Origin of the sequence: Trinickia fusca (assembly GCF_003628145.1) — a bacterium.
Taxonomy (GTDB): domain Bacteria; phylum Pseudomonadota; class Gammaproteobacteria; order Burkholderiales; family Burkholderiaceae; genus Trinickia; species Trinickia fusca.
The window spans coordinates 227,647-275,820 of sequence record NZ_RBZV01000008.1 but is presented as its reverse complement, the minus strand read 5'-3'; the positions used below and the strand labels follow the sequence as shown (position 1 = coordinate 275,820).

The window sequence follows — 48,174 nt, the reverse complement described above, 5'->3', positions numbered from 1 at the left end:
ATCTCGTGTTCACGGATACGAGCGCCGGCGGCAATACGCTGCGTGCCTTGACTGGCGTAGACAACCGGATCGTGGGCGCCACGGGTGACACGATCTATGGGGCTGACCATAACGACACGATCACGGCGGGCAAGAACAGCACCGTGTTTGCGGGCAGCGGTACCGACACGATTACGGTGGGGCAGAACAACACCGTCTACGCGGGCCAAGGTGCCGATACGGTGATCGTCAACGCCGGCAGCGGGCAGGTGATCCTGAACGAGAACTACACGTACAAGAGCACGAGCCAGAACCAGGACGTGGTGAAGCTCGGCACGGGAATCTCGGCGTCGGCCACGCAGATCTCGCGCAGTCTGACGAACGACCTGATCCTGAACTTCGGCAATGGCGACGCACTCACGATTGTTGGCTACTTCGTGAACGCGTCCAAGCAGCCGACGATCATGTTCGCTGACGGTACGACGTGGAGCTACACCAGCATCACGAGCAACCTCGTGTTCACGGATACGAGCGCGGGCAGCAATACGCTGCATGCGTTGACTGGCGTAGACAATCGGATCGTGGGTGCCACGGGTGACACGCTCTACGGGGCTGACCACAACGACACGATCACGGCGGGCAAGAACAGCACCGTGTTTGCGGGCAGCGGTACCGACACGATCACGGTGGGGCAGAACAACACCGTCTACGCGGGCCAGGGCGCCGATACGGTCATCGTCAATGTGGGCAGCGGGCAGGTGATCCTGAACGAGAACTACACGTACAAGAGTACGAGCCAGAACCAGGACGTGGTGAAGCTCGGCACGGGAATCTCGGCGTCGGCCACGCAGATCTCGCGCAGTCTGACGAACGACTTGCTTCTGAACTTCGGCAATGGCGACTCACTCACGATTGTTGGTTATTTCGTGAACGCGTCCAAGCAGCCGACGATCATGTTCGCTGACGGTACGACGTGGAGCTACACCAGCATCACGAGCAACCTCGTGTTCACGGATACGAGCGCGGGAGGCAATACGCTGCATGCGTTGACTGGCGTAGACAATCGGATCGTGAGTGCCACGGGTGACACGATCTTCGGGGCTGACCATAACGACACGATCACGGCGGGCAAGAACAACACCGTGTTTGCGGGCAGCGGCACCGATACGATCACGGTGGGACAGAACAACACCGTCTACGCGGGCCAAGGTGCCGATACGGTCATCGTCAATGTGGGCAGCGGGCAGGTGATCCTGAACGAGAACTACACGTACAAGAGCACGAGCCAGAACCAGGACGTGGTGAAGCTCGGCACGGGAATCTCGGCGTCGGCCACGCAGATCTCGCGCAGTCTGACGAACGACCTGATCCTGAACTTCGGAAACGGCGACGCACTCACGATTGTTGGTTATTTCGTGAACGCGTCCAAGCAACCGGCGATCACGTTCGCCGATGGCACGACGTGGAGTTACACGACCATCATGAGCAATCTCGTGTTCACGGACACGAGCGCGGGAGGCAATACGCTGCATGCCTTGGCTGGCGTGGACAACCGTATCGTGGGTGCCACGGGTGACACGATCTTCGGGGCCGACCACAACGACACGATCACGGCAGGCAAGAACAACACGTTGTACGCCGGAGCCGGCATAGACCGGTTCGAGACGAGTGTCGGCTGCGGCGCGGTCACCATCAACGAAGCCGCGAAGACCGCCGGTTCGAACCAAGACACCTTGTTGGTCAACGGTGTCGATCCGAGCCGGCTTTGGTTCAACATGTCGGGCAACAATCTCGTGGTCGACATCATGGGCACGACCGATCAGATCACGATCGACAACTGGGCGTCGTCTTCCGCGAATCAATTGCAGACTATCGAGGTGGACAACGGGGCAAAAGGAAAATCGCTGTTGTCTGCAGACGCAGTGAGTCAGTTAGTGCAGGCTATGGCGAGCTTCTCCGCCGGCCACGCCGGCTTTGACCCGACCTCAGCGTCTACATCGACGATTACTGATCCCAACGTCCTGCTTGCAGTCAACTCGAACTGGCACCACTAGCGTTCGGGACTGCATGAGATCGCCGGTTTCCACTAGTTCGCGCGGAGACCGGCGATTCTCCGCACGCGGCGATCACCGCGTCAGCTCATCGAACGCTCGCAGCAATCGCTCGATGTCGGCTGCGTCTGTGTCACCCATGATCGTATTTGCGATACGTTCGCCATAGACTCCGCTTTGCACGACGAGCCACTTCCGCTCGACATGAATCTCGCGTTGCGCAGGCAGTTTGGCGTGCCATCATGAGAGGCGTGCAAACCGCACGCCGATCCAGGAGGCTTCAAATGCAAAGCGCCTTTGGGCTGGATATTCCGCAACATCTCAACGAGGCCTGCACGCCTGCGCGCACGGCACTCATCGTGTATGACATGCAGGTCGGCATCATCCGGCAGCTCAAGGATGGCGCTGCAATCGTCGACCGTGTGCAAACGATCGTACAGGCGGCCCGAGCCGCGGATATGCGCATTTTTTTCATGCGCCATATGTCGTTGCCTCGCGAGCTCATGGGTGTGTTCCAGCTCCGAATGGCGATGGCATGGCAGCGGGTCGACACGGTCGAGGAGGTTCGTCCGTGGTTCCTGCGCGATTCGCCGGGCTTCGCTCTGGTCTCCGAACTAACACCGCTGCCCAGTGAGGCGATTCTCGACAAGATCACCATGTCCGCGTTCGAGGGCACACCGCTCGACATCGCGTTGCGCGACTGCGGCATCAATAGCTTCATCATCGTCGGTGTTGCGATGGAGATCGGCATCGAACCGACGGTCCGGCATGGTGCGGACCTTGGCTACATCCCGATCGTGGTCACCGACGCCTGCGGCTGCGGCGATGCCGAGGCCGCGGCGAGGTCGGTGGCAAGCATGCGCTTCACGGGCGACGCGATCCTCACGCGCACCGAGGAGATCGTAGCCACGCTCGAACGGCGCAACGGGGCTGCGACGCAGCCTTGAGGTTCACGCCTGCAACGGGTCCTGGGCATTTGGCCGTCGTACTTCCCGTGTTCTCTCCCTCTCGTTTGAACTCCATACGTGGGGCCGTCCTGGCCCCACTCCGCCTGCCTCTTGATCCAGGCAATCCCACTTCAAGAAAATGTAGTATCGCTACGTAAATTTTGTAGTCGCTCAGTGTTCATTGACTACAAAGTAATGTCATGCGATATAGCGCATGTTGTTTTGCTACACGATCATCTCAATACCAACTTAAAACGGAGACGAAGATGGCGACATGGCGCTTGGGAGTGGAGCGGGCGGTATTGGCTGGCGCATTGGCCGCGCTGGCGGGCGTAGCCGCTCAACCGGCGATAGCAGTCGAAGCGTTTGGTTCACCGGGTGCGACACCGGTGCGAGGCCCGTCGGCAAAGTCGTTCCTCGGTACCGCAGTCAACGGCGCATCGCGTGTTTACTTCACCGGCTATCGAGGCATCCTGTCCGAGGTCTACTACCCGGTTCTCGATACACCTGAATCGGTCGATTTGCAGTTCCTGGTCGGCGATGCAAACAAGACTTTCATCGACGAAGAAAAGCTCCAGGCCTATTCGGCCGCGCAGACCGACACGCAAACGATGAGCTGGCAGGTGACGACCAGCAACAGCAGCCACAACTGGCAGATTCGCAAAGTCATCTTCGCCGACCCGAACTACAACGCCATTGTCCAGCGCGTGACCTTCACGGCGCTCAATGGCCACACGGTAGGGGACTTCAATCTGTACATGTTGTCCAAGCCCTACCTCGACAACGCAGGTAGCAACAACACCGCGCAAACGGTGTCCTACAGCGGCGGCACCGCGCTGGTCGCCAGTCACAACAGCCGCTATTCCGCGCTGATGACCAACGCTCCGTGGAAGGTGGTCAACGGCGTCAGCATGACGTCGAACGGCTTCGTCGGGCAGAGCGATGGCTGGACCGATCTGCTCGGCGGCAGCGTCGACAAGACAATGGACTGGACCTTCACGTCTGCCACCAACGGCGATGTGGCGCAGATGGGCTGGGTCGACCTTGGCGACCCGACCGCGACCAGCGTGTCGTTCGATGTGGTGCTCGGCTTCGGCGGCACTCAGGACCAGGCGCTCAGCGATGCGAGCACGGTGCTCGGCAGCAACTTGACGGGCGAGCAGCAACAGTACGACACGGCGTGGCACAACTATGCGGGGGGCTTGTCGACGCAGAACGGTGCGGCCGATGCTGGCTACTACCTGGCGGCGATGACGCTCAAAACGATGCAGGACAAGAGCAATGGCGCGATGATCGCCGGCATCGGCACGCCCTGGGGCGAAACGCAGGGCGACGCCAATGCGGGTGGCTACCATCTGGTCTGGCCGCGCGACCTCTTCAAGTTCGCCAACGCGCTGACGACGGCAGGCGATACGTCGACGGCTTCGAGCGTCGTCAACTATCTGTTCAACACGCTGCAGCAGACAACCAACTGCGGCACTGCCGAATACAACGCTTCCGGTTGCGCGCAGGGCTACAGTCGCGTCGGGCGCTTTCCCCAGAATGCGTGGGTGAGCGGCTGGCCGTACTGGCAAGGCACGCAGATGGACGAGCAGGCCATGCCGATCATCCTCGCCTGGCGTCTCGGCCCGACCGTCTTCAATCCGCTGTGGCCGAAGATCAAGCTCACCGCCGACTACATCGTCAATACCGGCCCCTGGACGTACCAGGAGCGTTGGGAAGAGAACGCCGGTTATTCGCCATCCACCATTGCTGCCGAGATCGCTGGCCTTGTGACGGCGGCAGACATCGCGAACCAGAACGGCGACACGACGAGCGCTGCGCGCTACCTGTCCGCGGCCGACTACTGGCAGGAGAACGTGGCAGCCTGGACGTACACGTCCACCGGTTCGTTCGGCAACGGCGGCTACTACATGCGGATCAATCCGGCGAGCCGGTCGGGCACGGGCACCGATCGCGCCAGCTTCGCGCCGACCGCCGGCCCGGATACCGCGCAAACGCTGACCATCAAGAACGGTGGTGGCAGCCACGATGCGCGACGTGTGGTCGATGGTGGTTTCTTCGAGCTCGTTCGCATGGGCGTGAAGCGCGCGACCGATCCAACGATCGTCAATACGATCGCGGTGTACGACAGTGTGCTGGGCCAGTCGCTGAGCCTGCCGAATGCGCCGGCGCTCAGTCCCAACACCTGGTTCCGCTACAACTTCGACGGCTATGGCGAGCATAACGACGGCAGCGACTTCAACGGCACCGGAGCCGGCCGCTTGTGGCCGATCTTCACCGCCGAGCGCGGCATGTTCGAGATCGCTCGTCAGGGCAGCGGCAGCGCGGGCAGCGGCTACTTCTCCACGCTCCAGCAGCTGACGACGCCGGAAGGCTTTGTGCCGGAGCAAGTGTGGCCGAATTCGACGACCCTGCCGGACAACTGGGTGGTCTCCACACCGGCCGGTTACACGCCGGGCCAACCGACCAAGTCGATGGCGCCGTTGAACTGGGCGATGGGCGAATACATCAGCCTGCTGGCCTCGATGCAGGCCGGGCGCATCGTCGATATTCCGTCGGTCGTCTGCGCACGCTACAACAATTGCGTCGCGCCGTTGCAGAGCGGACAGGTCGCGGTGGCGGTCAACGTCAACGCGAGCACGCAGCTCGGCCAGCAGGTCTATGTGACGGGCAACGTGGGTGCGCTCGGTAACTGGAACACCGATCTCGGCATTCCGGTCGACTCGGCCAATTACCCCGTGTGGAGCAATACCGTCAACCTGCCGGCTGGCCAGGCGATTCAGTACAAGTACTACCGCAAGAACGCGGACGGCAGCGTGAGCTGGGAGAACCTCTCCAGCAACCGTCAGATGCAGACGCCGACTGGCGGCAGTCTGACGCTGAACGATCAGGTGAGCTGGTGAGGGCACGCACGCATTGGTGGGTCGTCGGCGTGGCCGGGGTGTTGGTGGTGGCTGTGGCACGGTGGCGCCTCGCGGGACGGGAGGATCGGGAGCCGGTGGCGGCGACCGTGCGGCCGGCGGTTCTCGTCGATCATGCGCCGCCTTTGTCGCTACCTCCACCTCCGCTGCCGAGCCGGCCGCTCGGCAAGGCTCTGCCGCCGGTGAAGGTCAAAGCGGGCGGGACGACCTGGAGTCCGAATCCCGCTGTCGCGCCACCTTCGACCGAGGCTCAGCGTGGCGCGCCCGATATTCCGGGGGCGCAGCCGCTGCGACCGCCACCATCAAGTTCGGAGTGAGGCGGCCGGCTGCGCCCACCGCGACGTGACCGGCGTGGGCTTCATCACTCCGTCACATGATGAGGCCCACAAAATCGCCGGATCAGTTTGCGATGCATCGCAATCACGGAGACCTGTCGATTTTGGGAGGTGGAGAGTGGGAGACGAAACTTCTAAGATCGATGCGGTTTCGCGTCGAGGGACGTGATAACCAAGAGTTGGCAAATGGTAATCGAGAAGGAGTTCTAAACAGACGTAACTACAAGACGGAGGTAATAAATGAAGAAGCTGTTTGTAGGTTTGGCGGTGCCGTTATTCGTTTCCTTCGCCCATGCCGAGTCGATTTCCGCGCCACCGGCCATGCGCGCGGCTCATGTGCTGTCGTCGTCAGGCCCACTGACGCGCCAGCAGTTGCAGCAGGCCAACATCGCGCGCCCGATGGCGAGTTCGGGCACACAGACCTATACGTACCTGCGCTGCTACTACCGCACCGGCTCGCTGACGCAACCGACGGCGACCTACGTCTGGGCGACCGATCCGTCGAGCGGCGGATACTATCAGCTCAACGGCTTCTGGGAGACGGGCAGCGAAGGCGCATGGCAAAACATGTTCTTTACCGATGTCGCGCAAGGCACGCTGCAGTCGATCTGTCAGGACACGCTGACGCAGCAGGGCATCCAGCAACCTGTAGCGCTCGAGTTCGCGGCCGACAACGATATGTCGTACAACGACACCGTCTGGACCAACGACAGCGCCAGTCAAGGCTCCGGCATCAACAAGATCATTGCGTTCGGCGACAGCCTCTCGGATAACCAGAACGCCTACAACTTGTCGGAATGGCTGCTGCCTAACAGCAGCAGCTGGTTCTCCGGCCACTTCAGCAACGACCAGGTCTGGGTCGAGTATCTGGCCCAGCAGCTGCAACTGCCGCTGTACGACTTTGCGGTCGGCGGCGCCGGTGCCAGCTCGCGCGACCTCGTCATTCCCGGCGTGATCCAGCAGGTGGCGTCGTGGCAGGGCTACATGCAGCAGGCGCCCAACTACAACGTCGCCAATACGCTATTTACGGTGCTGGCGGGGGCAAACGACCTCGACAACGGCACGAGCGTCGCCAGCTCGATCGGCAACTTGACGACGGCGCTGACGGACCTCGTCAATGCCGGCGCGCGCAATGTTCTGCTCTTGAACCTGCCCGACATGTCGAAGTCGCCTAGCTTCCAGTATCGGACCGACGGCGCAACCGTCTCGGCCGAGGTGACGCAGTTCAACAGCCAGCTCGCCGCGTTGGCCTCGCAGTTGCGCACGCAATACGGCAGCTCGCTGAACCTTCAGGTCTTCGATACTTATTCGCTGTTCAACGATCTGCTCACTCATCCGTCGTCGTATCAGGTTACGAACACGACGCAGTCGTGCCTGGACATCAACACCGATTCGAGCACGGCTTGGCTGTCTTCGCAAACGGTGCGCAGCAACTGTACGAATCCGAACACGTTCGTGTTCTGGGACGTGCTGCATCCGACGACGCATACGCACCAGATGCTGGCCAACGCCATCTACACCTTCATCAACCAGTCGGGCTATAGCTTCAACGCCCCGATGCCCGCCAAGAAATAAGCTGTACGACGGTAGTGGAAGGCAGTGGAGGGAAGCGGCGCGCATGGCGATATGCGCGCTGCTTCCCTCGCGTTCGTGCCTCGTTCGTGTGCGGTTGTTCCGTCCCATGCTTTGGCCCGATCCGTCAGTCCATTCATTTTGATCAGGACGCCATACGTTATCGACGAACTTCGTTTAAAGACTGACAAGTTGACCGAGCTGGCGACGCTTTCACTTTTCGATGAATAGACAAGTATGGCTTAAATGAAAAAAATCCTAGCAATTCTTATAGTGGACACTATAAATATGTTCTATTAATTTTGAATTCGCTGGGTGTGCTGGGTTTGAATAAATGTTGCATCTGGCGTTGAGTCGTGGTGTGAAAACGATATCGGTTACGGGGCTTTGTGTTGCTTTGTGTCTTTGCTTCGGATGTAAATATGAAGATTTGAATGATTTGTTGTGGTTCGTTTGAACTGCGATTTTACAATCGCGGGGGATTAAATCTTCTCTCTCAACTCATGGGGTGACTAATGATGAGCCGATTAGATTGTGCCGAAAGGTGTTTTCCCCAAGAAGCATCCAACAGGGCTGGAAGCGCGATGTCGCTCGCTGTGGCCGTCATGTTGGCATTCGGTGGTACCGCGACAACGCAAGCAGCGGAGTTCCTCACGCATCACGTTCGGAATGTAGCGGCGGCGACGGAAGTTGGACGCCTTCCTGCGAACCAACTGATGAGCCTCGATGTCGTTCTGCCGGTACGCGATAAGTCGGCCTTGGACGCATTCGTGGCAGAGGTGACCAACCCCGCGAGTCCCAATTTCCGTCATTACCTGACTCCGGCGGAGTTCACGGCGAAATTCGGTCCAAGTCAGACGGACTATGACACTACCGTTCAGTATCTCGTCAAATCGGGATTGAAAATCAAAGGCGGAAATCTCGATCGCAGGGATATCCAGGTAGAGGGATCGGTCTCCGCGGTTGAAACGGCTTTCAACGTCAAGATGCGCACTTATCGGCATCCCACGGAAAACCGTCTCTTTTTCGGCCCCGACCGGGAACCTTCAACCTCGCTGGCCATACCCCTCTGGCACATTTCAGGCCTGGATAACTATTCGATTCCCCATCCGCTATTCGTCAAGAGGAGCGAGGTTGCCCGGAGGCTCGGAGTCAGTCCGGATGCCGTTGGTCCGCGTGCGACGACGGGTTCCGGCCCTTCGGCATCGTTCCTGGGCAGCGACATGCGCGCGGCGTACTACGGCGGTACGCAGCTGACGGGTGCAGGTCAGCATCTGGGCTTGTTGGAATATTATGGAACCGATCTGGACGATCTGACGACCTACTTCAACAATGTGCATCAAACCAATCACGTCCCGATCACGCTCACCTCGACAGATGGAACCAGCACTGACTGCACCGAGGCAAATGGATGCGACGATGGGGAGCAAACGCTCGACATGACGCAAGCGATTGGCATGGCGCCAGGACTTGCCGGTCTGACGATGTATGTCGGGGGAACCGATACGGCCATCATCAGCGCCATGACCACCGATAATCCGCTGCCTAGGACGATCGGTTGTTCTTGGGGGTGGACGCCCGCGGATCCGTCGACGCTGGATCAGTACTTCGAGCAAATGGCTGCCCAGGGCCAAACGTTCTTTGCGGCTTCCGGAGACAGTTCGACGTGGTCGAGCCAGAACGAAGCCTGGCCGGCTGATGATGCTTATGTCGTGTCGGTCGGCGGGACGGATTTGACGACCGGTTCGGCGGCGGGCGCCTGGGCTTCCGAGACCGCATGGGCAGACAGCGGAGGCGGCAAATCGCCCGACGGGATCGCCATTCCGTCATGGCAGGCGATTCGCGGCGTCATCAACTCGTCCAACAAGGGGTCGACGACGCTTCGCAATGGGCCGGATGTCTCAGCCAATGCCGACTTTACGTTCTATGTGTGTGGTGACCAAACCGACTGTACGGCCAATGAGTACGGTGGAACCAGCTTTGCCGCACCGATGTGGGCTGGCTATATTGCGTTGGTCAATCAGCAGGCGGCCGCGAACGGTCGGGCGCCGGTTGGTTTCATCAATCCGGTGATCTACGCCGCGAACGAGGTCAATGGGCAGCTGAGCTCGACGTACAAGACGACCTTCCACGATGTCACAAAAGGTACCTCAGGCAGCTACTCCGCTGCGACGGGCTATGACCTTGTGACCGGCTGGGGAAGCCCGCGGGCCGCCCTGATCACGACGTTGGCACCGTAGTCGTACTATGACGTCTTCAACGCCCCGGAATGTCCCCCGGGGCGTTGAACTCATAGGCAGCCCCCTCCGTCGAAGCACGCTCATCGCTCGATGAGCCTCCGAAGGATTTTCTGCACGATGCGTTCATGCAGTTCCATCGCCTCAACGAGCGTACGCGCTGCGTAGCTCTGGTTGTCTCGCGCTTGCAATCCGGCAACGCGCGTCACGAACAGCAGGGCCTCCTCCGTACTCGCTTCTGACACACCTCGGAAGCGAGTCGTGACCGTCACGCCGGATTCCTCCAGCAATGTGCGGCGGAACATCAATTCATTCTCCGACATCCAGCGCGACCACTCTCCGCGGTCGAACACCTCGACAGGCCTGTTCTTTTCATCGAGGACGTACAAGCGTTCCCGCCTGGGCGGGACGGAGCGCGATTTCATGGTTCAACGTGAAGGCACGAGCAGAAAGTCGACCGCTTCCCGCCACCAAGTATCGTCGACGTGGCCAATCCAGTCGTTATGGTCGGCCGCCTTCACGATCATCAATTGCTTCGGGCCCGTTAGTGCGTGGTAGAGCGCTTCGCCGAAGCGCGCAGGGACGATGCTGTCGCCTTCCGCCACCACGACAAGAACCGGGCGCTCGAACGACGCGAGATGGCTCACGCTGTCGTATCGGTCGCGTAGCAGCCACGTAACGGGCAGCCACGAGTAGTGGTAAGCCGCGACGTGCTCGAGCCGATCCCATGGCGTGATGAGCAGCAAGCCGGCCGTCTTGTCGCGTTCGTGCGAGCCGGCCGAGGCCGCCACGCCGGCCCCGAGCGATTCGCCGATGAGCAGCAGCGGCGCGCCGTAGAGGCGATGCGCAAGCGCGATCGTCTGCTCAGCATCGGCCACCAGACTCTCTTCGCCCAGCGCGCCCTCGCGTGGCCCGTAGCCCGGATATTCGGCGAGGATCACGCGTAGCCCCAACCGCGTGAGCATCGCGGCGTAGAACGAACGGTGCCCGGCGTGCCCTGCGTTGCCGTGAAAGACGATGGCCGTGCCGCGCGCTTTGCCGGCAGGCTCTGCCACGAGACCCCGGAACGCCTCCGGTGTCGGCCACGCGCGAAATTCGCCGGAGACGACGTCGTCGATGGCTGCCTTCTCAGGAAAGTAGATAAAGCGATCTTGCAAGATGGCGACTCCCGCGAACACGGTCAGACACACAACGGCGAAAGACAGGACCACTCCGGTGAACTTCATCGCCTCGCTCCCGATGCGTCATTCTGCGTTATAGCGGGTTTCGCAATCGGACACGGCGGTCACACGGAAGCAAACGGCCGTGCGTCGAGCCGAAGCGTTGCTGTGCGTCTTGGTGTCGAAGTGGAAATAGCCCCGGGGGATGGGACCGGGGCTGTCAGGCAGGTTAGTGCAGTTGTTGCTTCAGGTCGGATAGTTCCGAATGCATCGAACTGATCGCATCCTTGATCCGGGTATCGAGACCGGCGGTCTTTTCGCACGCGCGTTCCGCACGATCGCCGATTCGTTCGAGATCTTCGACGCACCGCCGGATTCGATCCTCATCCATGGACGATATGGCCTTCTTTGCCGACTTGAACTCCTTATCGATCTCATTCATCCAGACCATCAAGTCCCTTGGAAGGGTCATGTCGGCGTGGCAGCTCCGTGATGCTTCGCTGACGGTTTCCTGTAGATGAGTAAAGCGCTTTTGGATTTCACTGGCTTGCAACATGATGCCCTCTTCTTGAACATCAGTTCCAGATCAATTCAGGCAGCATATGGCAGCGTGTTGCCCGAGCCATCGCCATTCGCCCGCTTCAATCGGTTGCCAGCAAACGTTGCATCGCGTCAGAGCGGCACCCGAGCGCGCGGAAGACGCTCTTTTAGTGTAGGCCATAAACGCCCGCCTGTTCCGATGTGTCCCCAAGGCTTGCGTGCAGGTGCAATCGTCGGCACATTGGCTCCGACAAGGCGGCGAATCTTCGCCGCCCTGTCGTCGTCGGGTTCGTAGCGACTAGTGCACTGCCCACTGCTGATTGAGGCCGCCGTTGAGCGGCCATTGATCCAGGTCGTGAGGCGAACTTTGCGTACTCGCCGCGCCGGGATCACCGCGTACCTCCATGAGCTGATAGTTGTGCTCGCTAGTGAAATAAATTGGGTGGCTACCTAGGGCGGCAACGATAGGTAGCCACTTTTGATTTTGCTGGCCGTTGACGGAATAAAAGTCCAATCCCGCGCCTGCTATGGTCGAATTTCCGTTGACATCGACGACGCTCCCGGCTTGGGAGGTCAGGTTTGTGATGTTGTAAAAGCCGTCTGAGTTCTGGTCGTTGCAGATCGAAAATTGATCGCCGGCCGGGCCGGCCGATGCCCACGAGCTACGATTGAACAGGGCTCCACCGTTGCCGTTATAAGACGTCACGGTCACGGCTGGGCACGTAGACAGATAGTCCTGCTGGATAAAACTGGTGATGGCGCTGCTGTCGAGGCTCGCGGCACTCAGGAGCGTCGCGAGGCCGGCGTTACTGGGTGTCGACGACAAGAGCAGGTAAGGCGTCTGTGAGTATTGGCCAGCATAGGCCTCGGCATTGCTCTTGAAGAAATCGTATTGATCCATCGAGATGGACTGGGGTGTGGATGATCCTTGCGTATATGAGCCCTTGAAGCCCGGCCACCAAATCATGCCCGTTCGATAGGTGTACGAATAATTGGCCATGCCTTGGATGGACGGGATTTTCATGCCGCTGGAGTCATAGCCGGCATTCGTCGCATCGTAGCCAGTCAGGTTGGTTTCGGCGCCGAACTCCGTGATGACTACGCGAGGCCAGTAGCGATTGATCAATCCCGCAAGATAGGCCGGCCAGTCGGTGTGCCGCCTTAGTTCATTCGGGTTGATGCCGGTATGGCCCAGGTCACCATGCTGGGTTTGCCACACGAAGGCGTACATGTGAAACCCCAGCAAGTAGTCGTCAAATGAACTGTCGTTGGCAAGGTCTTTGACATCTTCTTCGACCATCCCGCCGCCCAGGATCACTCTGTGCTTGATCGCACCGGGAAGCGATGCGGCACCGGCGCCCGCAGTCGTGCTTCGATACGACTGGACTGCCGCCCCTTCCCAGTCGTGATAGAGCTGCTTCAGCGGATCCAAATTTCCGGTGTCGTGCATTCCCGCGGTGTCGATCTGCCCCCAGGTACTGTATCCCCAAGGCTCGTTGATGGGCTCGAAATACACCTGGGGGTTGGTGATGTACTGGCTCAGGACGGTGCCCCATGCGCTGAGCCAGTTGCTCTCGTTCACGGTTCCATAAGGCACGCCCAAGCCGTCTTTGCCATCCGGCCAGTAGCAGATGACCACGTAAACGCCACTGGCAAGGAGGCCGTCTATCGCGCCTCGATATTGACTCCAATACGCGCTGTTGCTTACCGTGGCGTAATTAATCGGAATTCTTACGGTATTGACGTTGGTATTCCAGGCTTTGAAGGTGCTGCCGACGTAGCTTCCGGCGTTGTAAAAGCTCTGGTAGGTGTAGGAGGGTAAGGTGCCGGACAGATTGAGTTGTCCAGCTTGGAAGTTGTCGTTCGGGTCAGCCCAGTTGAACCCGATCAACCTTGGTCTCGAAAACATCCAGGAGTCGTCCGTGTGGGCGGCAGTGGAACCCGCCATCAGCGTGCAAGCGACCGACGCTATGAGTGATGCCAACCGCCACCGTGGACCTGCGCGCTTATGCGTTTTGCCGGCAAGGAATGATTTCAAAATCTGGCGTTTCATGGTTCACCATTCGGTAGGGAATTTTTGTAAGAAATTTACGCCTGCAGTGTGAATCATCGGCAGGATGAACTGAGACTGCTTTGAATTGCAATCAATCACCGCCGGCCAGCACGAACGGAAGGTCTTTAGGAGTCGTCGCGAGCGCGTGTCGGAATGGCTTCCCTTGCTCGACGTTCTGCGTTCGCAAACATCTCCCGCAACTGTTGCCGCTCGTCGTCGGTCAGATGGGAAGTCGCAGCCGGCATGATGAGCGTGAGTTGTAGCATCAGGTCGCCGCGCAAGCCGTTGCGGTCCGTCAGCCCCTGCCCGGACAGACGGATCGTGCTGCCCGGTTGCGCGTTCGGCGGAATCGTTATCTGCCGTGCGCGGCCCAGGATCTGCGCTTCGACGCCGCCCCCGAGCGTGGCCGTCACGAAATCGACTTGAATTTCGCAAGCGAGATCCAGCCCGTTGCGACGAAAGGCAGCGCTGGACACGATCACGACCGAGAAAATCGCGTCGCCCGGTGGACCGCCATTGGGCCCGGGATGGCCGCCGTGTTCGACGACGAGGCGCTGGCCGTCCCACGCACCCGGGGGAACCTCCACCGTCTCGGACTTTAGATAGGATTGGCGAGACGGCCCGTTCACCGGATAGCTTATTTCGACCCCGCCGCCATGGATCGCGGTTTCGAGCGGCACGAAGAGTTCGATTCGGCAATTCGCACCGCGCATCGACGGCGGGCTGTGGCGTTCGCGTGATGGCGCTTCCTTGCCGCGGTCCTCAGCCGACGCCGTCGCCGAGCGGGACGCCGGCGGCTTGCGCTCGCCGATCAGAATCTCGAACGCCTCCTGGATACGTTTGAACACGGGCTCGACCGTGGCTTCGCGCCCCTTGTTGCGGTCCGGGTGGTACTTCGATCGCAGCCGTCGGTACGCGCGTTTGACGTCTGCCGCCGACGCAGTGCGCGGCAGCTCCAGCCGCCTGTAGTATTCGTCGAGGCTCACGCGTTTTTCCTGCTTTCCTTCTGAAAACCGAAGTCTATCAAGACGCGGGCGAGAAAACGGCTAGCTCAAAAATCGGTGTCTCGAAATAACAATTGACTGGGCCGATTCTGCTTCCTACATTGCAGTGCGGCATGCTGGGTATCCTGCCGCGACCCTCACGCTGGTCAGCCGTAGTGCAGCCTTCGCGGCACCTTGAACGTCGATGTTCCGGAGGAAAATCACCGATGGCTCCGATCGTCTATCAACTCACGCTTTACGACCAGAACGGCAACGAGGTATCCGGTTCGATCTCGTATGCCATTGCGGAGGGCGAAAGCGCGCCGGCCGCGCTGACAGAATCAGCTACCCCGCCGACGCAGGCGTTGCTCGAGGCTTCGCCTTCGGACACGACGGTGGGCACGTTTCCTGTGGTCGGCACGTTGAATGTGCCCGAACTGACGGGCAGTGCCGAGTATCCGATCACGGGCGTCATGTTCGTCAGCTTGATGGGGCCGCCGCTCACCACGATTTTTACCGGTGAGAAGCGCGGTACGTCGATCAGCATCCAGTTCAATTTGATCGATTCGCCGGGCCACTATATCGGCGGGGCGCTTTCCTGGTATTCGGAAGGCTTTGGTTCGGACTTCGTTCCTTGGTGTTTCCTGGGGACTCAGGCGCGGTAGTGATGCTGGCGAGGGCGGTGAAGATTCGCCGCCCTCGCAGGGACGTGAGATTCGGCAACTCAACGTACTCGAGCTTGGACCAGGCGTATCCCCCAACCAGTACGAATGGTCCCGTCTGTATCCTGAAGGCGGGACAATGCCGGGATCAATTGATCCTTGAGCCGGTGCCGCGCGTCGTCCGGCAGGCGGTCGACGTCATAGGTTTCGACGAGCGAATTCCACAATTCCTGGGGAGTCGGATTCCACGGCACGTCGACGTCTTCGAAGTGCAGATCGTCGAAATCGACCTGGAGTAGTTCGGTCCAACCCTCGATCGTTCCAGTTCGGTGATCGCCGAATGCAAGGGGAGGCAAGCTCTCCTTTGCAATGGGCCTGAAGATTTCTAGAAGGACCTCGTTGGCCTCGCCCAGCAAGAACGTACGCCCGACTATCGTAGCGAGTGTCCCGCCGGGAGCCAGGACGCGGTGAATTTCCCGCAAGACCTGCTCGATCTCGTCCATCAGCATCAAAGCCATATGCGATAGAACGACGTCGACCGAACCGGTGGCGATCGACATTTCCTGGGCGCGTTCTTTCAACAATAGGACGTGGTCGGGCAAGGTAGCTTTCGCGATATCGAGTTCGCCCTGACTCATGTCCACGCCTATGAGTTGCAACGGGCGTGAGCTATCTGCGAGAAGCCGAAGCAGATGGCCGTCGCCACAGGCAACGTCGAGGACCGTTTTAGCTAGTGGCGTTTCCAGTGCAAGAGATGCGAGGACGTCGTAAGACGACCTGTATTCACGAGACGTCGTTTTGGCAGGGAACCCTGCAAACGCAGCGCTCGTCGCACCTGCTACGCGCTCATGAAAGTCTTGTAAATATAGTTCGGTCTGAGAGAAGGTGCTCATTGAGATTCCTGGAGAAAGCCAGCTTGTGTATAGCGACGCAAAATCAAGTTGAATGGCTTGATGCTCGGCGAGTAAGCGTCACGTTAGTGACCTGTAAGGCTTAGTGATCTCAGGGGTTTTAATGCTATATGGGTATGGAGAATTGTTGCAAGCGCCTCGTCGAATTAGAGTTCGCGCACTGTAATTATCTTGCGTTGGGCTTTCATGGTTTCCGTGTGCGGTCTATCACATCCCGAATATGGGGCGCTTCCAGGGGCCGCGCCGCTGAGGCACGATAGATCGCGGCAGCGGACGCCCACAAGTACAGCCGAAGCCTCACGCCGATTTATGCTGAAGTTGAGCCGGGGGCAATCCGCGAATACATATTGAAATCCCCCGGCGTGCCGCGAACCATCCGGTAGGCGCGCAGGAGCCCTTCAAACTGAAAGCCACACTTTTGCAGCACGCGCGCGGATCGGACATTGCTCGTGAGCGTGGTAGCTTGAATCCGAATGAATCCATACTCCCTTTGTGCCCAATCGACGACGGCAAGCGCCGCAGCCGTGGCAAGGCCCTTGCCCCAAGCCTCTGGGCAGAGGTCATAGGCCAACTCGGCTCTTCGATTGACGTCCGAAATCGTGTGGAACCCGATCGTGCCTACGAGGCGCTGGGTTACGGTCTCCACCATCGCAAGGCGGCGAGCGGAATTGGGCGCCGCAGATTCATAGGTATCGAACAGCGGATCGAGATCTGCCGGAGCGCTCAGTGCCCAACTCGTGTGTTCGTACACTGCGGGGATCGACAGGTATTGATACCACGCATCCAGATCGGTGCGTTCGAGCTGTCGAAGTGCGATACCAGGGTAGTCAAGAGACGGAGGTGATTCGATTCTCATTCGGGCTTCCTGCACGAAATGACGAACGCGCATTACGTGCAGCGCATACTCGAAGGATCAATCCCGTAACATTACCAGCTTGACGTGAATATAGGCGCGCCGTTGCTTGCAACAGGCGATCCGCTTCGAGATCAGATCAACGATAAGAAAATCAAATGGAATTACAAACACAAACACAAACGCGTCGCCCAGGCGAATGGGTCGAACGCATCGTAGGCAGGCTTCTCGCAGCCAATGAGAGTCGAAGCCCTCTTGGCCGCGCGCTTCATATCTTTGTCGCGTTCGGCATCAAGCAAGCCTGGGTCTGCCTTTTCGGCGGCCTCATGGTTGCGCTCCTGATCGGCACTCACCTCTGGTATCCGCCAGGCGCCGCGCTTCCGCGTTACGACGCGTTGACCATTGCCGCCGTATTGATCCAGATCCTGCTCATTGCCTTCCGTCTCGAAGAGTGGGACGAAGTTGCCGTCATCCTGCTCTTCCACGTGGCCGGAACGGGGATGGAGCTATTCAAGACAGCCGTCGGATCATGGATATATCCCGAAGCAGCCTATCTGCGCATTGGCGGGGTGCCGCTGTTCAGCGGCTTCATGTACGCCTCGGTGGGTAGCTATATCACTCGGGCATGCCGGGGATTCGAACTCCGCTTCTCCAACCACCCACCGTTGGCCGTGACGATACTGCTGTCGTTGGCCATCTACGCCAACTTTTTTCTTCATCACTACCTGTTCGATTTCCGATACCTGATCATGGCGTGCGTCGTCATTGCCTTCCGTCGCTGCACGGTGCACTTCCTCATTGATCGCACGTATCACCGCATGCCATTGCTGCTCTCATTCGTGCTCATCGCTACGTTCATTTGGCTCGCCGAAAACGTCGGCACCTTCAGTCACGCCTGGCTATACCCTGCTCAGATGCAAGCTTGGGCGATGGTGTCGATCGGAAAGCTAGGGTCGTGGTTCATGTTGACGATCATGAGCTACGTGATGGTGACGCTGGTCAATCGCCCGCAGGCGCTCTAAGGGCTGCCCCAAAGGCAGCCCTTCCAAAGCACTAAGCGGCAACCGCCGAAGCGCCGAACGCGTGTGGCAGCGCTTCGGTACTTTGCCGCACCGCGCCACCGAACCGCTCGATCGACGCGATGGTCCTAAGCACGATCTCGCGATTGCTCGCCGGCTTGCCATCCAGATAAGGGGCATCCTCGAGGCCGACGCGAATCGCATCGATATGCGGATGTTCGACCGCGAAGCGGACGAACCGCTCACGCTCCTCGTCCGCATCGGGCGTGGTAGGCAGCAGCACGCGGCCGAGCGTGAGCATGCCGCCGCCTTCGTTGCGATCGATGACGCGGCGCGCGCGCCGGGCAATCTCGGCGAGCTGCTCGGGCACGAACGGGAACGAACGCGTGAAGCCTGGCAGCAGGACGATGCTCACGGGCCCACGCAGAAACGCTTCCTGTTGCAGTCGCTCGACGACGTCGATGCTTTCCGGTGTCGTGATCTCGATTTCCTGCAGCACACGCTTGGCCGTGGCCACAGCGACGAGACGGTGATAGAAGTCGCGCGTGATGCGCGAGCTGCGCGCTTCGGCGACGTGCCCGATCTCCGCCGCTTCGGCATAGATGCGCACTTCGGTCGCAGTGAACGCCGTCAACAGATCGGGCAATTCGACGGCGTCGTCCGAGGCGAGGCAGGCGAGCCGCACGCCTTCGGCGTCGAGCTTGGCGTCCATCTCGCCGAGCCGTTCGCGCAGCTCGTTCTCCCTTGCCCTGATCTGGTCGCTCACCTCGCCGGAGCGACTCGTGGCGAAGCAGATCCTCGCATCGGGAAAACGCCCGCGGAACGCGCGGGCAAATGCCTGATACCAAGCAGCGTCGGCAATATGCTCACCGTTCGCGCCGCGCGAATGCACGTGAAAGAAGCGGGCGCCGAGATCATGGCACGCAGCGACGTCGTCGAGCGCCTCGTCGACGCTATAAGGCAGCGCCGGCAGACCAAGCGGCACGGTGGCCGACGCGTCGCGGCGCCATTTCGATCCGATCGATGCGATGTAAAGATGCAATTGCTTGCTCATGACTTCGGTCTCCAGAGGGTCCAGATGGGGATGACTTCAGGAAGGGGATGACGTTGCCCGTCCGTGCCCACTCACTGCGGCGCCATCGCTGGCCGCGAGCCGGGTGAACCAGGCGGCGGCCACAATGGGGAACAGGCCGAGCAACAGGAATACGACGGAAAAATCCAGCGGACCAGGGTGCCCGCGATCCGCGGCGAGCAACGACAGCGATGCGGTCGCGATGGCCACGCCGAAACTCGGAAAGAGCTGCTGCGCAATGCCGCCGATCGTCGTGCCCTGGCTCTGCAGCGAAGCTGGCAGGTCGGCGTAGGCGAGGGCGTTCATCGAGGTGAACTGTAGCGAGCGCAGAAACCCGTAGAGGCAGAAGAGGACCGCGATGATCCAATGAGGCGTCATCGGCGAGAGCGCTGAAAAGCTCATCGTGATCCCACCCACCGTGACGCCGTTCACCCAAAGAATATTTCGTAGACCGAAGCAGCGACTGATCGCCGTCACGGTCGTCTTGAGGCCGATCGAGCCGGCCGCCACGAGAAACGTCAGCGAGCCTGACTCGAGCGGCGACAATCCGAAGCCCGTCTGCAGGAAGAGCGGCAGCAGGAACGGGGTCGCGCCGAGGCTCACCCGGCAGAGGCCGCCCGCCAGCGTGCCGATCCGAAAGCCGCGTTCGCGGAACAAGCGCAAATCGACGATGGGATTCACCTGCCGCGACGCGTGTCGGCCGTAGAGCGCGAGGCACACCCCCGCCGTAAGGAAAACGACCAAGGGAAGCCAGATCGTCGCCGACGAGTCACCGGTGTGCCGATGCACGGATTCCAAACCGGTCTGCAGCGCGCCAAGCCCCGCCGCACAAAGTACGAAACCAGCGAAGTCGAGCGGTTCGCGCTTCTCTCCCGGTACGCTGTCGAGACAGCACCACGCCAGCATGGCACCCGCTAGCCCGACCGGCAAATTGATGTAGAAAATCCAGCGCCAGGACGTATAGGTTGCGATCGCGCCGCCGACGATCGGCCCCAGGACTGGGCCGATCAGTGCGGGGATCGTGACGTAGCTCATCGCCCGGATGTACTGCGATTTTGGAAACGCTCGCAGCAGAATCAAACGCCCGACGGGAATGGTCATTGCGCCGCCGATGCCTTGCAAGACGCGAGCCGCGACGAGTTCAGGCAGCGTTTGTGCCATGCCGCACGCCGCCGAGCCGAGCGTGAACAGTACGCAGGCCGCGCAAAAGACGTCTCTCGTACCGAACCGGTCGGCCACCCAACCGCTTGCCGGAATGAAGATGGCGACGCTAAGGAGGTAACTCGTGATCGCCAGGTTCAATCGCAAGGGAGCGATCGCGAAGTCGGCCGCGATGGCGGGGAGCACGGTCGACAAGACGCTGCTGTCGAGCTGCTCCATGAAAAAAGCGCAGGCAACGATGAACGGGATGAGTCGAGCGTGCCTCGGCCACGCCTCGAGGGGCGTCCGGTTGCGAGCCGTATCGTGTTTGGTCACTGCGCGTGTCTCCGGAAGGTGGGCGCGAGGCAGTGCCCGCCGCCCGCGGGTTCATTCGATGCCCGCGAGCGGCGTGCGGCGTCGATGTACGTCGAGGCGTACATCGATGGGCACGTCAGTGCCAGCCCATCGCGTCGACGGCTCGCGGATGCACAATCCCCGTATCGGTATTGGCGGCGGCGAGCAAGCCGCTATAGAAGTCATGCACGGCGTCCGAGCGCAGGAAGGCCGGGTCGCGGCGCAGGTACGGCAGCAGCAGCCGGTAGATGCGCAGGTTGTCCTCCTTCCATGCCACCTCCTGTTGGAGCCCCGGCCAGCGCGCGAGCAGCGTGATCGCCGCAAGGCTCCAAGCGTCGTCATAAGGCTCGTGGCCATGGAGTGCCTTGTAGACGAAGCGCTTGGCACGCACGACTTCGAGATGGAGCGAGGCGAGCATCCGGTGCGCGGGTTCTGCTGCGCTTTCGTTGAGCTCGGCGGCCCATCGCTCGACGACCTCGCGGCTCGGCAGTTCGCCGAGGACGGTCAGCCAGGCACAGTCCATGTCCGTGCGCGCGAGTGCATAGGCGATGTTCTTCACATAGGCGCTGAACGACGGATTCGAGCGGAACTTGGCCGCCAGGCGGACAGCGGGCTCGTCGGCGAGGACGCCGGCACCGATCAGCTCGCTGTGAATGCCCCCGACGAGCAGCGCGCGTGTCCAGGGGATCGCCCGAATCGCATCGGGGCGAGACTCGAAGTTCTCGATGTTGAAGATCCGTGACGGCGGCCGCGTGCCCTTCGCCGTAGCGCCGACCACGTCGAAGCGGGCGAGCGCCTTTAGAAGATTCGGCAACGCAGGATGCTCGAAGAAGATCTTCTGATACTGGCGTACGACGCTGGTCCAGAATCCTCGCTCGCGTTCGATCTCGGCAAGCGACGCATCTTGGCGGGGCGCGTCGAGATGCATCGCGAAGAGGCCCTTCAAGCAATGGACGGCGCGTTCGGGCGTCAGCAAGTGGCTGCGCATCTCCGCGCAGCCAGCCATCATGAAGCGCGTTTCCTGGCTCTCGAGTGCACTGTATTCGCGCATGGCCTCGGCGATCGGGCCGTTGCAGCGCGCATGCTCGTAGCCGAGGATCACGTGGAGCACCGCTTCCACGCCATGCTCCTTGGCGATGGCCTTGTGCAGATTGGCGATCCGCATATTGGCCTTGTGCATCGCTTTGCCGCCCTGCTTGCCCGTGTCGCTCGGCCCGAAGGTGATGTACTGCTTCGCGCCGCGCAATTGCAGATGGGCCTTGTAGACGGGGTTCTCGTAGAGCTCGCGAATATGCGCCAGCGTCGTCTCGGCGCCTTCGATATCCTCGGGCTGCAGCGCGACGTCGATGCCGTTGCGCAGACCCGCGGCTTCCATGAAGAAGAGGACGGCGAGCGGGCCGTCGATGCCGTCCGACTCGGCGATCCCATGGATCGGCATGCGCTCGACGCCGTCGCGGATCATCTCGAAGCGCTCGACCATCGTCTTCGCATCGAGCATTCGGATGTATGCCGGGTCGGTCTTCAGCAGTTCGAGGTAGTCGCCGTTCGGATGTCGTTGCCGCCGCGCCTCGAACTCGGCCTCGGTCTTGCGCCAATACGCCTGCCAGATCGCGAGCGGCCGATGTGCGCTGCCCTCGCGTTGCAGATCGGTGAGCAATTGGACCTTCTCGTGCGTGTCGAGCTCGGCGTAACGGCGCGGTGCGCGACCGAGCGTCGCGCCGATGATCTCCGGCGGAAGAATCTCGTCGAGCACCGAATCGAACATCCCCGCGTTCTCCCGATACTCGAGCTTGGCGAAGAAGAAGCCGAACGTCTTGATCCGCAGCACGAGGTCGTCGAGGCGCGCGTCGCCGCGAGCACGCGAGGTGGCGATGAGTCGCAACAACTGCTCGGGTTCTTCGAAGGCATCGGGTTCGGCGCGGTCCAGCCGCCGAAGGGCCTCGCTGAGCGGCGCATCGCCCGGATGCGTAGCGAGCAGCGCGGCGAGATCTTCTCGATAGCGCCCGCGCACGGCATCCTCCATCGCCAGAACAAGCCGCGCCGTGTGCGCGTTCGTGTCGTACGGGCGTCCGTCCTTGTCCGCATGAAGCCACGTGAAGGGATGGAGCCAGGCGTCGAGCGCGACGTCCTTGCCCGCGACGGCTGCGAGCGTCTCGCGCAGTTCGCGCGTCGCGCGCGGCAAATGATCGTAGAGGCTATGCGCGTAGAGAATCTGGAAGTCCGTATCCGTGCCGTCGACCTCGTCCCAGATGGCGTCCCAGAGCCCGCGCAGTGCGGCTTCAATGTCGCGCGCCGGAGCCTCGCGCTCGACCTGCGTTCCCAACGCTTGCAACGCCTTGACCACGCCGAACCGAAGCTGTTCGGTTTCCTTGCTCAGGATGCCGATATTGAGCTGCACGCTCTCGGGCGTTCGCGTCCAGTCTGCCGGGGTGGGGAGGTGGTCGGAAAGTGCCTCGCCCATGTAATGGCGGGTGGCCGACGTTCTCATGGCGAGTTCGGTCAGGAGTTGCTTGACGAGCATGGCCTTCACGAGCGTGCGGCGCTCGTCGGCGTCTTTCAGCGTGAAGAAATCGCGGCCGATTTGCTCGACGAGCTGTGCATTTTTGCCGCGCAGAAATTCGAATGCCCGAATATCCTGAAGTGCCCGGCGGCAATGCGCATTGCGCCCGTCATTCCTGACGATTTCCTCGAACATGGCCCATAACTGGTGAAACGTCTCTCGAGGTCGGGCGAGATTTTCGCTTGGGAAGTCCTCGTGGAAATAGCCTTGAAGTTGCAAGTTCTCTGCGCTCATGATTTACCCATGTGGTTGACGTGCCGCTCTGCTCGAAACCGACGCCTTCATCGCTGAACAACTCTTCAGGTCGCGAAAATTAACATGGGTAAATGATTTAATCCATACTAATTGATTAAATATTAAAGTACATATCTATATATCAAGCTATACAGTTATTAATTGATGATTGGCTTGTGATGATGATTGGCGAGGCGCCGGGTGTTCCGGGGGAGAGCGAATGCCATGAAAGGGGCTCGCTGGTCGACACTCGGTCAGCTACGGGCAGGCCGCCACGAAGTGCTCCGCAGGAAGGCGCCGGATGGCTGGTCGTTCTGCCTGGCGGAACAGTTGGGCAAGTTTTTCCAGCCGACTGTTTCGGAATTCGACATGTTGCCATTTCATTGGCGCGGTGAATGGTCGAGCTTCCTTAATCCATCGATATGTGAATTTGTAATGAAGCTGGACGCATTTGACATGAAATGGCCGTTGGCAATAAGATGCAGATCATTATGTTTAGGCGGTTTGGGTAGTTGAAAGCCCCGTCGTGGTGCGTCGGGATGCACTATTTTGGGGCTGAATGTTTGTCGGCGGCTGCTTGCCGAACACAAGAAGAAATTCAATTAGGTAGGCTTATCGAGATCGATTCAAATTTTTACAGGGTGCAGACGTGAATCTGGAACGTGACCTTTCCGAGCGGATGCTCGCAGCCGAGACGGTTGCTTTGCCGGGACGAGCCATCCCGACGGCCATGGTGCAAAAAAATTTCCGCTTGCCTTACGACCTCGCGCAGAAGCTGAAGCTGCATGTCGCACAACAGTCCGTCTCGACGGGAAGCCGTATCACCGAAACGGATATCGTCGAAGCCCTGCTCCGCCGCTATTTGAATCAAGGTGTGAGCGCCGCATGATCGATCTCCCTCACTTGGCAAGCGACGCGCTCGAGCGGTTGGCGAGGCGCGCGCCGCATTCGGAGCAGGCATGTACCTGCTCGGCGACCTCGCTCGCCGGTTGGCAAAGCATGCCGCTCTCATTGCCGGAAACCCAGTTGCGCGACATCGGCACGCTCCTCGAAGGCGATCCAGACGAGGCGTCCTACGCGGAATTCCATCCGGACGGTACGCGTTACTGGTCGGAGGCGGCCCCCATCGCGCCGCGCTACTTTCCGTACAACCGGTGCACGGTTTCCGAGTGTGTGGCGTGTGGCCGCACGTTCCTCCGTTATACCGAAGGCGGCGGCTATTTCGTCGACCGCCGCATTCGCGCGCTTGACGCTGGCCTGATCGTCGACGCCCCGCTCGAATAACGTCTATGAACCAACCGTTCTTTGCTCGCGTCCTCGTGGTCGATGCCGCGCCTGGCCCGCTGCTCTTCGAGGAGATGGATGCGTTCCTTCGCCACGGATTCGAAGTCACCCTGAACCTGAGAAACGTGCCGGAGCGGGACGCCGTCCGGCAGCACTATGGTGAACGGCTCTCCTACGCCGATTTCGACGGCTTCGCGCCGCAGTTGGTGCTGGCCGCACTGGCCCGGGACGGCATTGGCTACGAGGTGCTGAAGACGCGCGTCAACGTGCCGATCGACCGCGCGGTCATCGAAGGCGCAGTGGCTCCGGCTTTGCAGCGCCGGCTTGCGGTGATCGCTCAAGCAGGCGTCGGCGTCGATCACATCGACGTTGCCACGGCGACTCGGCAGCACGTGCTCGTCACGAACACGCCGGGCTCCAATGCCGATGCCGTCGCGGAGTTCGCCCTGTGCCAGATGCTCGCGCTGACACGGCACACCTTTGCATACAACACCGCGAGCCATGACGGCGTCTGGGCGAAATCGAATGCGGGGCCGGTTGCGACCGAACTGTCGGAGCTCACGCTCGGGCTCGTGGGCATCGGCAACATCGCGCGACGCCTCGCGGCGAAAGCGCATCTGCTCGGTATGCGCGTGATGGGTTACGGCTCGGCGCGCTTCACGCCGGAGCAGGCGGCCACGCTTCGAATCGAGCGCAAGGAAACGCTCGATGAACTGCTTGGCGAAGCCGATGTCGTGTCGCTGCACGCGCCGCTCAACGAAGCCACGCGGCATCTGATCGGCGCGCCGCAGTTGCGTCGCATGAAGCCGGGCGCCGTGCTCATCAACACGGCGCGCGGCGGCCTCGTGGACGAACAGGCGCTGGCCGACGTGCTATCCGATCCGCACGGGCCGCTCGCCGGCGCCGCGATCGATACGTTCGCCAAGGAGAAGGCGCAATATTCGTCGCCGCTCATTGGCATCGACAAGGCGTTGTTGAGCCCGCATATTGCCGGCACGACGAGAAGCGCGATACGGGCGGCGGCGCTGCAAGCGGTCGAGAATGCTGCGGCGATTCTCGCCGGTCGGGAGGGGGCCTCGATCGTCAACCCGCAGGCCGGACGATAAGCGTGACAGGCGTTCGTGCCGCGCTGTCGATCACCCAACGCACGCCGTCGCGGCAAGCCCCTTGACGAGCGCATCGAAAGCGACGCGCACCCGCTTGGGGACCGGCCCACGCTGCGGCCGGTAGACGTACAGGTTCCAAGGGCCGGGATCGCTGCGCGGCAGAACACGCACGAGCCGTCCGTCGGCGAGTTCGTCTCTCACCATGTACTCGGGGCACTGGCTGAATCCGCGCCCCGCGACGCAGCCAAAGACTTCCGCTTCCGGATCGTCGGTGACGAGGGTGGGCTGCGGCGGGACCAATTGCCGGTTATGCCGAAACGTCCACGGCCACGCGCGGCCGGTGCTGCGGTCGATCAACGCCGTCAATGGCATTTCCAGCAAGGCGTCGATGTTGTCAGGCGTGCCGGCCGCGTCGAGCAGTTGTGGTGCCGCGACGGTATAGATCGGCAACGCGCCCACGCGCCGCGCGATATAACGCCCGTCGGTGATGAAGCCGGCTCGCACGCCAATATCGATTTGTTCGCCGACCGGCGACGACAGCGTATCCGACAGTCGCAAATCGATCACGATATTCGGATGCTCGCGCATCGTCTGCATCAGGAGAGGCGCGACGTAACGGCGGCCAAGGACCTGTGGAGCGGTCACGCGCACCGTCCCGCTGAGCGCCTCGTCACGAGCTGCGTTCGCTTGAAACAACTCATCGACCGATTGCAGCAGGGCATTCGCGCGCAAGGCGAACGCCTTACCGAAGGTCGTGATTCGCACGTTACGGGTGCTTCGATGAAAGAGCGTTTCCCCCACCCGCTCTTCGAGCTGCCGGATCGCTCGTGTAACGACTTGCGGCGATATGCCGAGCCGGCCTGCGGCCTCGCGAAAACTAGCGGACTCGGCCGTCATGACGAAGATTCGAATGAGGTCGATCTGGTTATCCATTTCCGGCTCACTGGCGCTAGTCGACGTACTGATGGGCACGTCACCGGATGATTCTACCGTTCCCGAGAAAGGAATACTGAATTCCCAACTGGTTCGTTCTCTTGCGGACATCCGCCGAGCATAATGCACTCCATGCAGTTACCCCTGAACCCGAATGGAGCGCATCATGAGCACAGCAAATACCGGCAATACTCATCAACTCGGCGGTAAGGTCGCACTGGTTACGGGCGCGAGTTCCGGCATCGGCAAAGCGACGGCCCTGCTGCTTGCCCGACGCGGCGCAAAGGTCGTGGTGGCGGCACGCCGAAAAGGCGAACTGGACGAGGTGGTGGGCGCCATCAGGTCGGAAGGCGGCGAGGCTCAGTCGATCGTCGTCGACGTGACTCGGGAGGCCGACATCGCCGCGATGGTCAAGTTCGCCGTCGATACCTACGGAAAGCTCGATATCGCATTCAACAACGCCGGTACCGAAGGCGTCTTTGCACCCTTGGTCGAGCAGACCGACGAGCGCTACGACATGGTATTCGAGCCGAACGTGCGTGGTGTGTTCAACAGCATGAAGTACGAGGCCGAGGTGATGCTGAAACAAGGCCACGGCAGCATCATCAACAACGCTTCAATGGGCGGCGTGATCGGGTTTGAAAACGCGTCGCTCTACATCGCCACGAAGCATGCCGTGATCGGCATGACGAAGACGGCTTCCATCGAGTGGTTCAAGCGCGGCGTACGCGTCAATTCGCTGTGCCCTGGCCTGATCGAAACGCCGTTCCATCATCGCGGCATTTGGCCGTCCGTAGAAGCACAGCAAGCATTCGCTGCTGGCACGCCGGCGGGCCGCTGGGGATCGGCCGAGGAGATGGCGACGATCGTTGCCTTCCTCGGTTCCGACGATGCGTCGTATGTGTCGGGGCACGCGCTGGTTGCGGATGGTGGCTATTCCATCGCTTGAGGCTGGGGCTTGGGGCTTGAAGCATGCGGTCGGTCCCGGTGTCGAACAAGAACCGGGACCGTTACGCGACGGTTCGCCGCGTGGAGGCTATTCATCCATCAAGCGGACCTTTACCTTCTTGCCTTTTACCTTGCCGGCGTTGAGCTTACGCAGCGCGTCGCGTGCGACGCCGCGCTCGACAGCGACATAGGTCGAGAACTCGGTGACGTTGATCTTGCCGATCTGCGCGCCGCTGAAGCCCGCATCGCCCGTCAGGGCGCCAAGCACATCGCCGGGGCGAATCTTCTCTTTGCGGCCACCGAGAATTTGCAGCGTTTCCATCGGCGGCAACAACGGTTCGTTGCTTGCCGCTTCGAGGCTGGCAAGCGGATGCCATTCGACGTCGCGTTTTTGCGCCTGCTCGATGCCACCGACGCGTCCCATCTCGTTCATGCTCGCGAGACTCAATGCCCAGCCGTCCTGATCGGCACGGCCCGTGCGGCCGATACGATGGACATGCACTTCGGGATCGGGCGTCACGTCGACGTTGATCACCGCTTCGAGTTGGGCGATGTCGAGGCCACGTGCGGCGACGTCGGTGGCGACGAGCACCGAACAGCTGCGGTTGGCAAACTGGATCAGCACCTGATCGCGTTCGCGTTGATCGAGCTCGCCATGCAACGCGAGCGCATGAAAACCCTGCGCGCGCAGCACGTCGAGCAGATCGCGGCATTGCTGCTTCGTGTTGCAGAACGCCAGCGTGCTCACGGGACGATAGTGATTGAGCAACATGCCGACAGCGTGCAGCCGCTCATCTTCGGTCACTTCGTAGAAGCGCTGACGAATCTTGACGTCGTCGTGACGCTCTTCGAGCTTCACTTCCTTCGGGGTGCGCAAAAACTGCTGGCTCAGCTTGGCAATGCCGTCCGGATACGTCGCCGAGAACAACAGCGTCTGACGTTCTTTGGGGCATTGGCGCGCAACGGTCGCGATATCGTCGAAGAAACCCATGTCGAGCATGCGGTCAGCTTCGTCGAGCACGAGCGTGTTCAATGCGGCGAGGGCGAGGCTGCCGCGCTCCAGATGGTCCATGATGCGTCCCGGCGTGCCGACGACGATATGAGCGCCATGTTCGAGGCTCGCGGTCTGCGGCCGCATCGGCGTGCCGCCACACAGCGTCAGAACCTTGATGTTTTCTTCTGCGCGTGCGAGTCGACGGATTTCCTGCGCGACCTGATCGGCCAGTTCACGCGTCGGGCACAGGACCATTGCTTGCACGTCGAAGCGGCGCGCGTCGAGCCTGGCGAGCAGCGCGAGCGAGAATGCCGCGGTCTTGCCGCTACCGGTCTTCGCCTGCGCGATCAGGTCATGTCCTGCGAGCGCGATCGGCAGGCTGGCCGCCTGGATCGGCGTCATGGCGACATAGCCGAGTTGATCGAGATTGGCGAGCGCGGCGGGTGAGAGCGCAAGCTCGCTGAAGGACGTGGCGGTGGGTTTGTTTGTCATGTCTTGGGGGCGTTAGATGAACGGACGACCTTCGATCTGTTCGTAAACGATCGTGCCGTCATCAGCCTCGAACCGCTCGACATAGTTGCGCGCGCCGCACATCGGGCAGCGGAATAGCAGCCCTTGGCCTTCGTTCTTGATGACGACGTCGGACTGTTCCCACTGCGCGCCGCAGCTCTGGTTTCTGCAAGTAAAAAACATGGTCATTCCCCCACTGGATGCCGAGTGGCCCAGCGGTGTAGTGGATTTTCAGGTGTGCACATGATAGCCGGTTGTGGGACCCGGCCTGACGCGCGGTTCGCCGTCGCACATGCGCTTGTGCTTTTGCGCTAAGCGCGTGAAGCGGTACTCATCCCGGCGACGAGGCCAGTAGTGAAGGACAGACGCTGCGTCTTGGCGATCGGTCGCACATGATCCTCGTTCGATTCTGGAGATCCGCACAAGCAGCGCAGTCGATCCATCCTGGATGGTTTTCGAATTATAACAAAATCAATGACTTACATTCTCGCTTCGGAGGTGGTCGGTTGGCACCATCGTTGCAATAACAGGTGCGCTGCATCCAGCGGCAGGCCATAAAACATCAGGAGACGCTATGGAGCCGACCTTTACCGAAACCGGCGCGCATGCCCAATCGCCCCGGGCCGCAGTACCGGGCTTTTCTGCCTCGTCGTCCAGCGAGACGCTACGGCGCATTAAATCAATCTTCTCAGGGTCGGCGGGCAACCTGATCGAATGGTACGACTGGTACGTGTACTCGGCCTTTGCTTTGTATTTCGCCCATTCGTTCTTCCCGGCCGGCAGTCAGACGGCCCAGTTGCTCAACACCGCTGCGGTTTTCGCGGTCGGCTTTCTTGCTCGACCGGTTGGAGGTTGGCTGATGGGCGTCTATGCGGACCGATACGGCCGTCGCCCCGCACTCGTCGTATCCGTTGTGCTGATGTGCCTGGGCTCGCTGATCATTGCCGTTTGCCCGGGCTACGACATGATCGGCGTGGCCGCGCCGGCACTGCTCGTCGTTGCGCGCCTTCTCCAAGGGTTGAGCGTAGGCGGCGAATACGGCACATCGGCAACGTACCTCAGCGAAGTCGCGACGTCGCGGCATCGCGGGTTCTACTCGAGCTTCCAGTACGTCACGTTGATTGCTGGCCAACTTCTCGCACTGGCGCTGCTGATCGTTCTGCAGCAGTTCGTTCTGACGACGCAACAACTCGAAAGCTGGGGATGGCGGATTCCCTTTTTTGTCGGAGCAGCCTGTGCGCTCTTGGCCTTGCGCCTTCGCTCGTCGATGGAAGAGACGGGCGAATTTCAAAAGGCCCGGGAAAAGCGGGAGAAGCGAGGCGCGCTGGCCGAACTGCGCAAGCATCCACGCGCTGTTCTGACGGTGGTCGGTTTGACGATGGGTGGCACGATCGCGTTCTACACGTACTCGATCTACATGCAGAAGTTCCTCGTCAATACGGTTGGTATGACCAAACACGAAGCGACGTTCGTGTCGGCAGCCTCGCTTGCGCTGTTCGCCGTCTTGCAGCCCGTCGTCGGCGCGATTTCCGACCGTATCGGCCGTCGGCCGGTTCTGATCGCTTTCGGCGTGCTGGGTACGCTGTTTACCGTGCCGATCATGAACGGCATCAGCCACACGCACAATGCATGGGTGGCCTTTTTCCTGAATATGGCGGCGCTGGTGATCGTGTCGGGGTATACGTCGATCAACGCCGTCGTTAAGGCAGAATTGTTCCCTGCGAAAATTCGTGCTTTGGGTGTCGGTTTTCCGTATGCCCTGACCGTATCGATCTTTGGCGGCACCGCCGAATATCTGGCGCTCTGGCTCAAGCAGGCCGGTCATGAACCGCTTTTCTACTGGTATGTTACTGCTGCAATCTTCTGCTCATTGCTTGTCTATGTCGGCATGCGAGACACCGGCAAGCATTCGCTTATCAAGGACTGACGCGGATCGTGAGACCGTTTGTCGTACTGCTTTCACTGCAGGCGCTGCGCAATGATGTCGCGTAGCGGCAGGCAGCTGCGCCACATGGCGACGGCATTGGCGGTGCTCGCGTGTTGCTTGGCGATGGCGTGGCTGACCTACGTCATCGCGCTGGGGTATTACTCGCGTGCTCACATTGCCGAAGTGGCGCAGCGGTCGTCTTTCTATGCCTTGACGCTCGAGTCGCAGCTCGCGCGTTATGAATCGCTGCCACGGATCGCCGCGCTCGAGCCTGTCCTGCTGGATCTGTTGGGCCATCCGAGCGACGCTGAGCTGCGCAAAAAAGCGAACGCGTATCTGAAGGCTGTCCAGACGAACGCGGAGCTGTCCGCTGCCTATGTCATGGACAGTCGCGGCGACACGCTCGCCTCGAGCAATAGCGACGAGCCTGGCAGTTTCGTCGGTTCGAACTACGCGTTTCGCCCCTACTTCACAGAGGCCATGAAGGACGGGACGGGGCGTTTCTATGGGGTCGGCAATACGACCGGGGTGGCAGGGTACTTCATGGCGGTGCCGGTCAGGGATCCCGCTCATCCCGAGCGCCGCGCTGTGGGAGCGGTGGCAATCAAGGCATCACTCGACCGGTACGAAACCTCATTGGCGACGAGCGGCGACATCGTGTTGCTGGTCGACAGGGACAACGTGACGTTTCTCTCGTCGGTGACCGGATGGCGCTATCGATCACTGACCCCGCTTTCTGCGAGCACGCGCCACAAGCTCGACGAAACAAGGCAATACGGTGGCACGGCGCTCGACCGGCTTGGTGCAAAGCCATCGGGTTTCGGTCGATCAGGTGCAAGGCCGGAAGGACCGGGGGCTGCGTCTGGCCCAGACTCGCTCGACGTTGCGCCCTTTGGCGGGCATTCGGACTCGTATCACGTGGTGTATCGTCCGGTGGGGCCGCTCGGGTGGAAGGTCGCCGTTCTTGTCGATCCCTCCGACGACCGGCGCAGCGCGCTATTCGCGTCCGTCAGCGCGGCGGCGGCGACGGCCCTCGTATTCGCGCTCATCAGCGTGGCCTGGCTCCGTCATAGCCGAAAAAGAGAGCGGCAGCGCGCGAGGATGGCGCTGTCGGAAGTTCAGCGTGACATCGAACAGCGGATAGCCGAACGGACCGCCGAACTGACCCGCGCCAATGCCACACTCGAAGAGAAAGTCGATGCGCTCGATGTTGCCCGGCGCATCCTGCGCGACACACGCGACTCCGCCATCCAGGCGGGCAAGCTCGCTGCGCTGGGTCAGATGGCGGCCGGCATCACGCACGAATTGAATCAGCCGCTGGCTGCGATCATGACATTGTCGAGCAACGCGGTTCGAATGACCGAACTGGGCCACTTTGCCGACCTGACACGCAACCTCGTTCTGATCAAGGACCTGGCCGGCCGAATGGGCAAGATCATCGCTCACGTGAAGGGATTTGCCCGGCACGAAGCGATAAGCCGCGAATCGGTTTCGATCGCCGAATCGCTGCATCAGGCGCTGGCGCTGCTCGAATCGCATCGGAAGACCGCAGAGGTGTCCATTCGCGTTGAACCGGTGCCCCGGGACGCTGCTGTCCTGGCCAGTTCGATCCGGATTGAACAGGTCTTCGTCAACTTGCTCGCCAATGCGATCGATGCGAGTGCGGCGGCTGCGAAGCGCCGGGAGGTGCGGGTGACGACCGAGGTGATCGAGGATGTCGTCCGCGTCAGTGTGGCCGATAGTGGCAACGGGATCGCCCCCGCCGTGATGTCGCGCCTTTTCGAGCCGTTCTTTACGACGAAGCAAACAGGAAAGGGCTTAGGGCTGGGTCTTGCCATCTCGCAGGCCATCGTCGACGAATTCGGCGGTCGTCTGCTCGCGAGCAATGGCCATAGTAGCGATGGCAATAGTGGCACCATACCCGACCTGGGCGGCGCGGTTTTCGTCGTCGAATTGCATCGGGTGACCGAGGAATCTGACTCAAAATGATGAATCCGTATAGCGCCTATAGCGGGCAGGTCGTTTACGTGATCGAGGACGACGCGGCGGTGCGACTGGGATGTTCTCAGGCGCTTTCGTTGGAGGGCATCGGCGTTCGGGAGTTCGAGGACGCCGAAAGCGCGTTCGCTGCGCTCAAGGAGGATCCGCCAGCGGTGATCGTCAGCGATGTCCGGTTGCCGGGTATCGATGGTCTTACCTTGCTCGACAGCATCAAGGCTCGCCCCAAAGACGCCGACGTGCCCGTCATTCTGACAACGGGACACGGTGACGTCGCCATGGCAGTGGGCGCGATGCGTTCCGGAGCCTACGACTTCATCGAGAAGCCGTTCGACTCCGATCGGCTGGTCGACACCGTCCGGCGTGCGCTGGAGCAACGCAAGCTCGTCGTGGAAAACCGGAGCCTACGGGCGCAATTGAGCAGCGAACGGCCCCTGCTCGGGCGTTCGCCGGTCATGCAGCGAGTCCACGCTTTAATCGACGCGATCGGCCCTACCCGTGCCGATGTCCTGATCGTCGGTGAGACGGGGACCGGCAAGGAGGTGCTCGCAAGGGCCTTGCATGCAGCCAGTCGCCGCACCGGTCCATTTGTGGCGCTGAACTGCGCTGCGCTGCCGGAGGCTGTGTTCGAAAGCGAGATTTTCGGCCACGAAGCGGGGGCGTTTACCGGTGCTCAGCAGCGGCGCATCGGCAAGTTCGAGTATGCGAGCGGAGGCACGCTGTTCCTGGACGAGCTCGAGACGATGCCGCTGGCGCTCCAGGCCAAGCTGCTGCGGGCGCTTCAGGAGCGCAGCATCGAGCGGCTGGGAAGCAATACATCGATTGCGGTCGACGTTCGGGTGATCGCCGCCGTCAAGCAGGATCTGAGGCAATTGTCCGATCAAGGGCAGTTTCGCGCGGATCTGTATTACCGGCTCAACGTCGTTTCGATAGATTTGCCGCCGCTGCGAGAGCGTGCCGACGACATCCCGGAGCTCATCGCGCACTTCGTTCGTGCCGCCTGTGTCAGATACGAGAAGCCGGAGCCGACCTGGACATCCGAGGACATGATGCGCTGGCAGCTCCATGATTGGCCGGGCAATGTTCGCGAACTCAAGAACGTAGCGGAGCGATTCTGTCTCGGGGTCGACGACGGCTTGCCCCAGCCTCCGGCCGGCTCGGATTCGCTGGCTTCGCGGATGGTGCGTGCTGAACGTGCCTATATCGAGGAGGCGCTGCGAAACGCCGGCGGCCAGGTCATCAAGGCCGCCGAGTCGCTGGGGCTGCCGCGGAAAACGCTGTACGACAAGATCACGCGCCACGGCATCGACGCGACGGCGTTCCGATAGCACAGGCCCCGCCTTGCGAGGCCCGTGCTTTTCAAGACGAAGACGCAGCCTTGCGCGAGCGACCGGCTCGCGAAGCCGATTTTCGAGGTGCTTTCTTGGGCACGACATCGGTGGCCGAGTCGGCAGATGGCTCGGCCGTCGAGATGGCCTCATGTGACGTCGGCTCGACAGCCGCGTTAGCTTTCTTCGCGGTGGTCTTACGTGCGCGGCGAGGGGCTGGCTTCTTCTCCGCCTTTGCTTCTGTTTCTGTTGCGCTCGGCGTCTCGCGTTCGACCGTCGGCGCTTCGGCCGCTGCCAAAGACGCTGGGGCTGGCGCGGGTTCTGCCGCTTCCGTGACCGCCGGCACCTGCGGGGGAAGCTGCTTGCGCGTCTTTCGGCCCGTGCGACGGCCTTTCTTGTCGAGGGGTTCGGCCGCCGGTGCTGTATCTCTCACAACCACGGATGATTCGGGTTGCTTGGCGATCTCCGCGGTCGCGGCCTGGGCAGTCCTGTAGACGAACGCGCCGGATTTATCGTCGCGGCCCACTTCCAGCAGGCCGCGCGATTGCGCTTCTTCAAGCAGATTGCCGAAAGCGCGAAAGCCGTAGTACGACTCGCTGAAGTCGGGCTTGCGGCGCTTGATCGCGCTTTTCAACACCGACGCCCAGATCTTGCCGCTCTCGCCGCGCTCGGATGCAAGCGCCTCAAAGGTTTCGACGGCGATCGCAATGGCCTTTGCCTTGCGCGCTTCCAACTCTTGTTTCGGCTGCTTGTCTTCATCGGCCGAACGCTTCGCCGGCGCACTCGCTTCGCGTGCCGCGCGTTTCGAGATCGTGCGTTGCTGTTCGCGGACGAGGTCGTCGTAGAAGATGAATTCGTCGCAGTTGGCGACCAGCAGATCGGAGGTCGAATTTTTCACGCCCACGCCGATGACCTTCTTGTCGTTTTCGCGCAGCTTCGAAACCAGGGGGGAGAAGTCCGAGTCCCCGCTGATGATGACGAAGGTATCGACGTGCGACTTCGTGTAGCAAAGATCGAGCGCGTCGACGACGAGCCGGATGTCGGCCGAGTTCTTGCCCGACTGGCGCACGTGCGGGATCTCGATCAACTCGAAACTGGCTTCGTGCATCGATGCCTTGAAGCCTTTGTAGCGGTCCCAGTCGCAGTAGGCCTTCTTGACGACGATGCTGCCTTTCAGCAGCAGTCGTTCGAGAACGGGCTTGATGTCGAACTTCTCGAACTTTGCGTCGCGTACGCCGAGCGCGACGTTTTCAAAGTCGCAAAACAGCGCCATGCTGACGCTTTCGTAAGGTGAGGCCATAAATTTCTCCCGCCAGTGAGGCGCAGCGGAGTGGTGGATCTTGAGGTGTGCACATGATAGCTGGTTGTGGGGCTAGGCTCGATGCGGATCGGGTCCCACGCTTGGCGGCGCTGCATTCGGTCTCACGAAAATGGGCGCGCAGCCTTCACTCGTGCAACGATGGTCGAGGCATGGGGGTACAGAGGTAGGAGGTCTGGGTCGAGTTCGGTGTTGGCGAGCAATGCGTCGTCGGAACGCGTATCGAGCATCTTGCACAGCAGGTCGACGGCGTACTGAGGGTCATGGGGCTCGTGCATCAAGCGGGAAACCATTAGCGAACGGTTTTCAGTATCCGTGACGGTTGCCGCGAGCGCTGCCGCGATCGCGCGTTGAATCTTGGCGCCCTCAGCGGACGGTGACCACGCGCGATTGGTCGGGAACGTGACATAAATCAGGCATCGGTTCGCAGCCGCGTTATGGGTTGCGATGACCCTGTTCGCCAGTTCTGCAACAGAGGGGGGAACGGTGCTCATCTTGAGCGCGCCGTATAGCAGGCATTCCGTCGCGGAACCGATCGCTGCAATATCCGCTGGGTTCGACTGCAACGACGTCAAGAGCGCCGTGGTGATCGGGGCAACCTGGCCTTCGTCCGGGGCAGTGTGCACGAGACCTCGGAGCAATTCCGCGGAAACCTGGCGATCGACGACACGTTTGACGAGGCGACCGACCAGTCGCGTGAACGAGTCGCCGTCGAAGCTTAGCAGCAGAGCCGTATGGGCCGGCGTAATCGCGTTTTCGTCGAGCATGCGCGTAGCAGCGTGCTCATCCCCGCTGCCACACAGAATGGCCAGGCATTGCAGCTGGACAGCGGCGTTTTTTGTCGTGTTCGCGAGACCTTGAAAAAACTGAGTGGTAGGGCCGTCGAGCGGCGTTCTTTGCGGTATAGCCTCGAACAACCTTAGCAGTTGATGATTCGAGAGCGCGTTCGGTCCTTTGGTCCGGATCCATTCGAGCGCTTCTTGAGGGGACCGTTCGACGATAAGGCGTTCCACGGTGGCGAACCTTCGTCCCGTGCGATTGCACAACAGTTCAAGCGTTTCCGTCAGGAGGCTGTCGCTGGACAGGAAAAAGAGCCCCTGCGCGAGGTCGCCGATACAAGCTTCGTCTCCACCCATAAGCGGCAGAGTCGAATCGAACGAGTCGAGAAGGAATGCAAGCGCATCGGACGGTGCCGTCTCAATGGCTTCAAGCATTGCGGCCGCCCAGTCTACCTCTGGGCTAGATATCCACATGACGGATGCGATGCGTGGCCAGTCCTTTTGACGCCACTCGAAATGGTACTCGCCGCCCGCCAATCGCCAAAGCAGCTTCACTCTCTCCATAGGCGACCAACACGAGGAGCGCGCAATAGGCAGGAACGTGTCGTATCTATCGACACCCAACACGAGATTGGTAATGTTCCACTCTGCCAGCAGCCGTTCCGCGAGGGGGTGCAACCCTGACCAGTCCTCGAATTCAATAAACACGGACGCCGCGAAAAGGCGAGCCGACCGATCCAGCGATTGCTCGAACACGCCGATTACGTTCGTCAACGCTTCGATTGCCTTGTCCGGCGATTGTCGCGCAAGCATGACAATGGCCCTGCGCAATGCGCCCAGCTTGAGTGGATGCTCGAAATGGGATGCCAGTTCAACGATGGTTTGCGCAATGTCGATCTTGCGCGCCGCCAGCAGTTCCGACACTTCATCTGGCTCCACTCGAACCCAATCGCCTGCATATCTGAGGAAGTTGCCGCGCTTCAAGGCGTTGAAAGCAGCGGGATCTTTCTCTATAAGAGCGGTGACGACAGAGCGCGGCAACTGACCGGTGTGTGAGTCCGCCAATACGGTGGCGATGTTGTCGACGAAGTCGTCAAGCAGCTCTCTCAACCTGCCCGATCGCATCTGAATGTCACCGATCCGGTAGTCGAGATATTGCTCGATGATCTCGCTCGAGCTCAATGTCGTGCCGTCGTCCTGTATTTCGACGGCACCCGAAAATGCCATCAGGCTAGGGTGCCGGTACTTCGACAGCCAAGGCTTCCCACGGAGATTCGCGGCTTGAATTGCCTCATGCTCGTCGAAGTCTTCGAGGACGGTGTAAGGGGACTCGTCGTTGGTTTTATAAACGAGCGACTGCTGGGATTTGAACAGGTGCGCGGCACCCGCAAACGTCTCGGGCCGGGAGCCGAGCACCAGTTTCACCTTCGCTTTGCGCAAGAAGGCGATCGTGCTTTGTAGCCAAGGTTGAAGTCGCGCAATGACCGGCTCGGGGGCTCGGTCGAGGCCATCGATAATCACGAGCAGCGGGGTATGACTGATCCATTCGAGTATTTCCGGCTTGGCGAGAAGCCGGCCGCCGCGATCGGTCACGTGCTCATCGAGTAACCGCCATACCGTGTCTTCAAATGTCGCGTCGTCCGCTGCAAGACGCTCCCCTTGCACCAACAGCGTCGGCATCGCGCGCTGCCCGGCGCTTTGCGCGATGCACCAAGTCGATTTGCCGTTGCCCGATTGTCCGACGACGATCATCAGCGCTCGATCACCGGCGAGAAACGCGGCGAACGCTTTATCGAGCGATGTGCGGGAAACGTAATGGCTGGCGTCGTAGCGGTCCTCCTGCGTCTCGGTGTCGACGATGCTTTGGGTCATCGCTCGAAATAGCTCTGACAGCGAGGCTTCTCGTCTCAACATCGGAATGCGCCTGACGGACACCGAGAGCCCGACTTCCTCCAACTTCGACCAGAGCAGCGGCCTATCGACAGGTGTGCGCAAGACGGCATGGGTCATGACCTGTCTATTGAGCCGGTCCCAGATAATGGCCGCTTGCGCTTCGTCGCCGATTCGCTTGAGCAGTTCGATTGCGTAGTGTGCGTCGCGGCCGTGCGTCGGATCGCAGACCGTCAAATAAGTGCAGGAAAGGAAGGTTCTCAGTTCGGCATCGGTCGGTCCTACGCTTCCCGATACCGTTTTCCATCGCTCGTCGATCGCCGTCGACAGTCGATGCCACGCTTCCCGAGTCGCTTCGCTCTTTCCTGCTTCTTCGGATAGCTTGCTAATCGACGGCAGATGACGACAGCGTTCCAGGACGGTTTTCAGATCGGTGCGGATCGAACCGCTCGCCGAGTCGTCGGTCAGGATCACCAGACGATCGTTTTGTGGCGAAAACCCTGGGCGCAGGAATTGGCGGACCAATTGGTCGACTGCTTTCTTGAACTCGGAACCGAAACCGAGGCCGTGCTTGATCTGGATATAGACCTTGCCCGGGGCGGCCAGACTCAAGACGAGATCGTCGACCTCCGTCGCGCTCTCGCAGTGGATCGACGCAATCGATACATGGGACGGTAAATTCCAATCCAGCGACGCACCACCGCCGGCGAGCAGCTTGACGGCGGCCCATGCCGCGACAGCCGATGAATACTCCGCGCCCCCCGTACTTGCGCTTCCGCCCGCGGAACCCCGATGCGTTTGCGCAGCGTTTGTCGTATTGGCGTCGGACATTTCTTGCTCGAATGTTTGTTGGGTCAGGGGAGCATAGTCTAGTTGATCGGTGGATGAAGTGGCTGCGGCCTTATCGTGTGACTTCGCCGGCGTAAGCGCGATAGTGGTGCGGAGGGCCGGCGCGGCACACAACCGGCCCGCCCATGTGTTGCGGTTACGCCTTGAGACGCTGCCCGCTCGGATCGTACGGCGCCTTCAGATGCAACGTGGCGTCGAGCCGTTCACCCGCAAGATCGATCTGATAACGCCCACCCATCAAGTAGGCTGCGTCGACGGGCGCACCGTCCGCGCCGACATACCCAAGCGCGACCGGGCAGCCGAGCGTGTGTCCAAACGCAGCCGAGCTGACCGATCCGACCGGCACACCGTCACGCAAGATTGCTTCGCCGCCCCAGAGCATCTTGTCGGCGTGCCCGTCGAGGCTCAGCGCAACGAGGCGCCTTACCGGAGGCTGGCCGCGCCGTGCGAGCAGCGCTTCGCGCCCGCGAAACGCGATGTCCTTATCGAGCTTGCAGGCGAACGCGAGGCCGGCTTCGAACGGATCGCGATCGGGTGTCAGCTCGCGACCCCAAGCGCGATAGGCCTTCTCGACGCGCAGTGATTCGAGCGCATAGTAGCCGGCATCGACGAGCCCGAATGGCGCGCCAGCCGCATGCAGCGTCTCGTAGACGCCAAGCGCGAATTCCACCGGCACATAGAGCTCCCAGCCGAGCTCCCCGACATAGCTGCGCCGCATGGCGGTGACGGTCGCATAGCCGATATCGACCTCCTTGCAGGCGCCGAACGGAAATGCCTCGTTCGAGAAGTCGGATTTCGAAACCTGCTGCATCAGCTCGCGCGAGCGCGGCCCCATGACGGCGAGCACGGCATATTGACCTGTGACATCGACGGCGACGCAATGCTTGTCGATCGGTAAATGCCGTTCGATGAAGGCTAGATCGCGTGTCGCTTGCGCCGATCCGGTAACGAGCAGGTATTGATCCTCGGCCAGGCGCATGAGGGTAACGTCCGACTCGTAGCCGCCGCGTTCGTTGAGCATGCCGGTGTAGACGGACGAGCCGGGTTCGACGTCGACATCGTTGGCGACGAGGTATTGCAGCGCCGCTTGCGCGTCACGGCCTTTGATCAGCAGCTTGGCGAACGACGTCAGATCGAATAGCGCGACGCTTTCGCGGCAGGCGCGATGCTCGGCAGCGCTCCACGCATGCCAGTTTTGCTGGCCGAAGCCATATTCGATCGCCGGCGCGACGCCGGGCGGCGCGAAGAAGTTCGGGCGTTCCCAGCCCATCTTGCTGCCGAAGCAGGCGTTGCGATCGCGCAGCGCGGCGTACAGCGGCGAGCGGCGCAGCGGGCGGGCCGTGTCGAGCTCCCGGTTCGGCCAGGGCATCGCGTAGTGCAGCCCGAGCGTTTCTTTCACGCGATCATGGAGCCAAGCGTCGTTGCCGTTGAAGCGCGCGAAGCGGCGGATGTCGACGGGCCACAGATCCATCGTCGGCTCGCCGGCCATGATCCATTCGGCGAGCGCCATGCCGGCACCACCGGCCGACGCGATGCCCATCGAATTGAAGCCGGCGCCGACATAGAAGTTCTTCAGCTCGGGGGCTTCGCCGAGGATGAAGTTGTTATCGGGCGTGAACGATTCAGGACCGTTGTAGAACTGCCGCACGTCGGCCGTTTCGAGCGCGGGCACGCGGATGAGCGCGTTGTTCATCAGGATCTCGAACTGATCCCAGTCGTCGGGCAGCAGTTGGAATTCGAAATCGTCGGGGATGCCGTTCATGCCCCAAGGCTTCGCGTCGGGCTCGAAGCCGCCCATCACGAGCCCGCCGACTTCCTCCTTGAAATAGATGAAGCCGTCGGGGTCGCGCATGACGGGCAGATCGGGGTGCACGCCGGGGACGGCGCCCGTCACGATGTAGTAGTGCTCGGCCGAATGCAAGGGGACGGTGACGCCGCAAAGCCGCCCGATCGCCTTGGCCCATTGGCCGCCGCAGTTGACGACGATGTCGGCGCCGATGGTCCCTGTGCCGCCGTCTTTCGTGCGCCAGGCGACACCCGTTGCGCGGCGACCCGCATCCGTGCGCTCGGTCTGGACGCCGGTGACGCGCACGTTCTCGACGATGCGCGCGCCACGCATACGAGCGCCGCGCGCGAGCGATTGCGTGAGGTCGGTCGGATTGGCTTTGCCGTCGCCGGGCAGCCAGACGGCGCCGAGCAGATCGTCGGTGCGCATGGGCGGCCAGAGCTCGCCGGCCTGCCCGGGTGTGATGACGTCGCAGGCGACACCATACGCGCGCGCCATGGCAGCGGTGCGCTCGAGCTGCGTCATCCGTTCCTTGGTGCGCGCGACGGAGAGCGATCCGCATTGCTTCCAGCCCGTTGCCAGCCCGGTGTCGGCTTCGAGTTCGGCATAGAGCTGCGTCGAATAGCGAATCAGCTTCGTCATGCTTTCCTGCGAGCGCAGCTGACCGACGAGCCCGGCCGCATGCCAGGTGGTGCCGCACGAGAGCTGGCCTTGTTCGAGCAGCGTCACGTCGGTCCAGCCGGCTTTGGCCAGGTGGTAGGCGACAGAGCAACCGATGATGCCGCCGCCGATGATGACGACGCGCGAATGCGAAGGGATGGAGGATGTCATGGCTAGGTGTGGGGCAAGCGACACGAATAGGGTGATGGACCGCCGCGCGGTCGCTGCGCATGATGCCACTAAATGCAACAAAATGCCACATTTGCGGGCGTGCAAATACAGTCTCGCTGCTTACGATTCCCTTAATTGGGGCCATGGCGCGAGTGGTCCGCTCCGTTCCTCTCTACAATGGCGATCGCAGCTGGGAACAATAAACGTCCGCACACGGACAAGGGCGAAAACGCACTATGGACATGAGCCAACGGGTCGTCCTGATGGTCGAGAGAATCAGGGCGCTGATGCGCCAACAAGGCCTCAATGACGCGGACTTGGCTCGTAAGACGGGGATCTCGCCCGCGACGCTGAGCCGCGTGCTATCGATCACGACGGAGGATCCGCGCATCAGCACCGTCTCGGCGATTGCTGACGCGCTAGGGTCGACGGTCGGGTACCTGCTGCACAGCGAGCGGGTCTACCCGATTCCGATTCTCGGATGGGACGAGATACTCGATTTCTCGCGCGGCAATCACGACGTCGCCTTCAAGACGCAATGGCTGACCGTCGATACGCCCCGCCGGCCGGGCGCGTTTGCTGCGCGGACGAAGCCGTCGATGGCGCCGCGGTTTCGCGAAGGCTCGCTCGTCATCGTGGAGCCCGGGGGCGCGTTTCGCGATGCGCAGGTCGTCGTCGCTGTGAGCGACGGCGGGGAGCCGACTTTGTTTCGCGTGATCAAGGATGGTGAAGTCGCCTGGCTCAAAAGCATCGATCCTTCGTCGGCGAAGACGGTCAATGCTTTGGGCCAGGGCGTGGCGGTGCTCGGCGTCGTGACCGAGTCGCGCCTGATCAATCCTTGAACGAGAACGGATTGAAGTTCGTGTGATAGTCGTAATAGTCGACCTTGTCCATGTGCTTGAGGCGCCTGGACACCGTCGTGACGGCCGGCAATAGCGCAAGTTCGTAGATCAGCTTGACGGTGATCTGAATGCCGATCATCGTGAGCACGACTTGTTGCGGCAGCCGGCCCCAAAACAGAATCATGCAGAAGAGCACGCTGTCGATCACGATGGCGACGAACGTGCTCGACACGACCCGTGCCCAGAGATAGCGGCCGGCGCTCGCAATCTTGAGCTTGGCGAGAAACGTGGTGTTGATGAACTCGCCGCAGAAGTAGGCGACGGTCGAGGCGACGAACGTTCGCGCGAATTCGAGGGCGAGTGCCGGATAAGCGGCGGCAAGCGTCGGGTTCTGCGCTTCCCAACTGGGCAAACCCGGCGGCAGCGACAGCAGCCAGGTGCCGATGATGAACATCAGGTTCACGGCGAGGCCGCCCCAGATCACCATGCGGCTGACGCGATATCCGTAGACTTCCGTGATGATCGTGCTGAACGCGTAGGTCATCGGAAACGCGATCAGCGCAGCCGGGATGCCGAAGCTGACGGCGCCGAAAAAGGGCAGCCAAGCGAGCTTGACCTCGATGACGCGTGCGCCCGTCACGTTCGACAGCATCAGAAAGCCGACGTAGATGAGGGCGAGCAGAAGGACCGCAGGCGTCAGTTGATGCTTGCGCGTCGGGAAGTACGAAAGCGGGACGAGCTGATCCGTGTAAGTGGCTGCGTTGAGGAAGCCGATATGCGCGACATCCTCACGCGAGAACTTGTCGAGCCACGTCTTCTTGTTCAGCTCGCGCGGCGACATCTTGAAGGTGGCGCCGGAATCGCACACGCGCACCAAGACCTGCAACTCATCGTTCTCGAGCGACGGCTCGATGACGGCTTCGATTTCGTGAGAAGCGTTTTCCATGATCGGCGTGCGGTGCGAAGTTATTGTCGGATCAAGCGCTGATTCGGGGCATCGTGCAAAGGCTCGCTGCTGCGTACCGGATTGATGTCGATGCCACCCCGGCGCGTATAGCGGGCCGCCACGGTGAGCCGCGTCGGCGCGCATTGATCCTGAATGTCTTTGAAGATCCGCTCGACGCATTGCTCGTGGAATTCCTCGTGATTGCGGAACGAGACGACGTACTTGAGCAGCGCCGCGCGATCGATGCGCCGGCCTTCGTAAGTGATCGAGACGGTACCCCAGTCGGGTTGCCCCGTCACCAGGCAGTTCGATTTCAACAGGTTCGAATAGAGCGTTTCGCTGACGTGTTCGTCATGCGTCGCCAGAAGCTGCCGGTCGACGCTGAACTTGTCGATGGCAATGTCCTGCTCGTCGATCGACGAGCCGGCTGGGGCGCCGATCTGCTGTGCGGCGGCACCCTCGAGCGGCTCGAGCGTGACGGACACGGGCGCGCCCGCACAGTGCGACAAATCTCTTGCGGCGATGCGTTCGACTTCCGCTTGGGTACCGAACGACGTGTTGTTGAACGTGTTGAAGTACAGCTTCATCGATTTCGACTCGATCACGTTCGCCGAGGTGCAGGGCACGACGATCGTCGCGATGGCAACGCGCGGCACGCCGCGTGGCGTCAGCCACGACACCTCGTAGTGATTCCAGACGTCGACGCCGAAAAACGGCAGTTCGCCTGTGATGCCGATTTCTTCGCGCTTGATCGTGCGGGGAATCGCGAAGAGTTTATCCGGGTTGTAAGTGGACTCGTATTTGGATTGCTTGCCAAGCTCCATGGCGCCTCGGTTTGATATTGAATTCACGGTTTTTAAAATAATCGGCTTATGTATTTTGCTTATAAATCGAGCGGGCGCGATTGTTGAGGTGCACGATGGCTCAAAGCTCGGCTCGACTCCGTTTCCACCCCGGTGGACGTGGGCATGATAACGCATGCCGCAAGCTCTTTATAAACCCGAGAAGTCGGATGCGGCGTTACCTACTCGGGCGTCGAACTAAACCTATGAAATTTAGTAGTTTCAGTCGACCTCAAACTCAGATAATTTAAAAACGTTTCAATAAGTCTTGCATTCTTGCAACATTTCAATCCGGGCCTGGCAAGCGGCCGTGTGTTGGCGGCCGTGCTGCGGAAGGCGTTGTTGTATCAATCGACCGTGAAGACAAAGAGGCTCCATGAGTCATGATTTCCGGCGGCGCTGACTTCCCCTTCGATGCCCTTGGATCTGGCAATGGTTCGCGCACGTTGATCGAAGCGTGTCTCGCCACCTTGCATGAGCTCCTGCCTGAAATCAAGCGTCTTGTCGTGCACGGCGTGGGCCGAAAGAAAGTCGGTCCGGCGTGCACTGAATGCTTCGGCGTCTATCTCATCGACAACGACGGGGCCGAGCATCCGTTTCTCCACTTCGAGGCGGCGTCGAGCGCAACCTATGCGGCGCTGCGCGTCGCGCAGGTCTATCGCCTTGGTATCGCGTTCGGCAACTTCGCCGAGCCGAGACTGTGCACCGATTGGCCGCCTTCGCCGTTGATTTCGTGAGGGGATGGCTTGCGGGGCCGCGCATCCTGCCGATGCGCTTCAATATCCGAGAACTGTCATCATCCGGGGATACAATGCGGGACGCCAAAATTTCTGGAGTCCTATGAAAATCGCGAGCCTGATCGGCGTAGTCGGCATCACGCTGGTTCTTTCCGGATGCGGTGGCGGCGGAAGCGGTGGCGGTGCAGCGGCGACGACGAACACGTCAACATCCACGGCCACGCCCAATACCGTCGCTTCGACGCCCGCCACGTCCTCGGCCAAGACGATCCTCGGCTACTTCACCGGCACCAGCGATTCGATGACGTCGGCCACGAGCGCCTCGACGCCCGTCTCGGCCATATCCATGGACGTGATTCAGGTAGCGACCGACGGAAGCTTGAACGGCACATTGCCGTCGAACTTGCTGGCCGGCGATCAGGCTGCGGGCAAAGCGTCGTATGCCTGCATTTCGAATTTCGGCGCCACCGACTTCGATCCCGACATCGCTCACGGCGCGTTGGTGACGAACCGGGCCACCACGATTCAGAACATCGTTGCGCTGGCCAAGACGGCGAACCTCACGGGCATCAACATCGACTTCGAAGGCGTTTATCCGGCGGACCGAGATGCTTATACGAGCTTCGTGGCCGATCTGGCCGTACAGCTGCACGCGATCCATTCGAGCCTCGTGCTGAGCGTGCCGGCCAAGTCGAGCGACGATCCCAGCGACACGTGGGGGTGGCCGTTCAACTACGCCGCCCTGGGGCAGAGCGCCGACCTCATTCAGGTGATGACCTATGACGAGCATGTTCCCGGCCACGGTGCTGGGGCGGTCGCCGGCATCGACTGGATGCAGGCGTCGCTGCAATACGCGGCGACGCAGATTCCGTCGAGCAAGATCCTGCTCGGGTTGCCCGCCTATGGGTATGACTGGAACGTGACCGCCAATACCGGAACGTCGGTTGCGCTGAAGGACATGCCGGCGCTGCTCGCGTCCACCGGAGCAAGCCCGCAGTGGGATGCGACGACTCAATCGGCGTATTTCAACTACACGGCGCCGGATGCGAGCTCGCATCAGGTCTGGTACGAAACGGCACAAGGCATTTACTCGAAAGCGCAGCTCGCGAAGACGCTCGGCCTCGCCGGCGTGTCGATGTGGGCGTTGGGCGATGAGGATGCGACGTTCTGGAATGCTGTGACGACGGCGATCAATTAGCAGAAGCAACTTCCCGCTTTTGAAGCGCATTAGAGTTTCCTTCTCGCGGGAACACCCTTGTGGTGTTTCCGCTTAGCCAGGTTTCTGCGCGTTTCCGGCACGGAATCTGGGGGGCGGCTAGCATGGCGACTTCCCTCGGCACGCCGAAAGCATCCCCCAGAGGCTCCGATGCTCCACGACCCGACCCGGCATGAACCCGTCGCGCAGACGGACTGGAACGAAGCGGCCGCGCGAGCGCAGATCGCGCACATCGTCGCCGATACCGAGGTGGCCTTCGTTCCGGGCCGCTATTGGCCCGCTCATCCTCTCGACTACGACGATCGCGCGGCAGCTGCCTCATTGACCCCGTTGTACTTTGGCGCTTGCGGCACGTTCTGGGCGCTCGACTATCTGAAATCGATCGGCGCTGCCCAGCTCCGAGCCGACTATAGCCAGCACTACGAAACACTGATCGCCGACAATCGAGCATGGCTCGATGCCGAGGTGAGCGATGCACGCGCTTCGTATTTGATGGGCGATACGCCGATCCTGATGATGGCCTACGGTGCGCAGCGAACGGATGCGATCGCGCAACAGCTCGCTTCGCTGATCGCTGCCAACGTCGATCACCCGGCCCGTGAACTCATGTGGGGGGCTCCGGGCACGCTGCTCGCGTCACTGTTCTTGCACCGGCTCACGGGCCACGCGCGTTGGGCCGAGCTTTACCGCATGACGGCAGACAAGCTGTGGTCGCAGTTGTCATGGTCGCCTGACCATGGCTGCCACTACTGGGTCCAAGACCTCTACGGCCGGCAATCGACCTATCTCGACGGTGTGCACGGTTTCGTCGCCACTTGCGCGCCGTTGATCGCGGGCCGCGATTTGCTCGACGCCGCCTCGTGGCAGCGCTGGCAGCAATGCATCGTCGAGACGGTCACACGTACGGCCGTGACCGAAGCAGGCCACGCCAACTGGCCCGTGCGGCTTTATCCGCTCGAAGGCAGCACGCCACCCTGGCTCATGCAGTTCTGTCATGGCGCGCCGGGCTTCGTCTTGTGCCTGGCGCAGATGCCCGGTAGCGCGCTCGACGCGTTGCTCTCTGCGGCCGGCGAAGCGATCTGGGCGGCAGGGCCGTTGAAGAAAGGCTCGAATCTGTGTCATGGCACGGGCGGCAACGGGTACGCGTTCCTTGCGCTCTACCAACGCACAGGCGACGTCAAATGGCTGGAGCGGGCACGCGCGTTCGCCATGCATGGCATCGCGCAGACGCAAGAGGCCGAGCGTCGCTACGGACAACTGCGCTATTCGCTATGGACCGGCGACCTCGGTTTTGCGATCTATCTGTGGGATTGCCTGCACGGGACGGCGCGTTTTCCGACGCTCGACGTGTTCTATGCCAACGACGAGCGATGCGAGAATCGTGTCCTCTCCTCGACGGAGTCCGCATGAAGCACCTGCTGTCCAAGTGACCTTGCCCCTGTTTCACGAACCCCTTAGCCGAATAACCACTTTTCACGTAAGGCGTCACCTTGTGGTCTATGCAGGCAAAAGAAGGAGACGCAA

The 48,174-nt window shown here is 61.0% G+C and carries 38 protein-coding genes (1 of these 38 only partly in view); 19 read left to right on the top strand and 19 right to left on the bottom strand.

Going from position 1 to position 48,174, the window contains the following annotated elements; genetic code table 11:
* The 6 genes from D7S89_RS19120 to D7S89_RS19095 all read left to right on the top strand — a co-directional run.
* Positions 1-2,033, top strand: a 2,033-nt coding sequence (locus D7S89_RS19120) for a beta strand repeat-containing protein (protein ID WP_281273156.1), incomplete at its 5' end; no start/stop codon positions are given.
* A 281-nt stretch (positions 2,034-2,314) separates the two neighbouring features.
* Entirely contained in the window at positions 2,315-2,977 is a 663-nt protein-coding gene (locus D7S89_RS19115; RefSeq protein ID WP_121279872.1) for a cysteine hydrolase family protein, read from the top strand.
* A 266-nt stretch (positions 2,978-3,243) separates the two neighbouring features.
* Positions 3,244-5,883 carry a glycoside hydrolase family 15 protein gene (locus tag D7S89_RS19110; RefSeq protein ID WP_121279870.1) on the top strand — a complete coding sequence of 880 codons (2,640 nt, stop codon included), beginning with the start codon at positions 3,244-3,246 and terminating at the stop codon, positions 5,881-5,883.
* On the top strand, positions 5,877-6,218 hold the full coding sequence (locus D7S89_RS27950) for a hypothetical protein (RefSeq protein ID WP_121279938.1): 342 nt from the start codon (positions 5,877-5,879) through the stop codon (positions 6,216-6,218). The genes D7S89_RS19110 and D7S89_RS27950 overlap by 7 nt, the downstream gene beginning before the upstream one ends.
* A gap of 258 nt (positions 6,219-6,476) precedes the next feature.
* Positions 6,477-7,811, top strand: a complete 1,335-nt coding sequence (locus tag D7S89_RS19100) for an SGNH/GDSL hydrolase family protein (RefSeq protein WP_220702181.1) — start codon at positions 6,477-6,479, stop codon at positions 7,809-7,811.
* Between the two features lie 581 nt (positions 7,812-8,392).
* Positions 8,393-10,048: a S53 family peptidase gene (locus tag D7S89_RS19095; protein ID WP_183085270.1), complete on the top strand. Its 1,656-nt coding sequence runs from the start codon at positions 8,393-8,395 to the stop codon at positions 10,046-10,048.
* A gap of 80 nt (positions 10,049-10,128) precedes the next feature.
* Here D7S89_RS19095 and D7S89_RS19090 read toward each other — a convergent pair whose 3' ends face one another.
* From D7S89_RS19090 to D7S89_RS19070, 5 genes are all read right to left on the bottom strand, one after another.
* The gene (locus tag D7S89_RS19090) at positions 10,129-10,470 is read right to left on the bottom strand and encodes a hypothetical protein (protein ID WP_121279866.1); all 342 of its coding nucleotides are present in this window, start codon (positions 10,468-10,470) and stop codon (positions 10,129-10,131) included.
* A 3-nt stretch (positions 10,471-10,473) separates the two neighbouring features.
* Positions 10,474-11,271 (bottom strand): alpha/beta hydrolase, encoded by a 798-nt coding sequence (locus D7S89_RS19085; RefSeq protein WP_121279864.1) that lies wholly within the window; start codon positions 11,269-11,271, stop codon positions 10,474-10,476.
* A 163-nt stretch (positions 11,272-11,434) separates the two neighbouring features.
* A complete protein-coding gene (locus D7S89_RS19080) occupies positions 11,435-11,761 on the bottom strand; it encodes a hypothetical protein (RefSeq protein WP_121279863.1) in 327 nt (108 codons plus the stop codon).
* A gap of 282 nt (positions 11,762-12,043) precedes the next feature.
* Entirely contained in the window at positions 12,044-13,798 is a 1,755-nt protein-coding gene (locus tag D7S89_RS19075; RefSeq protein ID WP_121279861.1) for an RICIN domain-containing protein, read from the bottom strand.
* A gap of 125 nt (positions 13,799-13,923) precedes the next feature.
* Positions 13,924-14,784, bottom strand: a complete 861-nt coding sequence (locus D7S89_RS19070; protein ID WP_121279859.1) for a DnaJ C-terminal domain-containing protein — start codon at positions 14,782-14,784, stop codon at positions 13,924-13,926.
* Between the two features lie 224 nt (positions 14,785-15,008).
* On the opposite strand from D7S89_RS19070, the gene D7S89_RS19065 reads away from it, so the two are divergent.
* Positions 15,009-15,446 carry a hypothetical protein gene (locus D7S89_RS19065; RefSeq protein ID WP_121279857.1) on the top strand — a complete coding sequence of 146 codons (438 nt, stop codon included), beginning with the start codon at positions 15,009-15,011 and terminating at the stop codon, positions 15,444-15,446.
* A gap of 59 nt (positions 15,447-15,505) precedes the next feature.
* On the opposite strand, the gene D7S89_RS19060 is transcribed toward D7S89_RS19065, so the two are convergent.
* On the bottom strand, positions 15,506-16,336 hold the full coding sequence (locus D7S89_RS19060; RefSeq protein ID WP_121279855.1) for a class I SAM-dependent methyltransferase: 831 nt from the start codon (positions 16,334-16,336) through the stop codon (positions 15,506-15,508).
* Between the two features lie 325 nt (positions 16,337-16,661).
* Positions 16,662-17,210 (bottom strand): GNAT family N-acetyltransferase, encoded by a 549-nt coding sequence (locus tag D7S89_RS19055; RefSeq protein WP_121279934.1) that lies wholly within the window; start codon positions 17,208-17,210, stop codon positions 16,662-16,664.
* Positions 17,211-17,365: 155 nt separating this feature from the next.
* On the opposite strand from D7S89_RS19055, the gene D7S89_RS19050 reads away from it, so the two are divergent.
* Positions 17,366-18,229 carry a DUF817 domain-containing protein gene (locus D7S89_RS19050; protein ID WP_121279853.1) on the top strand — a complete coding sequence of 288 codons (864 nt, stop codon included), beginning with the start codon at positions 17,366-17,368 and terminating at the stop codon, positions 18,227-18,229.
* A 31-nt stretch (positions 18,230-18,260) separates the two neighbouring features.
* Here D7S89_RS19050 and D7S89_RS19045 read toward each other — a convergent pair whose 3' ends face one another.
* From D7S89_RS19045 to D7S89_RS19035, 3 genes are all read right to left on the bottom strand, one after another.
* Entirely contained in the window at positions 18,261-19,280 is a 1,020-nt protein-coding gene (locus D7S89_RS19045) for a 3-keto-5-aminohexanoate cleavage protein (RefSeq protein WP_121279851.1), read from the bottom strand.
* A 36-nt stretch (positions 19,281-19,316) separates the two neighbouring features.
* Positions 19,317-20,774, bottom strand: coding sequence for a DHA2 family efflux MFS transporter permease subunit (locus tag D7S89_RS19040; protein WP_220702180.1), 1,458 nt, complete (start codon positions 20,772-20,774; stop codon positions 19,317-19,319).
* 115 nt (positions 20,775-20,889) lie between these two features.
* Positions 20,890-23,586 (bottom strand): phosphoenolpyruvate carboxylase, encoded by a 2,697-nt coding sequence (locus D7S89_RS19035; RefSeq protein ID WP_121279847.1) that lies wholly within the window; start codon positions 23,584-23,586, stop codon positions 20,890-20,892.
* 649 nt (positions 23,587-24,235) lie between these two features.
* Between D7S89_RS19035 and D7S89_RS27220 the strand changes: the two genes are divergently transcribed.
* The 3 genes from D7S89_RS27220 to D7S89_RS19025 are packed head-to-tail and all read left to right on the top strand — an operon-like array spanning position 24,236 to position 25,976.
* Positions 24,236-24,475: a hypothetical protein gene (locus D7S89_RS27220; RefSeq protein ID WP_147426709.1), complete on the top strand. Its 240-nt coding sequence runs from the start codon at positions 24,236-24,238 to the stop codon at positions 24,473-24,475.
* A complete protein-coding gene (locus D7S89_RS19030; RefSeq protein ID WP_121279846.1) occupies positions 24,472-24,870 on the top strand; it encodes a hypothetical protein in 399 nt (132 codons plus the stop codon). Before D7S89_RS27220 ends, D7S89_RS19030 begins: the two co-directional genes overlap by 4 nt.
* 5 nt (positions 24,871-24,875) lie before the next feature.
* Positions 24,876-25,976: an NAD(P)-dependent oxidoreductase gene (locus D7S89_RS19025; protein WP_121279844.1), complete on the top strand. Its 1,101-nt coding sequence runs from the start codon at positions 24,876-24,878 to the stop codon at positions 25,974-25,976.
* 30 nt (positions 25,977-26,006) lie between these two features.
* Here the strand turns inward: D7S89_RS19025 and D7S89_RS19020 are convergent, their stop codons facing one another.
* Positions 26,007-26,909 (bottom strand): LysR family transcriptional regulator, encoded by a 903-nt coding sequence (locus D7S89_RS19020; RefSeq protein ID WP_121279842.1) that lies wholly within the window; start codon positions 26,907-26,909, stop codon positions 26,007-26,009.
* 166 nt (positions 26,910-27,075) lie between these two features.
* On the opposite strand from D7S89_RS19020, the gene D7S89_RS19015 reads away from it, so the two are divergent.
* A complete protein-coding gene (locus tag D7S89_RS19015; RefSeq protein ID WP_121279932.1) occupies positions 27,076-27,858 on the top strand; it encodes an SDR family NAD(P)-dependent oxidoreductase in 783 nt (260 codons plus the stop codon).
* Between the two features lie 87 nt (positions 27,859-27,945).
* Here D7S89_RS19015 and dbpA read toward each other — a convergent pair whose 3' ends face one another.
* The gene (dbpA, locus tag D7S89_RS19010) at positions 27,946-29,343 is read right to left on the bottom strand and encodes an ATP-dependent RNA helicase DbpA (protein ID WP_121279840.1); all 1,398 of its coding nucleotides are present in this window, start codon (positions 29,341-29,343) and stop codon (positions 27,946-27,948) included.
* A gap of 12 nt (positions 29,344-29,355) precedes the next feature.
* Entirely contained in the window at positions 29,356-29,544 is a 189-nt protein-coding gene (locus D7S89_RS19005) for a hypothetical protein (RefSeq protein ID WP_425470842.1), read from the bottom strand.
* A 391-nt stretch (positions 29,545-29,935) separates the two neighbouring features.
* On the opposite strand from D7S89_RS19005, the gene D7S89_RS19000 reads away from it, so the two are divergent.
* The 3 genes from D7S89_RS19000 to D7S89_RS18990 are packed head-to-tail and all read left to right on the top strand — an operon-like array spanning position 29,936 to position 34,614.
* A complete protein-coding gene (locus D7S89_RS19000) occupies positions 29,936-31,288 on the top strand; it encodes an MFS transporter (protein WP_121279836.1) in 1,353 nt (450 codons plus the stop codon).
* Between the two features lie 51 nt (positions 31,289-31,339).
* Complete coding sequence (locus D7S89_RS18995; protein WP_121279834.1) at positions 31,340-33,277, top strand: sensor histidine kinase; 1,938 nt, start codon at positions 31,340-31,342, stop codon at positions 33,275-33,277.
* Positions 33,274-34,614: a sigma-54-dependent transcriptional regulator gene (locus D7S89_RS18990; protein ID WP_121279832.1), complete on the top strand. Its 1,341-nt coding sequence runs from the start codon at positions 33,274-33,276 to the stop codon at positions 34,612-34,614. Before D7S89_RS18995 ends, D7S89_RS18990 begins: the two co-directional genes overlap by 4 nt.
* A 31-nt stretch (positions 34,615-34,645) precedes the next feature.
* On the opposite strand, the gene D7S89_RS18985 is transcribed toward D7S89_RS18990, so the two are convergent.
* From D7S89_RS18985 to D7S89_RS18975, 3 genes are all read right to left on the bottom strand, one after another.
* Entirely contained in the window at positions 34,646-35,914 is a 1,269-nt protein-coding gene (locus D7S89_RS18985) for an NYN domain-containing protein (protein WP_121279829.1), read from the bottom strand.
* A gap of 122 nt (positions 35,915-36,036) precedes the next feature.
* Positions 36,037-39,432 (bottom strand): NACHT domain-containing protein, encoded by a 3,396-nt coding sequence (locus tag D7S89_RS18980; RefSeq protein ID WP_121279827.1) that lies wholly within the window; start codon positions 39,430-39,432, stop codon positions 36,037-36,039.
* A 154-nt stretch (positions 39,433-39,586) separates the two neighbouring features.
* Positions 39,587-42,067, bottom strand: coding sequence for a GcvT family protein (locus D7S89_RS18975; protein WP_121279825.1), 2,481 nt, complete (start codon positions 42,065-42,067; stop codon positions 39,587-39,589).
* 242 nt (positions 42,068-42,309) lie between these two features.
* On the opposite strand from D7S89_RS18975, the gene D7S89_RS18970 reads away from it, so the two are divergent.
* Entirely contained in the window at positions 42,310-42,909 is a 600-nt protein-coding gene (locus tag D7S89_RS18970) for a LexA family protein (RefSeq protein WP_245983063.1), read from the top strand.
* On the opposite strand, the gene D7S89_RS18965 is transcribed toward D7S89_RS18970, so the two are convergent.
* Both D7S89_RS18965 and queF read right to left on the bottom strand, forming a co-directional pair.
* Positions 42,899-43,855 carry a queuosine precursor transporter gene (locus D7S89_RS18965; RefSeq protein ID WP_245983062.1) on the bottom strand — a complete coding sequence of 319 codons (957 nt, stop codon included), beginning with the start codon at positions 43,853-43,855 and terminating at the stop codon, positions 42,899-42,901. The genes D7S89_RS18970 and D7S89_RS18965 overlap by 11 nt on opposite strands.
* A gap of 20 nt (positions 43,856-43,875) precedes the next feature.
* Entirely contained in the window at positions 43,876-44,679 is an 804-nt protein-coding gene (queF, locus tag D7S89_RS18960; RefSeq protein ID WP_121279821.1) for an NADPH-dependent 7-cyano-7-deazaguanine reductase QueF, read from the bottom strand.
* 401 nt (positions 44,680-45,080) lie between these two features.
* Here queF and D7S89_RS18955 point away from each other — a divergent pair, with 401 nt between their 5' ends.
* The 3 genes from D7S89_RS18955 (at position 45,081) to D7S89_RS18945 (ending at position 48,060) form a co-directional block, all read left to right on the top strand.
* Positions 45,081-45,434 (top strand): hypothetical protein, encoded by a 354-nt coding sequence (locus tag D7S89_RS18955; RefSeq protein ID WP_121279819.1) that lies wholly within the window; start codon positions 45,081-45,083, stop codon positions 45,432-45,434.
* Positions 45,435-45,537: 103 nt separating this feature from the next.
* Positions 45,538-46,632, top strand: a complete 1,095-nt coding sequence (locus tag D7S89_RS18950) for a glycosyl hydrolase family 18 protein (protein ID WP_183085269.1) — start codon at positions 45,538-45,540, stop codon at positions 46,630-46,632.
* Positions 46,633-46,800: 168 nt separating this feature from the next.
* The gene (locus tag D7S89_RS18945) at positions 46,801-48,060 is read left to right on the top strand and encodes a lanthionine synthetase C family protein (RefSeq protein WP_121279815.1); all 1,260 of its coding nucleotides are present in this window, start codon (positions 46,801-46,803) and stop codon (positions 48,058-48,060) included.
* A gap of 87 nt (positions 48,061-48,147) precedes the next feature.
* Here the strand turns inward: D7S89_RS18945 and D7S89_RS18940 are convergent, their stop codons facing one another.
* Positions 48,148-48,174: the final stretch of a sulfite exporter TauE/SafE family protein gene (locus D7S89_RS18940; RefSeq protein WP_121279813.1), read on the bottom strand. Its footprint extends 723 nt past the window's final position; the window shows 27 of its 750 coding nt (coding positions 724-750); its start codon lies beyond the right edge, outside the window; it ends in the stop codon at positions 48,148-48,150.

What these genes read in the sequence shown, in the direction of transcription:
- D7S89_RS19115 (WP_121279872.1), top strand. Translation starts at nt 2,315, where the DNA reads ATGCAAAGCGCCTTTGGGCTGGATATTCCGCAACATCTCAACGAGGCC.
- D7S89_RS18995 (WP_121279834.1), top strand. Translation starts at nt 31,340, where the DNA reads ATGATGTCGCGTAGCGGCAGGCAGCTGCGCCACATGGCGACGGCATTG.
- D7S89_RS18955 (WP_121279819.1), top strand. Translation starts at nt 45,081, where the DNA reads ATGATTTCCGGCGGCGCTGACTTCCCCTTCGATGCCCTTGGATCTGGC.
- D7S89_RS19045 (WP_121279851.1), bottom strand. Translation starts at nt 19,280, where the DNA reads ATGAGCAAGCAATTGCATCTTTACATCGCATCGATCGGATCGAAATGG.
- dbpA (WP_121279840.1), bottom strand. Translation starts at nt 29,343, where the DNA reads ATGACAAACAAACCCACCGCCACGTCCTTCAGCGAGCTTGCGCTCTCA.
- D7S89_RS19035 (WP_121279847.1), bottom strand. Translation starts at nt 23,586, where the DNA reads ATGAGCGCAGAGAACTTGCAACTTCAAGGCTATTTCCACGAGGACTTC.
- D7S89_RS19060 (WP_121279855.1), bottom strand. Translation starts at nt 16,336, where the DNA reads ATGAGCACCTTCTCTCAGACCGAACTATATTTACAAGACTTTCATGAG.
- D7S89_RS19025 (WP_121279844.1), top strand. Translation starts at nt 24,876, where the DNA reads ATGAACCAACCGTTCTTTGCTCGCGTCCTCGTGGTCGATGCCGCGCCT.
- D7S89_RS19085 (WP_121279864.1), bottom strand. Translation starts at nt 11,271, where the DNA reads ATGAAGTTCACCGGAGTGGTCCTGTCTTTCGCCGTTGTGTGTCTGACC.
- D7S89_RS18965 (WP_245983062.1), bottom strand. Translation starts at nt 43,855, where the DNA reads ATGGAAAACGCTTCTCACGAAATCGAAGCCGTCATCGAGCCGTCGCTC.
- D7S89_RS19000 (WP_121279836.1), top strand. Translation starts at nt 29,936, where the DNA reads ATGGAGCCGACCTTTACCGAAACCGGCGCGCATGCCCAATCGCCCCGG.
- D7S89_RS19030 (WP_121279846.1), top strand. Translation starts at nt 24,472, where the DNA reads ATGATCGATCTCCCTCACTTGGCAAGCGACGCGCTCGAGCGGTTGGCG.
- D7S89_RS19055 (WP_121279934.1), bottom strand. Translation starts at nt 17,210, where the DNA reads ATGAGAATCGAATCACCTCCGTCTCTTGACTACCCTGGTATCGCACTT.
- queF (WP_121279821.1), bottom strand. Translation starts at nt 44,679, where the DNA reads ATGGAGCTTGGCAAGCAATCCAAATACGAGTCCACTTACAACCCGGAT.
- D7S89_RS19080 (WP_121279863.1), bottom strand. Translation starts at nt 11,761, where the DNA reads ATGTTGCAAGCCAGTGAAATCCAAAAGCGCTTTACTCATCTACAGGAA.
- D7S89_RS18950 (WP_183085269.1), top strand. Translation starts at nt 45,538, where the DNA reads ATGAAAATCGCGAGCCTGATCGGCGTAGTCGGCATCACGCTGGTTCTT.
- D7S89_RS18985 (WP_121279829.1), bottom strand. Translation starts at nt 35,914, where the DNA reads ATGGCCTCACCTTACGAAAGCGTCAGCATGGCGCTGTTTTGCGACTTT.
- D7S89_RS18970 (WP_245983063.1), top strand. Translation starts at nt 42,310, where the DNA reads ATGAGCCAACGGGTCGTCCTGATGGTCGAGAGAATCAGGGCGCTGATG.
- D7S89_RS18990 (WP_121279832.1), top strand. Translation starts at nt 33,274, where the DNA reads ATGATGAATCCGTATAGCGCCTATAGCGGGCAGGTCGTTTACGTGATC.
- D7S89_RS19100 (WP_220702181.1), top strand. Translation starts at nt 6,477, where the DNA reads ATGAAGAAGCTGTTTGTAGGTTTGGCGGTGCCGTTATTCGTTTCCTTC.
- D7S89_RS19110 (WP_121279870.1), top strand. Translation starts at nt 3,244, where the DNA reads ATGGCGACATGGCGCTTGGGAGTGGAGCGGGCGGTATTGGCTGGCGCA.
- D7S89_RS19020 (WP_121279842.1), bottom strand. Translation starts at nt 26,909, where the DNA reads ATGGATAACCAGATCGACCTCATTCGAATCTTCGTCATGACGGCCGAG.
- D7S89_RS19050 (WP_121279853.1), top strand. Translation starts at nt 17,366, where the DNA reads ATGGAATTACAAACACAAACACAAACGCGTCGCCCAGGCGAATGGGTC.
- D7S89_RS19095 (WP_183085270.1), top strand. Translation starts at nt 8,393, where the DNA reads ATGTCGCTCGCTGTGGCCGTCATGTTGGCATTCGGTGGTACCGCGACA.
- D7S89_RS18975 (WP_121279825.1), bottom strand. Translation starts at nt 42,067, where the DNA reads ATGACATCCTCCATCCCTTCGCATTCGCGCGTCGTCATCATCGGCGGC.
- D7S89_RS19065 (WP_121279857.1), top strand. Translation starts at nt 15,009, where the DNA reads ATGGCTCCGATCGTCTATCAACTCACGCTTTACGACCAGAACGGCAAC.
- D7S89_RS18945 (WP_121279815.1), top strand. Translation starts at nt 46,801, where the DNA reads ATGCTCCACGACCCGACCCGGCATGAACCCGTCGCGCAGACGGACTGG.
- D7S89_RS19005 (WP_425470842.1), bottom strand. Translation starts at nt 29,544, where the DNA reads ATGTTTTTTACTTGCAGAAACCAGAGCTGCGGCGCGCAGTGGGAACAG.
- D7S89_RS19075 (WP_121279861.1), bottom strand. Translation starts at nt 13,798, where the DNA reads ATGAAACGCCAGATTTTGAAATCATTCCTTGCCGGCAAAACGCATAAG.
- D7S89_RS18980 (WP_121279827.1), bottom strand. Translation starts at nt 39,432, where the DNA reads ATGTCCGACGCCAATACGACAAACGCTGCGCAAACGCATCGGGGTTCC.
- D7S89_RS19090 (WP_121279866.1), bottom strand. Translation starts at nt 10,470, where the DNA reads ATGAAATCGCGCTCCGTCCCGCCCAGGCGGGAACGCTTGTACGTCCTC.
- D7S89_RS19015 (WP_121279932.1), top strand. Translation starts at nt 27,076, where the DNA reads ATGAGCACAGCAAATACCGGCAATACTCATCAACTCGGCGGTAAGGTC.